General features: G+C 41.6%; 57 protein-coding genes (2 of these 57 cut by a window edge). 23 read left to right on the top strand and 34 right to left on the bottom strand.

Annotated elements, in window-relative coordinates:
• Both relA and rlmD read right to left on the bottom strand, forming a co-directional pair.
• On the bottom strand, positions 1-1,119 hold the 5' portion of the coding sequence (gene relA / locus J3455_RS04070) for a GTP diphosphokinase (protein WP_130052132.1). It extends 1,041 nt beyond the left edge of the window; only the first 1,119 of its 2,160 coding nucleotides appear in the window; its start codon is at positions 1,117-1,119; its stop codon lies off the left edge, out of view.
• Positions 1,120-1,126: 7 nt separating this feature from the next.
• Positions 1,127-2,452 carry a 23S rRNA (uracil(1939)-C(5))-methyltransferase RlmD gene (rlmD, locus tag J3455_RS04065; RefSeq protein WP_130052133.1) on the bottom strand — a complete coding sequence of 442 codons (1,326 nt, stop codon included), beginning with the start codon at positions 2,450-2,452 and terminating at the stop codon, positions 1,127-1,129.
• 80 nt (positions 2,453-2,532) lie between these two features.
• Between rlmD and barA the strand changes: the two genes are divergently transcribed.
• The 3 genes from barA to J3455_RS04050 are packed head-to-tail and all read left to right on the top strand — an operon-like array spanning position 2,533 to position 6,154.
• On the top strand, positions 2,533-5,301 hold the full coding sequence (gene barA, locus J3455_RS04060) for a two-component sensor histidine kinase BarA (RefSeq protein WP_349561355.1): 2,769 nt from the start codon (positions 2,533-2,535) through the stop codon (positions 5,299-5,301).
• Positions 5,302-5,338: 37 nt separating this feature from the next.
• Positions 5,339-5,821, top strand: coding sequence for an energy transducer TonB (locus J3455_RS04055; RefSeq protein ID WP_130052134.1), 483 nt, complete (start codon positions 5,339-5,341; stop codon positions 5,819-5,821).
• Positions 5,822-5,827: 6 nt separating this feature from the next.
• The gene (locus J3455_RS04050; RefSeq protein WP_167657893.1) at positions 5,828-6,154 is read left to right on the top strand and encodes a hypothetical protein; all 327 of its coding nucleotides are present in this window, start codon (positions 5,828-5,830) and stop codon (positions 6,152-6,154) included.
• A gap of 85 nt (positions 6,155-6,239) precedes the next feature.
• On the opposite strand, the gene pdxJ is transcribed toward J3455_RS04050, so the two are convergent.
• From pdxJ to rpoE, 10 genes are all read right to left on the bottom strand, one after another.
• Positions 6,240-6,971 (bottom strand): pyridoxine 5'-phosphate synthase, encoded by a 732-nt coding sequence (gene pdxJ, locus J3455_RS04045; protein WP_349561164.1) that lies wholly within the window; start codon positions 6,969-6,971, stop codon positions 6,240-6,242.
• A gap of 43 nt (positions 6,972-7,014) precedes the next feature.
• Positions 7,015-7,701, bottom strand: coding sequence for a DNA repair protein RecO (gene recO, locus J3455_RS04040; RefSeq protein WP_130052137.1), 687 nt, complete (start codon positions 7,699-7,701; stop codon positions 7,015-7,017).
• Positions 7,702-7,718: 17 nt separating this feature from the next.
• The gene (era, locus tag J3455_RS04035) at positions 7,719-8,651 is read right to left on the bottom strand and encodes a GTPase Era (RefSeq protein ID WP_167657892.1); all 933 of its coding nucleotides are present in this window, start codon (positions 8,649-8,651) and stop codon (positions 7,719-7,721) included.
• Positions 8,641-9,318 carry a ribonuclease III gene (gene rnc, locus J3455_RS04030; RefSeq protein WP_256854799.1) on the bottom strand — a complete coding sequence of 226 codons (678 nt, stop codon included), beginning with the start codon at positions 9,316-9,318 and terminating at the stop codon, positions 8,641-8,643. Before rnc ends, era begins: the two co-directional genes overlap by 11 nt.
• A gap of 2 nt (positions 9,319-9,320) precedes the next feature.
• Positions 9,321-10,256 (bottom strand): signal peptidase I, encoded by a 936-nt coding sequence (gene lepB, locus J3455_RS04025; RefSeq protein WP_062566752.1) that lies wholly within the window; start codon positions 10,254-10,256, stop codon positions 9,321-9,323.
• 26 nt (positions 10,257-10,282) lie between these two features.
• The gene (gene lepA, locus J3455_RS04020; protein WP_054554335.1) at positions 10,283-12,070 is read right to left on the bottom strand and encodes a translation elongation factor 4; all 1,788 of its coding nucleotides are present in this window, start codon (positions 12,068-12,070) and stop codon (positions 10,283-10,285) included.
• Positions 12,071-12,140: 70 nt separating this feature from the next.
• Complete coding sequence (locus J3455_RS04015; protein ID WP_178926682.1) at positions 12,141-12,590, bottom strand: SoxR reducing system RseC family protein; 450 nt, start codon at positions 12,588-12,590, stop codon at positions 12,141-12,143.
• 3 nt (positions 12,591-12,593) lie between these two features.
• Positions 12,594-13,547, bottom strand: a complete 954-nt coding sequence (locus J3455_RS04010; protein WP_349561162.1) for a MucB/RseB C-terminal domain-containing protein — start codon at positions 13,545-13,547, stop codon at positions 12,594-12,596.
• Between the two features lie 4 nt (positions 13,548-13,551).
• Complete coding sequence (locus tag J3455_RS04005) at positions 13,552-14,178, bottom strand: sigma-E factor negative regulatory protein (protein ID WP_130052142.1); 627 nt, start codon at positions 14,176-14,178, stop codon at positions 13,552-13,554.
• 1 nt (position 14,179) lies between these two features.
• A complete protein-coding gene (gene rpoE / locus J3455_RS04000) occupies positions 14,180-14,761 on the bottom strand; it encodes an RNA polymerase sigma factor RpoE (protein WP_036969086.1) in 582 nt (193 codons plus the stop codon).
• 393 nt (positions 14,762-15,154) lie between these two features.
• Here rpoE and nadB point away from each other — a divergent pair, with 393 nt between their 5' ends.
• Positions 15,155-16,777 carry an L-aspartate oxidase gene (nadB, locus tag J3455_RS03995; protein WP_349561161.1) on the top strand — a complete coding sequence of 541 codons (1,623 nt, stop codon included), beginning with the start codon at positions 15,155-15,157 and terminating at the stop codon, positions 16,775-16,777.
• Here nadB and J3455_RS03990 read toward each other — a convergent pair.
• Both J3455_RS03990 and J3455_RS03985 read right to left on the bottom strand, forming a co-directional pair.
• Positions 16,752-17,111 carry a protein YgfX gene (locus J3455_RS03990; RefSeq protein WP_345779675.1) on the bottom strand — a complete coding sequence of 120 codons (360 nt, stop codon included), beginning with the start codon at positions 17,109-17,111 and terminating at the stop codon, positions 16,752-16,754. The genes nadB and J3455_RS03990 overlap by 26 nt on opposite strands.
• 40 nt (positions 17,112-17,151) lie before the next feature.
• Entirely contained in the window at positions 17,152-17,403 is a 252-nt protein-coding gene (locus tag J3455_RS03985) for an FAD assembly factor SdhE (RefSeq protein WP_054562257.1), read from the bottom strand.
• 120 nt (positions 17,404-17,523) lie between these two features.
• Here J3455_RS03985 and ygfZ point away from each other — a divergent pair, with 120 nt between their 5' ends.
• Together ygfZ and J3455_RS03975 are read left to right on the top strand one after the other, a co-directional pair.
• Entirely contained in the window at positions 17,524-18,435 is a 912-nt protein-coding gene (gene ygfZ, locus J3455_RS03980) for a tRNA-modifying protein YgfZ (RefSeq protein ID WP_178926680.1), read from the top strand.
• 12 nt (positions 18,436-18,447) lie between these two features.
• Positions 18,448-18,933 (top strand): FKBP-type peptidyl-prolyl cis-trans isomerase, encoded by a 486-nt coding sequence (locus J3455_RS03975; RefSeq protein WP_130052146.1) that lies wholly within the window; start codon positions 18,448-18,450, stop codon positions 18,931-18,933.
• A gap of 71 nt (positions 18,934-19,004) precedes the next feature.
• Here J3455_RS03975 and J3455_RS03970 read toward each other — a convergent pair whose 3' ends face one another.
• From J3455_RS03970 to J3455_RS03950, 5 genes are all read right to left on the bottom strand, one after another.
• The gene (locus tag J3455_RS03970; protein WP_297330027.1) at positions 19,005-19,475 is read right to left on the bottom strand and encodes a hypothetical protein; all 471 of its coding nucleotides are present in this window, start codon (positions 19,473-19,475) and stop codon (positions 19,005-19,007) included.
• Between the two features lie 14 nt (positions 19,476-19,489).
• Positions 19,490-20,284, bottom strand: a complete 795-nt coding sequence (locus J3455_RS03965; RefSeq protein WP_372799659.1) for a DUF481 domain-containing protein — start codon at positions 20,282-20,284, stop codon at positions 19,490-19,492.
• Positions 20,285-20,343: 59 nt separating this feature from the next.
• Complete coding sequence (locus J3455_RS03960; protein WP_349561159.1) at positions 20,344-20,664, bottom strand: HI1450 family dsDNA-mimic protein; 321 nt, start codon at positions 20,662-20,664, stop codon at positions 20,344-20,346.
• 117 nt (positions 20,665-20,781) lie between these two features.
• Positions 20,782-23,895, bottom strand: coding sequence for an efflux RND transporter permease subunit (locus J3455_RS03955; protein ID WP_130052149.1), 3,114 nt, complete (start codon positions 23,893-23,895; stop codon positions 20,782-20,784).
• Between the two features lie 9 nt (positions 23,896-23,904).
• A complete protein-coding gene (locus tag J3455_RS03950) occupies positions 23,905-25,107 on the bottom strand; it encodes an efflux RND transporter periplasmic adaptor subunit (RefSeq protein ID WP_239977317.1) in 1,203 nt (400 codons plus the stop codon).
• Between the two features lie 258 nt (positions 25,108-25,365).
• Here J3455_RS03950 and J3455_RS03945 point away from each other — a divergent pair, with 258 nt between their 5' ends.
• From J3455_RS03945 to J3455_RS03915, 7 genes are all read left to right on the top strand, one after another.
• Positions 25,366-26,157 carry a crotonase/enoyl-CoA hydratase family protein gene (locus J3455_RS03945; protein WP_130052150.1) on the top strand — a complete coding sequence of 264 codons (792 nt, stop codon included), beginning with the start codon at positions 25,366-25,368 and terminating at the stop codon, positions 26,155-26,157.
• 69 nt (positions 26,158-26,226) lie between these two features.
• Positions 26,227-26,580, top strand: a complete 354-nt coding sequence (locus J3455_RS03940) for a CidA/LrgA family protein (RefSeq protein WP_130052151.1) — start codon at positions 26,227-26,229, stop codon at positions 26,578-26,580.
• A complete protein-coding gene (locus tag J3455_RS03935) occupies positions 26,570-27,280 on the top strand; it encodes an LrgB family protein (RefSeq protein ID WP_167657887.1) in 711 nt (236 codons plus the stop codon). The genes J3455_RS03940 and J3455_RS03935 overlap by 11 nt, the downstream gene beginning before the upstream one ends.
• Positions 27,281-27,313: 33 nt before the next feature.
• Positions 27,314-28,153 (top strand): mechanosensitive ion channel family protein, encoded by an 840-nt coding sequence (locus J3455_RS03930; RefSeq protein WP_130052153.1) that lies wholly within the window; start codon positions 27,314-27,316, stop codon positions 28,151-28,153.
• Between the two features lie 99 nt (positions 28,154-28,252).
• Positions 28,253-29,404: a PepSY-associated TM helix domain-containing protein gene (locus tag J3455_RS03925; RefSeq protein ID WP_130052154.1), complete on the top strand. Its 1,152-nt coding sequence runs from the start codon at positions 28,253-28,255 to the stop codon at positions 29,402-29,404.
• Positions 29,404-29,874, top strand: coding sequence for a PA2404 family protein (locus J3455_RS03920; protein ID WP_130052155.1), 471 nt, complete (start codon positions 29,404-29,406; stop codon positions 29,872-29,874). The genes J3455_RS03925 and J3455_RS03920 overlap by 1 nt, the downstream gene beginning before the upstream one ends.
• 249 nt (positions 29,875-30,123) lie before the next feature.
• Positions 30,124-31,536, top strand: coding sequence for a family 43 glycosylhydrolase (locus tag J3455_RS03915; RefSeq protein WP_275668437.1), 1,413 nt, complete (start codon positions 30,124-30,126; stop codon positions 31,534-31,536).
• 32 nt (positions 31,537-31,568) lie between these two features.
• Here J3455_RS03915 and J3455_RS03910 read toward each other — a convergent pair whose 3' ends face one another.
• The gene (locus J3455_RS03910) at positions 31,569-32,318 is read right to left on the bottom strand and encodes an RIO1 family regulatory kinase/ATPase domain-containing protein (protein WP_178926677.1); all 750 of its coding nucleotides are present in this window, start codon (positions 32,316-32,318) and stop codon (positions 31,569-31,571) included.
• Between the two features lie 86 nt (positions 32,319-32,404).
• A complete protein-coding gene (locus J3455_RS03905; RefSeq protein ID WP_349561155.1) occupies positions 32,405-32,869 on the bottom strand; it encodes a MarR family winged helix-turn-helix transcriptional regulator in 465 nt (154 codons plus the stop codon).
• A 128-nt stretch (positions 32,870-32,997) separates the two neighbouring features.
• Here J3455_RS03905 and J3455_RS03900 point away from each other — a divergent pair, with 128 nt between their 5' ends.
• The 3 genes from J3455_RS03900 to J3455_RS03890 are packed head-to-tail and all read left to right on the top strand — an operon-like array spanning position 32,998 to position 35,352.
• Positions 32,998-34,149 (top strand): hypothetical protein, encoded by a 1,152-nt coding sequence (locus tag J3455_RS03900; protein WP_349561154.1) that lies wholly within the window; start codon positions 32,998-33,000, stop codon positions 34,147-34,149.
• Between the two features lie 48 nt (positions 34,150-34,197).
• Entirely contained in the window at positions 34,198-35,088 is an 891-nt protein-coding gene (locus J3455_RS03895; RefSeq protein WP_349561152.1) for a dienelactone hydrolase family protein, read from the top strand.
• 48 nt (positions 35,089-35,136) lie between these two features.
• On the top strand, positions 35,137-35,352 hold the full coding sequence (locus J3455_RS03890; RefSeq protein WP_130052161.1) for a hypothetical protein: 216 nt from the start codon (positions 35,137-35,139) through the stop codon (positions 35,350-35,352).
• 75 nt (positions 35,353-35,427) lie between these two features.
• Here J3455_RS03890 and J3455_RS03885 read toward each other — a convergent pair whose 3' ends face one another.
• The 3 genes from J3455_RS03885 to J3455_RS03875 all read right to left on the bottom strand — a co-directional run bounded on the left by J3455_RS03885 (position 35,428) and on the right by J3455_RS03875 (position 38,099).
• The gene (locus J3455_RS03885) at positions 35,428-36,135 is read right to left on the bottom strand and encodes a TorF family putative porin (protein WP_130052162.1); all 708 of its coding nucleotides are present in this window, start codon (positions 36,133-36,135) and stop codon (positions 35,428-35,430) included.
• A gap of 225 nt (positions 36,136-36,360) precedes the next feature.
• Complete coding sequence (locus tag J3455_RS03880; protein WP_130052163.1) at positions 36,361-36,828, bottom strand: nuclear transport factor 2 family protein; 468 nt, start codon at positions 36,826-36,828, stop codon at positions 36,361-36,363.
• Positions 36,829-36,917: 89 nt separating this feature from the next.
• Positions 36,918-38,099, bottom strand: coding sequence for an MFS transporter (locus J3455_RS03875; RefSeq protein WP_130052164.1), 1,182 nt, complete (start codon positions 38,097-38,099; stop codon positions 36,918-36,920).
• Positions 38,100-38,209: 110 nt separating this feature from the next.
• Here J3455_RS03875 and J3455_RS03870 point away from each other — a divergent pair, with 110 nt between their 5' ends.
• Both J3455_RS03870 and J3455_RS03865 read left to right on the top strand, forming a co-directional pair.
• Complete coding sequence (locus J3455_RS03870) at positions 38,210-39,097, top strand: LysR substrate-binding domain-containing protein (RefSeq protein ID WP_349561148.1); 888 nt, start codon at positions 38,210-38,212, stop codon at positions 39,095-39,097.
• A 98-nt stretch (positions 39,098-39,195) separates the two neighbouring features.
• Complete coding sequence (locus J3455_RS03865) at positions 39,196-40,284, top strand: alkene reductase (protein WP_349561146.1); 1,089 nt, start codon at positions 39,196-39,198, stop codon at positions 40,282-40,284.
• Between the two features lie 7 nt (positions 40,285-40,291).
• On the opposite strand, the gene J3455_RS03860 is transcribed toward J3455_RS03865, so the two are convergent.
• Together J3455_RS03860 and hrpB are read right to left on the bottom strand one after the other, a co-directional pair.
• Complete coding sequence (locus J3455_RS03860) at positions 40,292-40,729, bottom strand: membrane-bound O-acyltransferase family protein (RefSeq protein ID WP_348708613.1); 438 nt, start codon at positions 40,727-40,729, stop codon at positions 40,292-40,294.
• 150 nt (positions 40,730-40,879) lie between these two features.
• On the bottom strand, positions 40,880-43,300 hold the full coding sequence (gene hrpB, locus J3455_RS03855; RefSeq protein ID WP_349561144.1) for an ATP-dependent helicase HrpB: 2,421 nt from the start codon (positions 43,298-43,300) through the stop codon (positions 40,880-40,882).
• 169 nt (positions 43,301-43,469) lie between these two features.
• Here hrpB and J3455_RS03850 point away from each other — a divergent pair, with 169 nt between their 5' ends.
• On the top strand, positions 43,470-44,237 hold the full coding sequence (locus J3455_RS03850) for a substrate-binding periplasmic protein (protein WP_233786789.1): 768 nt from the start codon (positions 43,470-43,472) through the stop codon (positions 44,235-44,237).
• Between the two features lie 197 nt (positions 44,238-44,434).
• Positions 44,435-44,632 carry a CsbD family protein gene (locus J3455_RS03845; RefSeq protein WP_130052324.1) on the top strand — a complete coding sequence of 66 codons (198 nt, stop codon included), beginning with the start codon at positions 44,435-44,437 and terminating at the stop codon, positions 44,630-44,632.
• Between the two features lie 40 nt (positions 44,633-44,672).
• Here J3455_RS03845 and J3455_RS03840 read toward each other — a convergent pair whose 3' ends face one another.
• The 4 genes from J3455_RS03840 to J3455_RS03825 form a co-directional block, all read right to left on the bottom strand.
• A complete protein-coding gene (locus J3455_RS03840) occupies positions 44,673-45,713 on the bottom strand; it encodes a GGDEF domain-containing protein (RefSeq protein ID WP_239977537.1) in 1,041 nt (346 codons plus the stop codon).
• A 209-nt stretch (positions 45,714-45,922) separates the two neighbouring features.
• Positions 45,923-48,553, bottom strand: coding sequence for a methionine synthase (metH, locus tag J3455_RS03835; protein ID WP_349561140.1), 2,631 nt, complete (start codon positions 48,551-48,553; stop codon positions 45,923-45,925).
• Between the two features lie 9 nt (positions 48,554-48,562).
• Positions 48,563-49,630: a homocysteine S-methyltransferase family protein gene (locus J3455_RS03830; RefSeq protein WP_130052171.1), complete on the bottom strand. Its 1,068-nt coding sequence runs from the start codon at positions 49,628-49,630 to the stop codon at positions 48,563-48,565.
• On the bottom strand, positions 49,620-50,567 hold the full coding sequence (locus J3455_RS03825; RefSeq protein WP_130052172.1) for a homoserine O-succinyltransferase: 948 nt from the start codon (positions 50,565-50,567) through the stop codon (positions 49,620-49,622). The genes J3455_RS03830 and J3455_RS03825 overlap by 11 nt, the downstream gene beginning before the upstream one ends.
• Positions 50,568-50,813: 246 nt before the next feature.
• Here J3455_RS03825 and ettA point away from each other — a divergent pair, with 246 nt between their 5' ends.
• The 3 genes from ettA to J3455_RS03810 all read left to right on the top strand — a co-directional run bounded on the left by ettA (position 50,814) and on the right by J3455_RS03810 (position 53,930).
• The gene (gene ettA / locus J3455_RS03820; protein ID WP_349561137.1) at positions 50,814-52,487 is read left to right on the top strand and encodes an energy-dependent translational throttle protein EttA; all 1,674 of its coding nucleotides are present in this window, start codon (positions 50,814-50,816) and stop codon (positions 52,485-52,487) included.
• 115 nt (positions 52,488-52,602) lie between these two features.
• The gene (locus tag J3455_RS03815) at positions 52,603-52,968 is read left to right on the top strand and encodes a PilZ domain-containing protein (protein WP_130052174.1); all 366 of its coding nucleotides are present in this window, start codon (positions 52,603-52,605) and stop codon (positions 52,966-52,968) included.
• A 53-nt stretch (positions 52,969-53,021) separates the two neighbouring features.
• Entirely contained in the window at positions 53,022-53,930 is a 909-nt protein-coding gene (locus J3455_RS03810; RefSeq protein ID WP_250661735.1) for a histone deacetylase family protein, read from the top strand.
• Between the two features lie 82 nt (positions 53,931-54,012).
• Here the strand turns inward: J3455_RS03810 and cyoE are convergent, their stop codons facing one another.
• From cyoE to cyoB, 4 genes are all read right to left on the bottom strand, one after another.
• Complete coding sequence (cyoE, locus tag J3455_RS03805) at positions 54,013-54,897, bottom strand: heme o synthase (RefSeq protein WP_054554292.1); 885 nt, start codon at positions 54,895-54,897, stop codon at positions 54,013-54,015.
• 142 nt (positions 54,898-55,039) lie between these two features.
• Complete coding sequence (gene cyoD, locus J3455_RS03800; RefSeq protein ID WP_130052176.1) at positions 55,040-55,399, bottom strand: cytochrome o ubiquinol oxidase subunit IV; 360 nt, start codon at positions 55,397-55,399, stop codon at positions 55,040-55,042.
• Entirely contained in the window at positions 55,399-56,034 is a 636-nt protein-coding gene (gene cyoC / locus J3455_RS03795) for a cytochrome o ubiquinol oxidase subunit III (RefSeq protein WP_167657873.1), read from the bottom strand. Before cyoC ends, cyoD begins: the two co-directional genes overlap by 1 nt.
• Positions 56,031-57,671: the 3' portion of a cytochrome o ubiquinol oxidase subunit I gene (cyoB, locus tag J3455_RS03790; RefSeq protein ID WP_054554289.1), read on the bottom strand. It continues 348 nt past the right edge of the window; only the last 1,641 of its 1,989 coding nucleotides appear in the window; its start codon lies beyond the right edge, outside the window; the stop codon is at positions 56,031-56,033. Before cyoB ends, cyoC begins: the two co-directional genes overlap by 4 nt.

Raw genomic sequence — 57,671 nt, 5'->3', positions numbered from 1 at the left:
TTGCCATTGTAGTAACTTACGTAACCAACTAATTTTTTGCTCATAGCCAGAACCACGTCCTGGCAATGCACCTTCTTTATACATCCAATGCGCAGCAACACCTAACTCAGCATCTTGATGCATTTCGCTAGTACGAATTTGGATTTCAACGGTTTTACCTTCAGGGCCAAATACCACTGTATGAATTGACTGATAGCCGTTTTGTTTAGGTGTTGCGATGTAATCATCAAATTCTTTATTTAAATGCCGCCAATTGGTATGCACGATACCTAATGCTGCGTAACAATCTTGCAGGCGTTCCACCACAATGCGCATAGCACGAATATCAAACAGCTGATCGAATTCGTAATTCTTCTGCGCCATTTTTTTGTAGATACTGTAGATATGCTTCGGGCGGCCATACACTTCACCCTCAATACCCGCTTCGGCCAAGCGTGCTTTTACTAAAGCAACCATATTTTCCATATAGGCTTCACGAGCAAGTCGCTTATCATCGAGCTGTTTTGCGATATTTTTATAGGTGTCGGGGTGCAGGTAACGAAACGAAAGATCTTCAAGTTCCCATTTAAGCTGACCTATTCCTAGGCGGTTAGCAAGGGGTGCAAAAATATCACGTGTTTCTTTAGCGGCAATTACACGCTCTTCTTCACTGGCGTCTTTAACTTCACGCAAATGGCATACTTGTTCAGCGAGTTTTATCACCACTGCACGCACATCTTCAACCATGGCTAGCAGCATACGGCGGATATTATCAATTTGAACAGTGCCCTTGCCTTGATGGGCTAAGGTGCTGATGGTAGCCATTTGGCTTACACCTGTTAGTAATAACGCAACGTGATCACCAAGCTTGTCGGTCACAGTTTCAATCGAGATTTTTTCGGCTAGGAAATAAGGTGTTAAAAAAGCCGTGGCAAGTGAATCTGCATCTAAATTTAGCTCGGCTAAAATCTCTACCATTTCAATGGCTGTGTTTTCACGTTTTGCATCATCGCAATGCAGACACAATTGGTGAGCTTGCTCTAATAAGGTATGTTTGTCTTCTGTTAGCGCTAACAGCTCGATACGGCTGGCAAAATCACTCGGCTTTGTAAGCTGATGTGACTGTCTAGTGGCTACCATGTGCGCTTTACCTCCTGTGAAATAACGCCATCGTTTCAATATGCCCAGTATGCGGGAACATATTCATAAGCCCAATTTTTTCAATGCTAAAGCCTGCTTGTAAAATAAGTGCACTGTCACGGGCTAAAGTAACAGGATCACAAGAGACGTATAAAATCGTTTTAAACTGAGTAAGTGGTAACTGCTCTAAAATTGCCATTGCGCCAGTACGTGATGGATCAAGCACTAACACATCAAGTTCGGCACTAAACCAAGCAGCTGATTGCATTGATTTTGTTAAATCAAAACAATAAAAATCGGTATTCGACAATGAGTTAGTTTGCGCATTTTGTTTTGCTAATGCAACCGCAGAATCGACCCCTTCAACACCAATAACATATTTAGCATACTTTGCAATCAATAATGAAAAGTTACCAATACCACAAAATAAATCTAATACCTGCTCATGACCTTGTAAATCAAGCCACTGTTTTGCTTGATGAAGCATAGCTTGGTTCACTTGGGGGTTAACTTGAATAAAGTTTTCAAGGCCAAATTCAAAGCGTAAATCATAAGCTGGTATCTGGTAGTACGGCATTGGATGGTCACTGTGATCAATTTCACCACTGTGTGATTGCCACACAACACGCCAGCTATATTCATCACACGCCGCTACGACAATGGCTTTTAACTCTGCATTAATAGCTTTGGTATGCCTAATAACCACAAAGGCCGCATTATCAGCTTCACATAATTGTAGGTGACTAATACTACTAAGACCTGAATGGCTGTTGATAAGAACATCAAAAACTGAAAAAACGTCTTTAAAAGTACTGCTCAGCACATCACAGCTTTCAATGCTCACCAATTGTTTAGACCCTTGAGCTCGATACCCTACGCGCATTTTCTTTGCGGCTTTGTCATGCATTACAGCAATACGCGCAGAGCGACGGTAATGGCGCTCTTCACTAAGCAGAGGTGCTTGCCAATTTAAGTCATCAACTTTGGCAAACTTGCTAAACAGCTGACTAACCGCAGCTTGCTTTTCAACCAATTGTTGTTCTGCATTAAGGTGCTGTAACTGACAACCACCACAAATCTGATAATGCTGACAAAAAGGAGTAACCCTATGCGCTGAGGCTGATAGTACTTTTTTACAATCAGCACTGGCAAAGCGTGCCTTATCTTCAATCAATAACGCTTTTACTTCTTCACCCGGCAAAGCACCATTAACAAAACAGACTTTACTTCCCTGCTTAGCAACGCCTCGTCCTTGATGGTCCATAGCAGTGACATTGAGGGTTAGCATTTTTTGCGAAACGGATTTCTTTTTGGCTTTGAAAATCTGTGCCATTGGGCAACACCTTAATTATTGATAAAGCGGGATTAAGTATATACTCTTAAACAACGATAATAATGATAACAACATTCTTTATGACTAAATTTGGCTTACGTGACTCAGTCTTAATACTTACACTTATACCGACTGTGATCATAGGCTTGTTGCTGGGCGGTTATTTTACAATAAATCGTTACATTGAGCTCGATGAAATTTTATATCAGCAGGGCGTTACTATTATTGAGCCCTTAGCCATTGCTGTTGAACAACCATTACTAAAGCGTGATAAAGCCTTACTAACCCGCTTAGTTAGCCATACTCATAACAAACACTCCCCTGCGATCCAATCAATTGCTATTTTCGATGAAAACAATGAGTTAGTGATTTTTAGTAAATATCAAAGTGAATTCAAAGAAATTGTTAAAAGCAATGTTAACAGTATGGATGGGATTCAAGTACACAACTCTGATCACTATCTAACATTTTCTACCGCCATTATTAATCATAGCCGTCAAGACACGATTTGGAATCATAATAGCTATCAAGCATCACTAGGTAATGTGGTGATCATGCTTAATAAACAACAAGCCATTATCGGCCAGCAACGCGCCTTACTGGTCAGTGGCGTGGTGATACTCATAGCACTAGTACTTGCGAGCGTATTAGCATTTAGGTTGACCCGCATGTTTATTCAACCACTTAATAAGTTAGTACTAGCTACCGACAAATTAATTGAAGGGAAAGTAGATACAGGTCTTGATAAAAAAATGTTTGGTGAGTTTGAGTTATTACGCACAGGCTTAAATACCATTTCAGAAACCATGGTAGTGCAACGTGATGAGATGCAAAAGCATATTGATCAGGCAACCTCTGATTACCGCGAGACCTTAGAACAATACGAAACTCAGAATATTCAGTTAAGTATTGCCAAAAAAGACGCGCAAGACGCTAACCGTGTTAAATCAGACTTTTTAGCCAAAATGAGTCACGAATTACGTACGCCTTTAAATGGTGTAATTGGCTTTACGCGTCAGCTTTATAAAACCCCGCTTAATAAGCATCAAAAAGATTACCTCGATACTATTGAGCTATCTGCAAATAGCTTATTAACGATTATCAGTGACATTTTAGACTTTTCTAAATTAGAAGCCGGTGCCATGGAGCTTGAGTCAATGCAATTCCAGCTCCGTGACAATATTAATGAAGTTATGACCTTGTTAGCACCAAGTGCACACGAAAAACAACTTGAGCTATCGATATTTATCCATCCACAAGTACCTGACAATCTAACTGGCGACCCGACCCGCTTTAAACAAATTTTGATAAATCTTATAAGTAATGCCGTTAAATTTACTGAAAAAGGCTCAATCAAGGTTGATGTTGGCTACCGCTTATTAGATGAAGAGCGCGCCTCTATTTTAGTGTCTGTCACCGATACTGGTGTGGGCATCCCAATGGATAAACAAGATGCCTTGTTTACACCATTTGGCCAAGCAGACTCAAGTATCACCCGTAAATTTGGTGGCACAGGTCTTGGTTTAATCATCACCAAACACATTGTTGAAGCGATGAATGGTCGTATTACCCTGAACTCAGCACCTGGTAATGGCACCTGCTTTACATTCAATGCCGTATTCAGAACGCCAAGTAACTCAATTACTAGTGACTTACCGACCCAATCATTGATTAATAAACGTATTCTTTACCTTGAGCCTCATGAGCATACACATCAAGCAACCTTATCGCTTTTACATGAATGGCAAACTCGCGTTACCGCTTGTATTGATGAAGAAAGCTTCTTAAATGAGATCAATAAAGACTTCAGTTACGATATTTGTATCATTGGTCATACCGCCACAATTGACGATATGCAGCAACTTAAGAGTTATGTAAAAGCAGTGCGCCCAGTCACTGATTATTTATATATTATGCTCAATACGGTCTCGCACAATATGCGCGAAGCCTTTGTGGGTAGTGGCGCAGATGCTTGCTTAAGCAAACCACTTAACCATCGTAAATTATGTGAAGTACTTGCTGCCCCTTATCGTCTTGACCATCCAGTGCATAACATTGAACAAGGCACTGAAAAGTTATTACCTCTAAAAGTACTAGTTGTAGACGATAATGATGCCAACCTAAAGCTTATTTGCACCTTACTTGAAGAACAGATTGAGCTAATTGATACGGCACACAACGGCTCACAAGCCTACAGTCTAAGTAAAAGCCATAAGTATGACTTGATCTTCATGGACATCCAAATGCCAATTATGGATGGTATTACCGCATGTAAACTTATCCGCGAGTCATCTCTCAATGAAGATACGCCAATCATTGCAGTTACTGCTCACGCATTAGCGGGTGAAAAAGAACAGCTGCTTAAAGATGGTTTTAAAGGTTACTTAACTAAGCCTATTGATGAAGATATGCTAAAACAAATAATTAGCGATCATAGCCCACAATCGCCGATTAATCGCGAACGAAGCAAAGCTGCCACAGTTGACTCAGAACCTCCATTTGAAAGTGCCCGCCTTGATTGGCAATTAGCGCTACAACGCGCTGGCGGTAAAGAAGAGTTAGCACTAGAAATGCTCAACATGTTGTTACTCAGTGTACCTGAAACCTTACGCCTACTTAATGAAGCTATAGAAAAAGAAGATTGTGAACATGTACTTAGCATAGTGCACAAATTCCATGGCGCGTGTTGTTACACCGGCGTACCAAAACTAAAATCACTTGCCGAAACACTCGAAATATCACTAAAAAGCGATTGCGATTTAAATTACATTGAACCTGAATTGTTTGAGCTGATTGATGAGCTAAATAATTTGTTAAGTGATGCAGGTATGGTTGAGCCGCAACGATAAAAAGCACTCAAAAAAAAAGATATAAAGGAGTATATTAATGAAAAACTATCTAATTCTAGCTGGCTGTTTACTTGTGTTTGGCTGTACTTCAACTACAAATAAACCAATGGAACTAGAGTATGCGGATTTAGCTGTTAGCTATGATGAATTAAAAGCAACAAAATGGCAGCAACTTGAGCGTTTTCCTGCCAGATATCCGAAAAAAGCGGTGCTCCAAGCAGCAGAAGGCTGCGCGACCATTGAGTATGTCATTACGCCAAAAAATGAGATTGAAGATATTCGAGTAATAGCCTCTACAAACCCTGTATTTGCCAGTGCGGCAAAAGATGTTATCACTAATTGGCATTGGAATGAGCTTGCGAAAAATATTACTGATAAAGCTGTGAAAACCCAAACCCGCTTTGATTTTTGTTTTGATACACCTGAGCAATCTTGCAAAGCACTCAAGCCTAACTATTCATGCCCTAGTAACGATATTATTTATTCTACGGGTACACGCGTTGTTAAATATACGAGGTAACTTGCTTTGTACTTTATCTTACTTATCGTCTTTAGTGCTATTTCACTCACTTGGTTTTTTCTCCGCTATAAAAAACTAAGTATTGAAGCTAATAATTACGTAAAAACCAATTACACAGAGCAGTGGCAAACATACGAAAGCCAAGCCCGCTTAATGAAAGCAAAACCTAACTCAATTGTGTTTCATTCAATCAAGAAAGGCGAATTGTCGGCAATAGATGATGGTGTTTTAAAAAATTTTAAGAAAAAACATCAGTATTTAGTCGCCCTACTTTGCCTTTCACCTTGGCTAGCTTCATTGCTTGCACAATTGATAGTTTACTTAAGTAAATAAAAAGCGCGGTGGATATCGCATCCATCGCGCTCTCGATTCAAAACTTGCCAGCGCCAATAAAGGGCTGACAGATTAAAGCGTATGTTTACAAACGCGCTTCAATCATCAGGCGCTTCATATCGCTTACTGCTTTTTCTAAGCCATCAATCGCTGCACGCGCAATAATCGCATGACCAATGTTTAATTCGTAAATTTCTGGCATTGCAGCAATTGGTTTTACATTGTGATAATTAAGACCATGGCCTGCATTAACAATTAAACCCAAGTTATCGGCATATTGTACGCCGTTACGAATACGTTCAAGTTCTGTGTGAAGTTCTTCGTCATTCTCTGCATCGGCATAAGCACCTGTGTGAATTTCAACGTATGGTGCATTACAAGCTTTTGCAGCGTCAAGTTGTGCATTGTCAGCATCAATAAATAACGAAACCTTAATTCCCGCAGCTGTCAGTTTTTCTGTTGCTGCTTTTACCTTTTCAAAATTACCCACAACGTCAAGACCACCCTCAGTAGTTAGCTCTTCACGTTTTTCAGGCACTAAACAAACATAAGCAGGTTTTACTTCAAGGGCGATGCCGATCATTTCATCAGTGACTGCAATTTCAAGATTCATACGTGTTTGAATCGTTTTTGCCATCACATATACATCACGGTCTTGAATATGACGACGGTCTTCCCGCAAATGGATGGTGATACCATCTGCACCAGCATGCTCTGCAACAGCTGCGGCATGCGCAGGATCTGGGTAACTCGTGCCACGCGCTTGGCGTAAAGTGGCAATGTGATCAACGTTTACACCAAGAAGAATATCTTTCATTTTTTTACCTGTTTAAAACAACGATTCAAGGCTGCTCATCAGCCTACTTAATAAATAACTCACGGCTTTTTAATGGCTTTTTGCCAAGTAAAGGCTTGAGTAAGTATCGACTTAATTGCTTTGCCATATATAACACATCAGGGGCGCTAAAGTCATGAGCTGCTATGGCATTTAATTGCTTCCCTGAAAAGCCACTATGGGGGTCGTCATGCAGCAAGAAACCGTATTCAGCAAAGTACTGATAATTTGCTGCATCGTTAATTACATCACCTTCAGCATCAACACTAAAATCTACGCCATATCCAAGCATCTCTAACAGTTGAAACTCATAAGAGCGTAGTACAGCTTGTAGGTTTTTAGTCGTTGATAATTCGTCGAGATGCTTCTTATAAAGATGATAAACACTTTCCATCGGCTCATTGATAGGTACGATACGGTTGGTTAATTCGTTCAAATAAAAACCGCAATAGAGTTGAGTACCCGACAGTACGGTTTGCCCGCCATGGGGCTCAAAACGATTGATGTATTTTAAATCTGACTTACCGCTGTATTGCACGAGCAGAGATTGAAAAGGTTGTAGTTGTGCTTTATGTTTAGTGGCCTGGCGACCACTAATGCGCGCCAGCATTCTCAGCTGACCTACGCCTTCTACCAGCATATCAAGCATTACTTGCGAGTCACTAAAAGGACGTCGGTGCAGCAAATATGCTGTGTAGAATTCGCTGTCCATGGCGTGTAAAACTTTACTTAGTCTTCACCATAGCCAAGGCTACGTAGCGCACGCTCATCGTCAGCCCAGCCAGACTTCACTTTTACCCAAAGTTCTAAAAAGACTTTGTTATCCAGCATGTCTTCAAGGTCTTTACGAGCTTCACGGCCAATCACTTTCAACTTTTCGCCTTTATTGCCGATCACCATGCGTTTTTGCGTTTCACGCTCAACAAGGATCAAGCCATTAATTTGCCAAACACCGTTTTCTAGCCATTTAAACTGCTCGATTTCAACGGTGACTGAATATGGAAGCTCATCACCCATAAAACGCATCAGCTTTTCACGAATAACTTCTGCCGCCATAAAGCGCATTGAACGGTCTGTTACGTAGTCTTCAGGAAAGTAAAACTCACAAAGCGGTAAACGCTTTTTCACTTCATCTTTGATTAAATCAATATTTTTACCCTGCTTTGCAGAGACTGGCATAATAGCCACAAAATCAAATTTACCACCCAAAAACTGCATGTGCGGAAGCACTAAATCACGGTCTTTAACTTGGTCAATTTTATTCATAACTAATAACACTGGACGACCACTTTGACGTACTTTGTTTAGCACCATCTCATCATCTTCATTCCAGTGTGTGCCTTCAACCACAAAGATTATAAGTTCTACATCGCCAATTGAGCTTGATGCAGCACGATTCATTAATCGGTTAATAGCGCGTTTTTCTTCAACGTGTAAGCCAGGTGTATCCACATAAACAGCTTGGTATTTACCTTCGGTATGAATACCCATGATACGGTGACGTGTAGTTTGTGGCTTACGAGAAGTAATCGACACCTTCTGCTCAACAATATAGTTAAGTAAGGTTGATTTACCTACATTTGGGCGGCCAACAATGGCAACCATCCCGCAGTGCGTGTCTAGCTCTGCAGGTTCTTTGCTAATTAAATCATCAAGATTCATTTTTAAGTATCTTTAAGGCTTTTTCAGCGGCTTTTTGCTCAGCTTTACGACGAGAGCTACCTACTGAGATAATGCTATCCATCCCTTCAACAATACATTCAACCGTGAATGTTTGATTGTGCGCTTGGCCTTTTGTATCTATTACAGTGTAGCCAGGTAACGATAATTTGCGCGCTTGTAAGTATTCTTGAAGTAATGTTTTAGGATCTTTTTGATTTAAGCCCGGCGAAATTGCGTCAAGACGCGACTCGTACCAGCTTAAAATTAACTCACCACATTGTTCAATGTTTGAGTCTAAGAACACTGCCCCAATAATCGCCTCAACGGCATCAGCTAGGGTTGATTCACGGCGAAAACCACCGCTTTTAAGCTCACCTGGACCTAAGCGTAAGTAATCGCCTAAGCCAAATTCAAGGCCGAATTCAGCTAATGTTTGACCACGAACTAAGGTCGAACGCATACGGCTTAAATCACCTTCGCGTGCTTTTGGAAATTTAGTATATAGCGCATTTGCAATCACAAAGCTCAAAATTGAGTCGCCAAGAAACTCTAAGCGCTCGTTATGTTGGCCTTTATGACTACGGTGCGTCATTGCCTGCTCAAGCAAAGCTTGATCAGTAAATATATAACCTATTCTGTTGTATAACTCTGTTACGTTTTTTTTCATCGTTACTGAATATTACCTAGGCGTTCAAAGCGAACACCAGTTGGAACCCAGCCTGGTAAAAAGTCATCTGGGCCATTTTCAAATTCAAAACTCATCCATATAAAGACGGCTTTACCTACCAAGTTTTCTTTAGGTACAAAGCCCCAAAAGCGACTATCTTGGCTATTATCACGGTTATCACCCATCATGAAATAATGATCGGCAGGAACAACCCACTCGTCTGAGCGTGTACCTGGTTGTTGATAATAACGGCCTTTCATTTCAGGAGCTTGCGGGTTAATCAAAATATTATGATTTACTGTGCTTAGGTTTTCTTCTAAACGCACTAAATTCATAGAACCCTGCTTGAACTCGTCACTATTGAGGATTTCCATATCAATTTTGTTGTATTCATTACACAGCAAATCACCTTGCTGAGTCACACCTTCGGCGCATTTCGGCTGAATATAAAGGTGCTTATTGCGATATACAATTTTATCGCCTGGTAAACCAATCGTACGTTTAATGTAATCCACACGCTCATCTAATGGGTATTTAAATACCACAATATCACCACGTTCAGGTTCATCAACGTCAACTAACTGACTACGCCAAATTGGATCTTTGATGCCATATGAGTACTTCTGTACCAAAATGAAGTCACCCACCAATAAGGTTGGCATCATTGAGCCCGATGGAATTTGAAACGGTTCAAAAATGAAAGAGCGGAAAATAGTAATTGCCGCAATCATTGGAAAAATTGATTTAGCCGTTTCAGTGATACTTGGCTCAGGCGCAATTAATGCAGCAGTTTCTTCGTCTAACTCACCACCTGCCGCGTTTTGAGCAAGGGCAATGCGTTGCTGACGCTTTGGCGCAAACATAAAGTGGTCAATTAACCAAATTAATCCTGAGCCTAGCGTTAACAACACTAAGAAAATAGAAAAGTAACCCGCCATGCATTAATTCCTTTATTTACTTCTAATTATTTACCAACTTTAAGGATAGCTAAGAATGCATCTTGAGGTACTTCAACGTTACCTAGTTGCTTCATTCGCTTTTTACCTTCTTTTTGTTTTTGTAGCAGTTTTTTCTTACGACTCACGTCACCACCGTAACATTTCGCGATTACGTTTTTACGTAATTGCTTAACTGTTGTACGCGCAATAACATGCTGCCCAATCGCTGCTTGAATCGCAATATCAAACTGCTGACGTGGAATTAAGTCTTTCAGTGCTTCAGCTAACTGACGACCACGTGATTGTGCAATATCGCGGTGTACAATAATAGCTAACGCATCAACACGCTCACCATTAATCAATACGTCAACACGTACCATGTCTGAAGCTTGGAAATGTTTAAAGTTATAATCAAGTGATGCAAAACCACGGCTTGTTGATTTTAACTTATCGAAGAAGTCCATTACTACTTCAGCCATCGGTAATTCGTACGTCACCGCAACTTGCTTACCATGGTAGCTCATTTTAGTTTGCATACCACGCTTTTCAACACAAAGCGTAATTACGTTACCTAAAAATTCTTGCGGTACTAATATGTTAGCTTCAACAATTGGCTCACGGATTTCAAGAATATTATTCACTGGCGGTAAGTCAGACGGGTTATCTATCTGTTTAGTTCCGTCTTTAGTCTCTACTTCGTAAATTACTGTTGGTGCAGTTGTAATAAGATCAATGTCGTATTCACGCTCAAGACGCTCTTGGATGATTTCCATGTGAAGCATACCTAAGAAGCCACATCGGAAACCAAAGCCTAGTGCAGTTGAGTTTTCTGGCTCGAAGAATAACGAAGCATCGTTCAAACTCAGTTTATCAAGCGCATCACGGAATGATTCATAGTCATCAGATGAAATTGGGAACATACCTGCGTAAACCTGTGGTTTAATACGCTGGAAGCCTGGTAAGCGCTCTGGAGCAGAGTTACGCTGTAAAGTAATAGTATCACCTACTGGTGCACCATGAATTTCTTTAATACCCGCAATTACGAAGCCAACTTCACCGGTTTTCAAGATGCCCGTGTTAGTTTGCTTTGGTGTAAAAATACCTACTTTATCTGCGATATGAACTTGATCATTCGACATGATCTTAATTTTATCGCCTGAGCGTAATTCACCGTGTTTAATACGTACTAATGATACAACACCTTGGTATGGGTCAAACCATGAGTCAATGATAAGCGCTTGTAGTGGCTTATCTTTGTCGCCTTCTGGTGGCGGGATATCTTTAACAATGATTTCGAGTACTTCTTCAATACCAATACCTGTTTTAGCACTACATTGCACAGCATCTAGGGCATCGATACCAATGATGTCTTCTATTTCTTCTGCTACACGAAGTGGATCGGCTTGTGGTAAGTCGATTTTATTTAGAACAGGAATAACTTCTAAGTCCATTTCAATTGCTGTGTAGCAGTTAGCTAAGGTTTGTGCTTCTACACCTTGACCCGCATCAACAACTAAAAGTGCACCTTCACAGGCTGCAAGTGAGCGTGATACTTCGTATGTGAAGTCAACGTGTCCTGGCGTGTCGATAAAGTTTAACTGGTATGTTTCGCCGTCTTTAGCTTTATAATTTAGCGTTACACTTTGCGCTTTGATGGTAATACCACGCTCACGCTCAATGTCCATTGAATCTAACACCTGCTGCTGCATTTCACGGTCTGTTAAACCACCACAAACTTGGATAAGACGGTCAGAGAGAGTCGATTTACCATGGTCAATATGGGCGATGATCGAAAAATTACGGATATGCTTCATAAACTGGATTCTAAACTTCTATATAAAATGGACTAAGTGTATAAAGCGGCAATTTTACATTTAATTGGCTTTAATCACCATCTATTTGAGTGAAAGGAATAGCAATTGGGTGAATTTTTATTACTTTAATATCATGCTTTAGGCTCTTAACCCTTGATTTAGCTATCACATAGCCCGTTAAGCCACCAATGGCGGCTGCTAAAATTTGCCAGCCCTCAGCAAGCGAAAAAGCCGCAAATGCGATTAAAGCAAACCCTAAACTAAACAAAAGTGGTAGCATATAAACAGCCATTGCATGTTTGACCAAGTGGCTATCATCGAGTGCCAAGGTTACTTTTTGCCCTACCTGTAGCTCTTTTTCGAATGTATAAGGAAAGGTTTTTTTTGCTGTTCCGAACAGCTTAGCAAAGATCTGCGAACCGCAGCGACCATTACAGCCAGCGCAAGCTTGCTTTTGCTCTGCTTCTAAATTCGCTGTCGTGCCTTTAACTGACACGACAGAGAGTGTTTGTTCAATCATAATTTAAAGAGGTCGCGCTACCGACTCTGCTATAGCTTTGGCTGTCATAGCTGGGATATTACCAACAACCGATACATCAAAGCTACCACCATTGTGAACATAGACCGTCGTCGCACCTGATGTTAAAGCACCACTTGCACGTTTACCGGGTAAGGGTCTTTGAATAAAAACAGACACTTCAACAAACCCATCTGAATATAAATAATAGTCAGCAAGTTCATTGTTTAAGTCGAGTTTATGACGGTCTGATTTTAACAGCTTAAAGCCATCAGGGAGCCAGCCAATTTTCCAATCATTCGCTGCGCCGTCGCTATCACTGGCAATATCATTCGTTGAAAGCACAGCAGGAAACTCACGGTTTTGCATTTCAACTAACATCGGCGCAGGTTGCTCTGTAACGCTAATATGAGTTAGTTGTAATTGCTCTAGCATCTCACCTTTGTGATTTACATAGGCTGATTTAAGTAACAACGAAGACTCTGTATCAAGCCAGATCCAATAGTTATATTTGTATTCATCTTTAGATTCGATGCGCACTAACTGTGCAGAACGACCAGCAATACGACCTTTTCCGCCAAGAACAAAGTCATAATGAGCACTTAGTCTATCGATGTCTTTAAAAAGCACTTCGGGAATAGGTCCAGCTATAGAGTCTGTTTTGACTGAATAAGGCTCAGAATGCGGTTCAAAATAAGTAACTTGATCATCAACACGCACCATTTCAAGACCAGCACCGTTAAGCAAACTTAAATGCTCAAGTTCGATATCATTTTGTTTTGCATGTAACCATCGATACGGTTCCATCGTTTGGCCTTTTACAACTACAAACGATGCATCAAAATTGCGAGTATGAACGGCCGTAGCCATATCATGTAATAATGTTTTGGCGGGATTTTCGTCGCTAGCAATGGCAGGGGCCGTTAATACCAGCGACAAAATAAAAGTAAAAACTTTCATTTAATTAGTTTTTTTCCTCTTCTGCATTTTCTGCAGTTTGCGATTCTTCTAGCGAATATGCAACACGCGCTTGACGTTGATGTTCAAGAACTAATGCACCAATACGTTGCTGTTGTAATTCACGTAAACCTTGCTGAGCATTCTCTAACGCAGGTTGCTCAGATGAGTAACTTACCGGAGAAGCCATACCGGTTAACGGTACTGTTTGTAAGGTTGGAATGTCATTTTGTGGTACTTCGGTGTTTTGTGGCAAAGTTTGTACGCCCACAATCGCAAACATAGCAACACTGGCAGCAATTGCCACTTGGGCAAATGGACGACGCCAATTAAATGCTACTACGTTATCTGTGCCTGTTGCCGCCACGATTTCTTCGCTTTTTGGTACCGTTGTTTTATTCGCGAAATCAGCGTATACAGGTTCTTGCTCAAGTGCTTCAGCCACTGCATCTGCAATGTCAAAGTTAAAAGCGTTATTATTTGCCTCAGCACGCATTACATCACCAATCATTGCGTAACGACCAAATGTAGACACATCGTCGTTTGTGATCGCTTGATCAGTTAACTGCTGCTCGCCGTCAAGTAACGCGGATAACTGCTCATTATCCAACTTGTTAACGTCTGCTTTTGTCATACTAAGACTCACCTATTAATGGATTCAATTTATTATCAATCGCCTCACGGGCACGGAAAATACGTGAACGTACCGTTCCCACAGGACAATCCATAACCACGGCTATTTCTTCATAGCTCATACCTTCAATTTCACGAAGGGTAATCGCGGTTTTAAGATCTTCAGGCAAACTATCAATCGTATTAAAAATTACAGCACGTACTTCGTCACTTAATAACAGGTTTTCTGGCGATGCGTTTGAACGCATAGCATCAGCACTGTCATAAAACTCTGCCTCTTCGGCATCAACATCGTTAGCTGGGGGCTTACGGCCCTGAGCAACTAAGTAATTTTTAGCACAATTTACGGCGATACGGTATAACCAAGTATAAAAGGCGCTATCCCCTCTAAAGTTAGGCAATGCACGGTAGGCTTTAATAAAGGCTTCTTGTGCGACATCAGCAACATCACCTTGGTTTGATACATAACGTGAAATCAAACCTGCAATTTTATTCTGATATTTTCTAACTAATAGGTTGAAGGCGTTTTTATCTCCTTGCTGGACCCTTTTAACTAGCGCTAAATCCAAATCCTGCTCGCTCATTCGAGCCGGTACTCCTCTGTTTGATTCTTGCTTGCTATTCATATACTCGCCATTGTTTACACAAACTCTGACTGCACCATGAATATAAAAGTTCAGTTTAAAATGATTTTTTTATAAAATAGCACGCAAATAAATTGAGTCATACCAATCTTATTACACGGAAATCCTAATAACTGCCTAAAAATCAACGGTTATCTATATTAAATTCACAATTCAAAACAGTTAACAATAAACTGTTTATGTGACGATAAAACTAATAAGATTGGTATAACGTATTAAAATGACTAATAGTGTTAAAGCAAATATGGTACATATACGTATACCACATAAAAATTTATTTGCTCAAACTTTTGGCACTACTAGCCGAGCATTGTAACCGCAAAGACCACAGACATGAACCAAAATAAACATCACATTACTGATGTCGCTATCATTGGCAGCGGCGCCGCTGGCCTTTCTCTTGCTTTATCTCTAGCTAATCACTGTAAAGTGACAGTACTTAGTAAAGGAGCGTTAACCGAAGGTTCTACCTTATATGCTCAAGGTGGTATTGCAGCAGTATTTGACAAAAAGAATGACAGCATTGAATCTCATGTTGAAGACACGTTGGATGCAGGTGGCGGATTATGTGACCGCGACGCAGTCCACTACACCGCTAGCAATGCTAAAAAGTGTTTAAAGTGGCTCATTGAACAAGGCGTGCCTTTTGATATGGAATTTGATTCAAAAGGTAAAGAACGTTTCCATTTAACCCGCGAAGGCGGTCACAGCCATCGTCGCATATTACATGCTGCTGATGCTACAGGTCGTGCAGTACAAACGACCTTAATTAGCCAAGTTCAAGCACACCCTAATATCACCCTATTAGAAAACTACAATGCCATTGATTTAATCACTGATAAAAGCCTAGCTAAAAAAGGCAAACATGTTCATGGCTTATATGTTTGGAACTGTGTCGATAAAAAAGTTGAAACAATTAAAGCAAAGTTCGTTTCACTTGCTACAGGTGGTGCAAGTAAAGTGTACTTATATACCTCTAACCCTGATGTATCCAGTGGTGATGGTATCGCTATGGCATGGCGCGCTGGGTGTCGTGTCGCTAATATGGAGTTTAATCAATTCCACCCAACTAGTTTATATCACCCAGAACTGCAAAACTTTTTAATCACAGAAGCAATGCGAGGTGAGGGAGCTTACTTAAAACGCCCTGACGGCACCCGCTTTATGAAAGATTTTGACGAACGCGGAGAACTTGCTCCTCGCGATATCGTTGCTCGCGCTATCGATTTTGAAATGAAACGCCTTGGCGCGAACTGTGTATACCTTGATATTAGTCATAAAGAAAAAGATTTTATCATTGAGCATTTCCCGACTATCTACGCAAAATGCTTAAGTGTTGGTCTCGACATTACCAAAGAAGCCATTCCGGTAGTACCCGCTGCACACTATACCTGCGGTGGTGTTATGACCGACTTCAATGGCCGCACAGATTTAGACAACCTTTATGCGGTTGGCGAAGTAGCTTACACAGGCTTACATGGTGCTAATCGCATGGCCAGTAACTCACTACTTGAATGTATTGTATTTGCTCATGCTGCCGCAAAGGATATTTTAAGCAAAATAGATTCAAGCCCAGCCCTTGAAGCTTTACCACAATGGGATGAAAGTCGTGTAACTAACTCAGACGAAGAAATTGTTATTACCCATAATTGGCATGAGCTAAGATTATTTATGTGGGATTACGTCGGTATTGTCCGTTCTACAAAACGCTTAGAGCGCGCGCTTCACCGAGTAGAGTTACTACAGCAAGAAATTCATGATTACTACGCTAACTTTAGGGTTACAAATAATTTGTTAGAACTTCGAAACTTAGTGCAGGTCGCAGAGCTTATTATTCGCAGCGCACTTGAGCGCAAAGAAAGCCGTGGCCTTCATTACACTATTGATTATCCTGAGCAAAACGAGAATCCCACACCAACAATTTTAACCCCTAAGACGGTTGCTGCACTGCAATAATCGCACGCTTTAACCGCGAATAACTCATTTCATCAACACTGGCTGCATTAATTATCAGCCAGTGTGATTTATAAAACCCCGCCAGCCTTAGCACTACAAAATTAGCAAACACATAACTTTTAGCCATTATCTGGCCTTGAATTTTAAGATTGTCGTTCACGAACCTAAGCTCTGCTTGCTCTAAAATAATAACGCCATTTTCAGGCTGCGCATGTTGGGCTTTTTTAAAACACAGAATGGCTAGAAAAAGACAAGCTAAACACGCCAAAAGCTGAGCAATAACATGCTGGTAAGCAAAGCATAATATGATGGCTATCAAGCAAAAAAAGACCACAAAGGGTTTGTGGTCTGTGGTGTTATTTGTAACGGTAAATCTATACACGAACTCGGTCTAAAATTAACGCGACCATACCGTTTAGCTCTGGGTCCTTACACTCTTCGTGACCCATAAACCATGCGAATAAATCAGGATCATCGCACTCAAGTAAGCGTTGAAAAACAGCTTGCTGTTCTTTTGATAGTGAGTCAAACGCTTCTTCAACGAATGGCATAAATAAAACATCTAGTTCTAACATACCGCGACGGCATGCCCAACGAATACGTTCTTTACTGTGAATTTCAGTCATTTTAAACCTCGTACTTATTTGTCTGCAGTTTACCAAATTGCTATCGAATAAACAGCTATTTAAATTGCTACCCTAACTAAGTTATCATTAGCGCTCATTCATATCGTAAAGAAGGTTTTTATGTCGACTGTTTACGCATGTCCTTTATCTTATTCACTTATCAGCCTGACAGGCAAAGATAAGTTATCTTACCTTCACGGACAAATCACGCAAGATATCAACAAGTTAAGCAATGATAACTTCCTTTGGGCTGGCCACTGTAATGCAAAAGGCAAGCTTTGGGGTGTGTTTAGGTTGTTTTCTCACCTTGACAGCTATTACCTGGCAGGTTCAAAGCCTGAGGTAGAACAATCTCTAGTCGAGTTAAAAAAATATGCTGTATTTTCGCAAGTAGAAATTCAGCAATCTGAAAAACAGCTAATTGGCTTATTAGGTGATGACCTAACAGCGGCTTTAGAAACCTTAGCAATTACTTTTGATGATGAGCATAACGCAGTCGATTTTGCTGACGGTAAAGCCCTCAAGCTTGCAAATAACCGCGTATTACTTATGGTCAATGATGAGTTTAGCTTACCTGATAACGTAATAGCGCTTGAAGATGACGCTCCATGGCAACAAGCAGCTATTGCTGCTGGTGAGCCATCATTAAATAGCGATGCTATTGGTGAATACGTACCGCAAATGGTTAACTTGCAAGCGCTCGGTGGTATCAGTTTCAGAAAAGGCTGCTACACAGGGCAAGAAACCGTAGCCCGTATGAAATACCTAGGCAAAAATAAACGTGCTATGTATATCGTGTCAGGCAAAGCTGAAGGCTTACTTGATGAGCTTGAACTTGAAACACAAATGGGCGAAAACTGGCGCCGTGCCGGCAAGCTTATCAGCCAAAGTTATAATCAACAAACGCAAACCTTAATGGGTCTGGTTGTGCTTCCTAACGATAATGAAGCAGGCCAAATTTTGCGGGCAAAACACCTCCCTCAGGTAGAGTTATCAATTCAAGCTCTGCCTTACTCTCTCGAAGATGAATAAATAGGAATGACTATGATCGTAGCAGCAAACAAAGTGGTAAAAATGCATTATTCAGTATTGGATAATAACAAAAACACCATCGACAACTCTTTCGATGGTGAGCCACTAGTGTTCATCGTTGGCACAGGTTACTTAATTCCAGGCCTCGAAAATGCGCTATTAGGTAAAGAAGCAGGCGACACATTCAGCGTAACCGTTGAACCAGAGCAAGGCTATGGTGAGCGTCACGATGACCTAATGCAAGCAGTACCAAAATCAATGTTTGAAGGTATGGAAATTGAAGTTGGTATGCAGTTCCGCGCTACGACAGATGCTGGCGACCAATCAGTGATGATCATCGAAATTCAAGACGAAGACGTCATTGTAGATGGTAACCACCCTCTTTCAGGTATTACGCTACATTTTGATGTTGAAGTACTTGAAGTACGCGATGCAACTGAAGAAGAGTTAGCACATGGTCATGTGCACGGTGAAGGTGGTTGTGGTCACAGCCATTAAAATATAGACATAAAAAAAGCGCCTATGGCGCTTTTTTTATGTCTATATACTGCTGTCAAATAGCTGATCATTTACTCTGCTTCTGACGTAGCCTCTTTGCTAATTTCTGGTAAAGCTTCAGTAATATGCAATTTAAGTGCAGCAAGTAAACCATCTTGGTCGTTGGTTCCTAAGCGATAGTGAGTACCGTCTTTCATTGCCAGTTCTACAGCACTGAATCCTGATACACTATAAACCCAACCATCATGAGTAATACGAAGGCCTATGCCATGTCGAAATGAGTTACTTACCGCTCGAACAGACTCAATCTCATCAAAAGCTACTGTTTTACCAAATACACCAGGTCCAAATGCCCAGCTTACGGTTTTATCGTTGACCTTGATGGTTAAACCATGGAATAAAAAGGCCACCAGCACCAAAATAGCGCTAAACACCATGAGCGGAATATCTGCACCAATTAAATTCCAAGCTAAGGCGATGAAGCCGCCAATCCAGCCTAATATAACAAAAATAAAAATAGCGTACTGCTTATGTTGATACATAGTGAGGTATTCTCTTAAAAGCTATAAACAAAGGTCGCACTCAGCTCAGAATCGTACTTAAGCTTATCTTCCTCTGGTTTTGAGTTATAGCGATACATATAGGTAAATTTGAGTGAAACATCACCCATGATTTTGCTGATCAATGAGGTTTCTGATTTTAAACGCGAGTTTAACCCTGACAACGATTGCTCATAACTAACGTCTTGATTAAAGCGAGTTCGCGCAGAGACCGTACGCTCCCACTGCAGCGCTAAACGAAGTAGATAACCCGTTTTTGTTTGATCTTCTTCTGTAGCCGTATCTTGATCAGCCACCGAACGATATAAACCAGGGCCAACATCGATATCGACTTTATTCTTACTGCCTTGATAAATGCGATTACCGTAACCAGTCGCTACTGTGCTCTTAAACTCAAGACCACTAAATTTATCTCGCTCGTAGTCACCATAAATGAAAAACGACTCATTTTTCACATTTAACTTATAGTTGCCTTGGCCTGATACAAATATTCGATCAGCTGAGACTTCTTCATCACCGGTTTCTTCATTGCGGTCACGTTTGTATAAAGTATCGAGCTTAAATTGGTTGCGCCATTTTTCAAAATCTTGGTAGAGATTACCTTTGAGTTTGAAACTAGTTGAGTTGGTATTGCCACGACTTACCATAAAGCCAAACTCCATATCTCCATACAGCAACTCGCCTTTATGAATTTTATGAATTTCTTCTTCTGATAATTGTCCGTATTCATGAAAGTCTTCAAACGGATCAACAGCAAAAGCCTGCCAACTGCATACGAGCAGGGCGGGCAAAATAATTCGTTTTATTGAATTAAAACAACTAAAAGTAGAGTCAAACATCGGCTGGAGAGTTATTCGCTATCTTTCCATAGGATGTGGCAAAACGGTGCATCTTTGTCTCGGCTAATTAATATTTTCGCAAATAAAATATCTTGATTGTCGAATTCAAGCCCTACTAAGACTTGCACAAACAGCTCAGGTTCAATTTCTAGTGCAACAAAATCTTGCCACAGCTCGTCAGGCTCACCTTCTTCAATAAAGCCAAGCTCTTCTCTGTGCTCGTTAAAATAAGCAATATCTTGCTCGCTTAAGTTATCAGGCGCTAACTCTAAAAAGATATCATAAGCCTGATGAGTTACTTCTTCTTCACTGTATAAGCGTGGACCAGCCATTCCTTAAACCTCTGCACATGTGTATCGCTTTGAATTCGGCTATGATAACAAACCTCTTTTGAGTTTTACCAAAAAAAAAGCCAGGTTACCCTGACTTTTTTGTAATTTTAAGAATTTTTACTCTGAACTCGCTGTGCCTTTTATTTTTTCACGCATTGATTGCACTAATGTATAAAATAGCGGAACTAACAAGGTGCCAAAGATGGTTGCAGCTAGCATCCCAAATAACACGGTAATACCGAGCGATATACGACTACCGGCCCCTGCGCCACTTGCAAACACCAGCGGTAATACACCAAGCACAAACGAGAGTGCCGTCATTAATACAGCCCTAAAGCGTAATCTTGCAGCGTTAAGAGCCGCTTCAAAAATACTTTTACCTGCCGCGCGCTCTTCCATAGCAAATTCAACAATTAAAATAGCGGTCTTGGTGGATAGACCAATCAGGAGCACTAAACCAACCTGCGCATAGATGTTGTTTTCCATACCAATCACATATAGCGCAAGCATGGCGCCAAATAACGCCAGCGGTACCGCTGCAATTACCGAGAACGGAATTGTCCAACTTTCGTATTGCGCTACTAAGAATAGATAAACAAACACCACCGCTAAGCCAAACAAGATGGGCGCCATATTTCCGGCTTCAATCTCTTGTTTCGATTGCCCAGCCCACTCATAGACATAGCCCGTTGGTAGCTGCTCAGCCAACTCTTGCATTGCTTTAATAGCATCACCACTGGCATAACCCGCTGCTGGCTGTCCGCTAATACTGGCGCTGCGATATAAATTAAAATGGGTCAAACTTGTTGGACCAAGAATTGGCTCAAGTTTAGCTAAAGTGGTGAGCGGCACCATTGCCCCCTCATCATTTCGTACATAGTAGTACTGCAAGTCTGCAGGGTTTTGACGAAAACGGCTTTCCGCCTGCATGATAACGCGGTAAGTACGGCTAAATTGGTTAAAGTCATTAATGTATAACGACCCTAATTGCGCCTGTAAAGTTAAGAAAATATCACTAAGCGCTACCCCTTGAGCTTTTGCCTTATTACGGTCGATTTCAAGAAAATACTGTGGAACGTTCGCTCTAAATGTACTGTAAACATTAGAAAGCTCTGGACGCTGGTTGGCTTCATAAATCAGGCCATTTAACACTTGTGCAAGCTCAGCAGGCTCACGCCCTTCGCTGTCTTGTAATCTAAACTCAAAGCCAGCACTCGTGCCAAGACCCGGTATTGAAGGAGGATTAAATGCCATGATTTGCGCATCTGGCATAGCCCAAAACTGACCCATTAAACGCGTCAGTACCGCGCGTAATCCAAGCTCCGGACTTGTACGCTCTTCCCAATCTTTGAGCACGACGATACCCAAAGCATTATTAGAACCTGCACCACCTAGTAATGAAAAGCCAGATACCGCAATAAAATCGGTTGCGGCAGGTTCATTTTTCACTATATCACCCAGTTTGTGCATCACTTCTTTAGTACGACCGCTTGCTGCGGCATCAGGTAATTGCACATCAACAAAAAGAAATCCTTGGTCTTCTGCTGGAACAAAGCCCGTAGGAACTGTTTTCACCAACCACCCTGCCGCAGCAAAAATAACCACTGCAAACAGCGCCATTCTTGCTGTGCGTTTTAAGATAAATTGAATAACCTTACTGTAGCCACTGGTCGAGCGAGTAATAATATTTTCGAAAGGCGCTAACCATTTAATCGGCTTCATGGCCTTTTCATTTAACAATAAAGCACACAAAGCTGGGCTTAATGTCAGTGCGTTTAAAGAAGAAATGAGTACCGCAAACGAAATAGTCACCGAGAACTGTTTATAAAGCTCCCCTGTTATTCCGGGCATAAAGCCAACAGGCACAAACACTGCAAGCAATACTAAGGTCGTTGCCACTATTGGCCCCGATACCTGCTCCATCGCTTTTGTGACCGCTTCTTTAATTGGCAATTTTTCTTCTTTAAGTATTCGCTCAACGTTTTCAATTACAATAATGGCATCATCCACAACAATACCTATTGCAAGGACTAAACCGAATAAAGTGATCAAGTTGATGGAGTAATCCATCATCATCATAAACGCGAAAGTCCCCACTAACGATACTGGAATAGCAACCGTTGGAATAAGCGTAGCGCGCCAATTTTGTAAGAATAAAAACACGACTAAAATAACCAAGCCGACCGCTTGAACAAGAGTAATAACCACTTCGTCAATAGAACGATTGATGAACTCTGTTGTGTCGTAAGGGATTGAGTACTCAACACCATCCGGTAGCTGTTTAGCAAGCTCTGCCATACGTGCTTTTACATCAGCAGCAACTTGAGTCGCATTCGCTTCTGTCAGCTGATAAATAACAATAAACGCAGTGTCTTGCTGGTTTAGCTTTGCTGTTGTACTGTAACTTGCTGCACCTAATTCAATACGTGCAATATCGTTTAAGCGTACAAAGTTGCCATCTTTGCTTGAGCGAATAATGGTTTGACCAAATTCTTCAGGGGTTTTTAAGCGCCCTTTAGCTTGAATTGAATATTCAAACTGCTGACTCGGTTCAGAAGGCGCAGCACCAAGCTTACCCGCAGCGACTATGGTATTTTGCTCTTGCAACGCAGCTCGAACCTCTGACACCGTTAATCCAAGTGATGCCATCCGATCAGGGCGTAACCACAAGCGCATAGAATAAGTTTGCTCGCCCATTACTTCAGCAGATGCAACTCCATTAATACGCCCTAATGGCTCTGTTAAATAGTTTGTCGCATAATTACTCAAGAAAATTGCGTCGATATTTTCTTGGTTCGAATATAAGTTAATACCCAGTAGCATCGAGCTCGATTTTTTCTTAACCGACACACCTTGACGTTTCACCTCTTCAGGTAAGCCTGCTTCAGCGAGTGCGACGCGGTTTTGTACGTTAACTTGGGCTATATCTGTGTCTGTTCCGACCTTAAAGTACACAGTTATATTAGCCGTACCGTTATTAGAAGATGTTGATTCGATATACATCATATCTTCAACACCATTAACCTGCTCTTCTATGGGCCTGATCACCGACTCTTCAACTATTTGTGCACTTGCACCTGGGTAACTGGCACTAATTTGAACTTGCGGAGGTGTAATTTGCGGGTACATATTCACTGGCAACAATGCCATTGAAATTAAACCCGCAATAGTAATAACAATCGATATTACCAAGGCAAACTTTGGGCGAGATATAAAAGTTTTACTGATCATATCTCAATCCTAAGAGTTAGCTTTGCTAGAAATAGTGCCAGTTGTCTCATCGACGTTTTTTTCAACCGCTTTCACTTCAGCACCTTGACGAACTTTTTGTAAACCTTCGATTATGACTTTTTCACCAGCTTCTAAGCCTGACTCAACCACCCACATAGCATTAATGCGACGACCAAGTTTGACGATACGCATAGCAACTTTATTTTCATCATCAACAACAAGTACAAACTTACCTTGCTGGTTTTCTTGTACCGCTACTTGTGGAATGAGTGCCAGCTCCTGTTTATTGGTACTTTCAACGATTAAGGTAACAAATAAGCCAGGCATAACTATGCCATCAGGGTTATCAAATTCAGCTCTAAGCTCAACCGTACCTGTGTTTCGATTAATTTTAGTATCTGCGAAATCCAGTACACCTTTGTCAGGAAATGTCGAGTTATTCGGTAAACGCAAAGTTAAGTCAATGGGCACATCACGAGGGTCTTTATCTGAAGGTGCTTGATGTTGCTGGCGATAAGAGATGTAATCTGCTTCTTCAACCTGAAAGCTCACGTAAATTGGGTCAACATCGGTAAGCTCTGCGAGTTCATTTGATGATGGACCAACAATATTGCCAACATCATAATTTACTTTACCAATACGCCCTGCAAACGGTGCACGAATATCTGTATAACTTAAATTAAGCTTTGCTTTTTCAAGCTCTGCCTCAGCCGCTTTTACAGCTGCAGCCGTTTGCTCAAAGTTAGTAGTGAGTTTATCGAGGTCTGATTGTGAAATAAAACCTTGTGCGGCCACATCTCTTCCGCGCTTTAAATCACGTTCAGCAGCATCCGCTGCAGCAATTTTACTTTTCAGGTCAGCTTCAACTTCTGCGACCGTTGAGCGATATTCAGATGGGTCAATCCTTAGTAAAAGCTGATCTTTTTCAACAGACGAGCCTTCATTAAAGTGACGTTCTATTAATTCCCCCTCAACTCGGGCTCTAATTGCGACCTCTTGGAATGCTTCAGTACGCGCAACAAATTCTCGGTAATTACCAACTTCTTGTGTGACGACATTAAATACTGATACGGCCGGTGGCGGCGTAGCTTGTTGTTGTGCTTTATCATCTGAACAGCCAACCATTGTGGTTGTTAAAGCTACTGAAAAAGCAGCAAAAGCCAAAGAACGAGATGATTGTTTAGTTATGCGAGCTGTGTTGCGCATCAGCATATTTTTACTCCTTGTAGCGCGACTTAAAGCTAAGTCTAGTCGTGTCATGGGATTTTGTGAAAGTATCTAACTATTCACAAAACCAAACTAGCTATGAACTAGCATCTTTGTTTTAAAAATATACATCAATTTGTAACTAAATATATGACAAGGTTACCCATTTTTGGAAAATATAGTGATTCCTTGCGACACATCAGCAATTCTTTACTTAGTTGTAATTAACTCGTAAGCTCTAGCAAACAGGTCAGAGGAGTTACCATGATAAAACTAGAAATAAAACAACAAGTCGCATGGGTTAGCCTTGTTCGTCCCGAGAAACAAAATGCACTAAGTTTTGCTATGTTTGTTGAGCTTTCAAACGTAATAAAAAAAATTAAACGCGATCGCAATTTGCGCGCTGTCGTTATATCTGGCGAAGGTGGACACTTTTGCTCTGGGCTAGATGTTGCTGCGGTGATGAAAAAGCCGAGTAATATCGTCAAACTCTTATTCAAATGGTTACCAGGAAACCAAAACCTAGCGCAGAAAGTCGTGTTAGGTTGGCAAGATTTAAGTATTCCAGTGATTGCTAAAATTAACGGACATTGCTTTGGTGGCGGCATGCAAATCGCACTCGGTGCTGATTACCGCATCGTCGATAAAAATGCCAAATTAGCCATCATGGAAGCGCGTTGGGGCCTTTGCCCAGATATGGGGGCTAACGTGGTACTTGCTGGCTTGATGAAACGCGACCAAGCTCTTTGGTTGGCAAGTCATGCAGGCCCTATCTCGGCTGAAGACGCAAAAGAATATGGCTTAGTTACGCAACTAACTGATGACATTGATAAACAAACAGACGCTGTACTCGAAACACTGATGGCCCGCTCGCCGGATACCCTTGCTGCAATTAAACGAATTACTCAGCAAAGCTATCGCTCACAGCAGCGCAAAATTCTCGCTAAAGAAACATGGAGTCAAATTCGTTTACTGATGAACCCTAATACCAAAAAGGCTATTGCGAAGGCGAAAGGCGCTGAAGACATCAAATTTAATAATGCAAAATCATGGTAAGCTAAAGTCGCATAGTACAACTGACAAGGGTATGATGTAGTTGTACTTTATTCGCAATTATCCTGACTCATGAAATACCTCATCAGTAGTATCATTATTCTTGGCTGTTTAGCCGTTGCTAAATATTTGACGGCTTTGCTTGAAAGCTCTTTCCCTGCCCCATTGCTAGGTATGGTGTTACTGCTTGTATTACTGTTAACGGGCCTAGTGAAAGAACAACACTTAAAACCGACAGCCAGCCCTTTACTTAATTATATGCCGTTATTTTTCATCCCAGCTGGGGTTGGCATTATTGAGCACCTAGGTTTAATTACACAGAATTGGCCTTTATTACTGACTATTTTTTTTGTAGTGCCACTGACCAGTGTTTTACTAATAGGCTCTGTTATTGCTTACTTTAAAGGACGTGAAAATGACAGTTAGTTTATGGTGGCTAAGCGTTCCTTTTATTATTGCTCTTTTCTTAGTGTTACGCTTTTTGAACTCTAAAGCACACCATGCCATTCCTAAAGCACTTAGCAACCCTGTGTGCTGGGCAATTGTCTTAATTGCGGCGCTGTTAGTGATATTTAAACTCCCTTATGCACCTTTTGCCGAACACAGTAAAATTTTAAGTTGGTTACTTGAGCCTGCGATTGTGGCTTTAGCTTTACCGCTTTATCAGCAATTTATACATGTAAAAAAGAACCTACTATTAATTCTTATAAGTTGTAGTTTAGGGGTATTCAATGCGACGCTGGTAGCATCGCTAATATGCTATATTTTTGACGCACCCACGCAGTTAAGTGCATCACTTGCCAGCTTGTCAGTAACGACACCGATCACTTTATTAGTGACAGAATCACTGGGGGGCATTCCCTCTTTGGCCGCAGCAATGGTGATCTTTATTGGCGTATTAGGGGCTATTTTTGGTAATTTGATTTTCTCGCTGATAAATATTCGCAACGCTCAAGCAAAAGGCGTTGCCATTGGCACTGCATGTCACGCCATTGGTACAGCGTCATTGATTGCTGATCAGCCAAAAGCTGGCGCCTTTGCCTCTGTAGCTATGGCATTAAGCGCACTACTAAGCGCTATTATAGTGCCAATACTCTATCCTGTTATTCAGCATATTCTGGTATAGTCAACGCTCGCAGTAACCTTGTTAGGAAAACACATGATTGACTCAGAAATACAACAAGTCGAAAAATACTACAATCTGATAATGGAATATTTAGTCACCTATAGCATGCAAATTGTAGGTGCCATCTTAATTCTATTTTTTGGCTTATGGATTGCGCAAAAAGTATCGAATATGGTGGCTGGCCTCATGCAGCGTCATAATATCGATATCACCCTCACCAACTTTGTCAGTAATGTCATAAAAGTATTGCTGATCATCATGTTCTTAGTTATTGCCCTTGGTAAAATAGGCATTAGCGTCACGCCTTTTGTGGCAGCGATTGGTGCCGCATCATTAGGTGCAGGTTTAGCAATGCAAGGCATGCTCTCAAACTACGGCGCTGGTCTTGCGATCATTGCAACAAGGCCATTTGTCGTTGGCGATACTATCGAAGTGAAAGGAGTAAGCGGACAAGTTAAAACCATTGAGCTTGGCCACACGATTCTTATTAACGAAGAAAAAGTCGAAATCACCATTCCTAACAAACATATTGTTGGCGAGATTTTACATAACTCGTTTAGCTATTCACTAGTCAAAGGCGAAATAGACATAGCTTATGATGCAAATGCTGACCTAGCTATTGAGCTTATCGAAAAAGTCTTAAACGATCATGAGCTAGTTAGTGACTCTCCTCACGCACAAGTAGGTATTGAGCGCTTTGCACAAAGCGGTGTTACCTTGAGCTATCGCTTTTGGGTGCCAACCACCAAAATTATAGAGACTAAATTAGCGGTTAACCGCAATGTATTTAAAGCAATTCAGGGGGCGGATATCGAAATTCCTTTCCCACAACGGATTGTTACCCTGAATCAAAATTCCGAAAAAGGCGCTTAATAGCCTTTTTACTAGTTCGACGACAGAGATTGTGTTTGTTTAAAACATTGTAGTACAATTTAAATGATAACAATTACTATCATCAATTAACGTCGAGCTATTTTTACCATGAGTAAACGTCTTTGGTTCCAACTACATGGTTGGTTTTCGCTCCCTTTGTGGGTGCTATTTTGCTTTATCTGTATCACAGGTACTGTGTCTGTGATAAGCCATGAGCTTACTTGGCTCACTAACAGTGAAGCACGTGCAAACAACCCAAATGACTTACCAGCACTAGGTGTTGATCAAGTTATTAGTAGCGTTGAAAAAGCCTACCCTACAGCTGATGTGATGAGTGTTCTCACTTATGAGCCTTATCTGGTGAATGCTGTTATTTTCACCGATACTGACAAACCTTATGCTGTGGCCTACGTCAATCAATATACAGGCGAAGTACAAGCGGTTAATGACACGATCTCTTTTATTGAATTTATGCGTACCCTACACGGCTGGCTATTCTTCCCTTGGCAAGAAGGTTACAGCGTAGGTTACTACCTAGTCAGCGCCATGGCTTTTGTCATTTTAGGTGCGCTAGTAACAGGCTTAGTGATTTATAAAAACTTTTGGCGCGCATTTAGTCAGCCAAAACTACGTTTTAACCAAGGTAAAAAAACCTTTCTAAAAGATTTACATACCCTAAGTGGCGTTTGGTCAATTTGGTTTATGGCTGTGATGGCTTTGACTGGCCTGTGGTATTTAGTACAAGCCATCATGTGGCATAACGAAATAGACATAGAAGAGCACGCACCGCTAGTGGCTGTGTCAGCCTTACCTGCAGATAAACAAACACCGCCTACAGACTTAAAAGCGGCATTAGCGATTACCAAGGAGAAATACCCAGATTTCAAAGCAAGCTATGTGATGCTCCCTGAGCATAACCGTGGCATGTTTAACATCATGGGAAGTGGCGATACTATTTTCTATGATAACTACGCCTACTCAACATCAGTCAATCCATGGACTGGTGAAATTGCAGTAAGCAAAAGCCCTGAGACGATGAACGCTTTACAAACCCTGTCGCATATCGCTGATCCACTGCATTACGGTAATATTGGCGGTCTTTGGACAAAAGTTATTTGGTTTATTTTTGGTTTAATTTTAAGTGGAATGTCAATCACAGGTTTTATGATGTATGCCGCTAAATTAGTTAATAGCAAACCGGTAAAAGCGCGCCAAGCTGCGCCAGTAAATAATGTTCAGGAGGCAAACTAATGGCTCGTTTACAAGCAACTTGGTGGCAACGTAAAAAGTACATTTTGCATGCTGTAATACTAGCTTTGCCTGTATGGTTTATTTATCAATCATTAAATCCCCAGTTTCCTGCTCTTTGGCAAGAGCAACAAGCGGGTGAATTTAAAATCGCGCCGATGCCGCTCAATGAAGATGCTCCTTACTCACACCACAATGAATACGTAAAAGATTTTTTTATTGCTTTTAATCAAGGTGACATCAGCAATATCCGTCAGGCTTACCTAAATATTGGTAAAGCGCCTTTGTCACTGACTGAGTTTGCCAAAGATGAAGAAGGCATAATGCATGGTACAAATCATGGTCAGCATGCCCATGCTATTGCCCCAAAAACCATCTCAGCAGACGATAAACTGTGGATCACCATTCAAACTTGGCAAGGTCAACTACATACCCTGAAATGGGATATTCCCAGTCAGTTTATTACTCAATAACATCCGAAAAGCCACTCACTGAGTGGTTTTTTTGTATCTCTTTAAAACACTTTCGCCCCCTATAAAACAGTTGAAAGTAAATTTTTTGTTAATTATTCCCACTAAAACCTTTACAAAGGTAATAATATAATAAAGTATTATAAATAGTTTTAATCTGCACCATTGCTATTAATTGATTGGTGTTGATCAAAACTCATCTAAGGAGCAGAACACACAAGGAAAGCTCAATAACAATGATTTGGAGACACAATGATACTTTCAAAAAAAGCGCTCGCTGCGCTTAGCTTTGCATCAACACTGATACTTCCCTGTGCCTATGCGATTGATAATGGCGTATACACGATTAAATCAAAGTACAGTGCTAAGTTTGTTGAAGTTGCCAGCGCACAAACCAATGATGGTGCGAATGTCAGTCAATGGGCTAACACTAATCACGATACTCAGCGCTGGTTAATTACCAACATAGGTGGCAGCAACTATTCGGTTATTAATCTAAATAGTGGTAAAGCCCTCGAAGTGTTTGACTTCTCAACTGCCGATGGTGGCAATGTTGTGCAATATGAATACGCTAATCTTGCCAGTCAACATTGGCAAATTAATGATGAAGGTAGCGGCTACTACAGCTTCATAAATGATCACAGTGGTAAAGCACTCGACTTATATGCTTTTGATGGCAACGATGGAGCGAATATTAGCCAGTGGAGCTACAACGGCAGCGATGCGCAGCAATGGCAACTAACCAAGCTTGCTAATGTTGAATCAACACCATTTGATCCATCAACGACAAATGGCACTGCAGATCACTGGCCACTTACAGGTAATTTAGTCACCCACGATCCAACCCTTGGCTATGAAAATGGCACCTGGTGGGTTTTTCAAACGGGCCCAGGTATCTACGGTAAGTATTCAAGCAACGGTGTAGATTGGAATGATGCGCAACCGATTTTCTCAAATGGTTTAAGCTGGTGGAGTAACTACGTGCCAGATCATGATGGAATTGATGTCTGGGCGCCTGAATTAAAAAGCTACAATGGCCGCAGCTGGCTTTATTATTCTATTTCGACCTTTGGTTCACGTGTTAGTGCTATTGGCCTTACTTCTGCAAGTAGTGTGGCAACAGGTGATTGGCGTGATGATGGTTTAGTAATCAATACCACCAATAGCAATAATTACAACGCCATCGACCCAGATCTTGTAGTGGCAAAAGATGGTGCACCATGGCTTGCCTTTGGCTCATGGAATTCGGGCATTAAACTCACACGTATTAACCCGATGACCATGAAACCATTTGGCCAAATCTATTCGTTAGCTAGTCGCTCAGGTGGGATCGAAGCACCTACCATAGTGTATCGCCAGGGCTACTACTATTTGTTTGTTTCGGTTGGCAAATGCTGTGATGGTACCAATAGTACATACCGCATTGCTTACGGTCGCTCTACTGACATTCGTGGTCCATATCTAGATAAAAATGGCATCAACATGTTAGCCAGCGGCGGCAGCATTCTTGATGCGGGTAATAGCCAATGGGTAGGCCCAGGAGGACAAGACATTTTAAATACCGATGTGATTGTTCGTCATGCCTATGATGCAGGTGATAATGGCACGCCAAAATTGCTCATAAGCACCCTTAATTGGGATGCTAATGGCTGGCCTAAATACTAGTTCTCCCCATTAAGCGCGTGCAAGCGCGCTTTTTATAATCTATCTAATATACTGCGAATAAAGTCAGAGTTGAGTATCTGAGTCACTGCCCCACTACACCATAAGTAGGCGCGTTGTATGGGATAACCTTTAAAAATCCAACGCTTACGAACATGATTAAAGTCATGTAAATAATCAGCCTTCGTTTGTGGTAATGAATCATTGGCTAACTTCTGCCACGCTTTATAAACCCCACTCATATCAGCACCACGCATAAAACGCTGTAACCAGCGCGGAAAGCGTGCAAAGCGAATCGCTGACTGAAAATCAATGATGTAAGGCTTACCGTCTTTTGAACAAATCACATTTCCCAAATTACGTAAATCCAGATGCACCACGCCGCGGCGGTGCATTTTTGCAACTAAACGCTCAAACTCTTTAAAGAAATCACTCGGTAAGTGCTGCTGTTGCAAGGCAAGCTGGCGAAGTGGCGTGCCTTCTATAAAATCGTAAACAATGGCAATAGATGACAAACGACAAAAGTTATCGACCACTCCGTCTACGTCTTGCAGGCGTGCCAGCCCCTTGTACTCCTGATTGATAAAAAGCGGCGCGATAGTTTTTCTCACCCACCATGGGCTGTGCTGAAAGTCTTTAATAATTAAATCAAATTTCGCATCTTTGTAACGATAAACAATGGCATTAGCAAAGCGGCCTGTATGAACAACCGACAAACCTTCTGGGCTAAATTGATGAGCTGGAAATTGCGCGTGAAGCTGCGCGAGCAAAGATGATTCAAACATAACAACCCGGACTTGTTAAAATTAAATGCCTAGGCAACTATATTATCAAAATGCTCTAACAGCGACAATGTACCGCTTAGAGAAATTTATGCTTTTAAATTATGAATTGCTCTAAACAGTAAGCTTGCGAGTTGCTTTTGCTCATCATCAGAGAAGCCTGTAAGTGCTTTGCGATAGATATCATTTACGGTTGGTAAAATTTCAGGATAGAGTTGTTGGCCCTTTTTTGTGAGGCATAAAAGAGTTGAACGGCGATCTTCAACTGACTGCTTTTTAGCAACCAAGCCCTTGTCTTCTAAACGAGAAAGTAACCGACTCATAGCGCCACGGTCATACATCATGTGCTCACAAAGCTCAGCCAAGGTATTTACCTTACCACGCGCAAGTAGCACAACTACAATATATTGGGCCGACGTTAGCTCTTTATCCTCTAAAGCATCATCAAGGTTAGTAACGAGGTTTGAACGTAAATAAGAGACTAAGCGACCTAAGTCTTGCACGGGATCTAAATCTTCAATACAGCACTGGCCAATTGATGCAGGTTCTTTCATATTTCCTCTAAAACGATTAATAGCAATTCATAGACAGTTAAGCGGCAAAATAATTCAATCCTATTAGATTGCTTCTACGACTATGAATAGTGTAGCGTGAGTAAGCGTAAAAACTGTCGGGGGGCGTTATGCTAACTAAGCAACATCTTATCAAGTATTTATCTCTTTCAATACTGCTACTTTTTTGTTGGCTAGAGCATTATAACCATTTCATCATGCGCTTTATCGACAGCGCCCTTGTGCAATCAACACTTGTCTATGCTTCATCTCGAACAGTCAATGCAGCTATATCGCTGTTGCAATCAGCCGAAGTGGGCATTGGTATTGCCAGTATTCAACCTGCACAGCTTCTTGACCCAGTAAATGACTTAGCAGAATACATGTCGGATGCCATGCGCCTTGCAATAGGCTCGTTATTCTTACAGCGCATTTTATACACCATTTCTTCTGGAGTTATTTTTAGCGGTGTATTTACAGTTTCAGTTGTCGCTTACTTTATTTGTGAATGGCGTAATTATTTGCCTAACGTACGTCATAAGATTATGGCAAGCTTGATTTTAATTCGCTTTTTAGTACCTGCGGTGGTGCTTACAACAGGCCTCGTTAGCCAGATATTCTTAGATGAGCAAATAAACCAGCAAAGTGAAATTGTGAGCGAAAAAGTAGAGACTGTTAATAGCAGTGCAAATAATGCCTCTGCCCTATCGGCTAAGCTAAAAGCTGAGGTCGATAGTGAAAAACAAACTATCTTCGACAAGTTATCGCTATTAAATGAGCAGCAAATTAAAAACCACCAGCGAGCCACTGAACTCAAAGGTGATTTGGCAGAGATCGAAACACAAATAGAAGCGATTCAAGCAACCCGCAGCTTGTCTGAAAGACTCACTTTTACTGAGCTTGAACAAGCCAAGCCACTACTTGATAAAAAGCAGCAATTAACAAAGCAATTTAATGCTGTACTCGTGCAACAAAGAGAGCTTAACCTAGACAAAGACGCCTTAAACGAACAATTAGAAAACCTTAACGCATCACTCAATCAAAACCAATCGTCACAGGTGAGTAAAATTATTGATACCGTTACCTCTGGCATTAGCAACATGGTGGCTGCCGTCGAAGACTTATTTATCGACTTTTTGAATATCTTGTCACTGCTGATTTTAAAGCTGTTGCTAATGCCGCTAATATTTTTATTCCTATTTAACAAAGCCTTTAAGGCTATTTGGCAGCGCCGCTTTATGGATGTACTAATGCAAACAAAGCAATTGGCTGTTAATCGCTGATATTTCAGCTAAAGTTATAAACCTAACTCGTTTTTAAAGGATATAAGTATGACTGAGCAACGCCATAACCACATTCCCCAAGAAGCTTTCGATTGGTACGATGAATACGCCCATGGCTTAATGGATCGCCGCACCTTTATGAAAAAGCTTGGTGGCTTAGCAGCCCTTGGTTATTCAATGGCAATGCTAAGTAGCGCTTTACTGCCAAACTACGCATTAGCTGAGCAAGTATCCTTTAATGACCCTGATATTAAAGCCAGCTATAAAACCTTTGATTCGTTTAAAGGTCATGGCGAAGGAAAAGGTTATTTAGTCGAACCCGCTAATTTAACCGGTAAGCAGCCATTAGTCTTAGTGATCCACGAAAACAGAGGCTTAAACCCTTATATTAAAGATGTTGCTCGTCGCCTTGCCAAAGCCGGTTTTATTGCCTTTGCGCCAGATGCATTACACCCTCTTGGTGGCTACCCTGGCAACGATGATGAAGGGCGTGCAATGCAGCGCTCTATGGATAAACAAAAAATCCAACAAGATTTTATCGCCGCAGCTGAATATATAAAAAGACACCCAAATAGTAATGGCAAACTCGGTGCGGTAGGCTTTTGCTTTGGTGGTTATATGGTCAACTACCTAGCAGCAGTTGATAGCAAACTAATTAATGCAGGCGTACCCTATTACGGCACACCCGCAGTCAAAGAGCTCAGACAAAACATCAAAGCCCCTCTACTAGTGCATTTAGCTGAGTTTGATAACCGCGTTAATGCAACATGGCCAGAATACGAGAGCGACTTAAAAGCCCATCAAGTGCCTTACACTATGCATATGTATGAACAAGCAAATCATGGTTTTCATAACGACTCCACATCGCGTTATGATGAAAAGCAGGCAGAGCTTTCATGGCAACGCACATTGGCGTTTTTCAATGAGCAATTGATTTAAACAGAGCAATTTCATACACTCTCGAAAAAATTTTAGGCTAGAAAAGAGATGGAATCGCAAGTCAGTTATCGCTTTGACTCACAGCAAACCGCCAATCGGTTTTTAAACAAGCTTAAACATTGGTCAGTGGCTAAAGTCACTGCGACACTTTGCCAAGGTGGTTATGGCGTGAAAATACGTTACGAAGTCGATACGAGTGACTTTGATTACACCCTTGCTGAGCTTGATGATTTAGCGATGCAGCACGAAGGCGAAGAGATTTAATCCTCATCCATTAAGATACTCTAAGCATAAAAAACGGCTAACCAAGGTTAGCCGTTTCGTTTATTAAAGCAGAGCTTATAAATCAAAGCTGCGTGAAATAGACGCTACAATTCGCTCATCTGCGGTATCCCAGTCAAGGCTGGTGTTTTCGCCAGCAAGCTCGAAATCAAAACCTGCAAAGCTTGTTTGATAAGCTAAACGATAATGATTGTATGATTTATCGTTGCCATCCCAGGCAAACTTATTACCATCGAGAGAATTAGAAATATCAAAGCTGGCACGAATTGCATGATTTGGTGCAATTTCAAAGGTATGGGCAACCATAGAAATCACATGCCCTGCATCGGTACCAAAGTAATCCCAAGCGTACCAAAAGTTAAGTTCTGTGAAACCTAGGCTATTGGTATAGCCAAACTTTGCATAAGTCTCAAAATAGTTACCGTCGCTTGAGTAATCTTCACCATGGTATGAATAGTAAGCAATACCATAATCAACACTAAGGGCGTCGTTTATCTCAACATAATTACCGAAATACGCATCCCACTCAATGTCAGTACCATCGCCAAAATCTACATTTGAAGCCCAAGTCCCCACATACATACCTGAATCCGCAAAGGCATAATCTAAGCTGCCTTGAATCGCTGGATCATTCATGGTTTGGCTCACACCGTTAAAGGTGTAATCTGACGCCAATGTAACCGTAGCCGATAAGTCAGCCATTGCTGATGTCGATAGTAATGCCAATGGCAACGCTGCCGCTAATACTGTTTGTCTTGTTGTCATGTTGGTTTCCTAAACTTAATGCAGTTATGTTTAGCATCATTCTCAATTACAGATAAAACATCATTTTTGGGATGCACTTAAATTACATCACCGCACAAATAAAATTTTACTCAGTCTAAATTTAAGCCAATGTCATTGATACGAACTAAATTTATCATCATTAAGTTTAGGTTATTTATATGAAAAAGGATCGTAGAAAAGTAGCCTAATTCAAAATTGATGGATTCATTCGTGGTATTTACGAATAACCGCTATCTTGCCATCTTCTATTTCGAGCACATCCATAATGGTTTGCGTGTATTCAATTTCTTGCTGGTTTTGTGGGTGTATACCTTTAGCGTGATGGGTATAACGTAAGGCAATGGCCGAATCATTAAAAATAAAGGTATCGAGTAAGTTTGCTTGATATTCAGTGTGCGCCCCAAGGTAAAAAGTCATGCCTTTGCGCATCATGGCTTTACCATCTGGTTCTCTTGAATCATCAGTTTGATAAGGTAAGTGCTGGTTTGCTACGTCGTCAGTTAATAAAGCTAAAAAGGCTTCTAACTCTTTTTTGGTGGCATTAGGTGCTTGTGTTGCAACCATGGTATTGAAGTACTGCTGTGCTAATGCTGTCAGCTCTGGGTTAGCTTGCTTTGCATGGCTGCTAAATGCGCTTAGCAAACAAATAGCCAGAAAATAAAGGTGCTTCATCGTTATTCCTTGTGGTTTTAGTTATTGACTAAGAATCAAATTACGAACCTAAAATAACGACAAAACCCCTAACTATCAATAGTTTATTTTTAAGCTGTTTGTGGCTTTATAAGCGCTCGTTTATCTAAATAACCGCTGTATCTTGTTGCAATTAACGCCGCTAAACTAATAATAGCGCCAATCCAAGCAGTGTCTTGTAATGAGTAGTTTTCAACGACAACGCCTCCTAACACTGAACCTAGCGCAATACCGATATTAAACGCTGCAATGTTTAACCCAGAGGCCACATCAACGGCATTGGGTGTGAATTTTTCAGCAAGTTTAACCACATAAACTTGCAGCCCAGGAACATTACCAAATGCAAATGCACCCCATACGAGTATGGTTAGTACCGCTGCTACTTTAGATTGCATGGTAAAGGTCAGTACTAATAGCACAATACTTAAAGCACTAAAGATAATAGTAAGCGCACTAATCGGGCCCTTTTTATCGGCTAACTTACCACCGTAGATATTCCCAACAGCAACCGATACCCCGTAAACCAGCATGATTAAGCTAATGGTGGCAGATGCAAAACCAGTTTGCTGCTCTAAAATGGGCGCTAAATAAGTGAAGGCAGTAAATGTCCCACCATAACCAAGTATGGTCATCAAATACACCAGTAAAAGCCTAGGTTGCACCATTACCTTTAATTGCTCACCCAACGTGGCTGCTTTACTTTGCTTTAAGTTGCTTGGAATTAAAAATGCACTGCCAATAAGTGCTATTAAACCCAACAAAGACACCACTAAAAAGGTCGCTCGCCAGCCAAAATGTTGACCAATCCAAGTCCCTAATGGCACACCAGTTACTAATGCAACCGTTAAACCAGTAAACATAATCGCGATAGCACTGGCTTCTTTATCTTTACTGACAAGCCCGGTAGCGATGGTTGAACCAATCGAGAAAAATACCCCATGAGCAAGGCCTGTTAGAACCCTTGCGGTGATCAAACTACCATAACTAGGTGCTTGCCAAGCCAGTAAGTTACCGATAACAAAAAGACTCATTAAACTAAGTAATACATGTTTTCGATTCCAGCGCCCGGTAAGCGCAGTTAGTACTGGCGCCCCCACCGCAACCCCTAATGCATACAAGCTAACAAGTAACCCAGCACTCGGTAACGAAACCATCAAATCATCAGCGATAGTTGGTACTAAGCCGACAATCACAAACTCAGTGGTGCCTATGGCAAACGCACTGAGAGTTAATGCAAGTAATGCTATTGGCATCACATATCCTCTATTAATTTTTGAAAGTGCGGCTATTGTGGCTAAAATTAAATTTGCAAAAAATAGCGATAGTGACAAAATACTTTTGTCAAAAATGAAAAGGTAAAGCCATGAGTGTGGTCTCCAATACCCAAGATTTAGAAGCATTTATTAGCGTGGTTGATACCGGCGGGTTCTCAAGTGCAGCCAATGCCTTAGATGAGCAAGTAGCAAAAATATCACGGGCGGTGACTCGGCTCGAGAAATCCTTAAACGTTACTTTATTCAATCGCACCACAAGGCGCATTGAGCTGACCGAAGAAGGCGAGTTATTTTTAGGCTATGCTAGAGAAGCACTGAGTCAGCTTGCACAAGGCGAAGAAGCCTTAAAACTCCTACACTGTGCCCCATCAGGAAAGTTAAGAGTCGATGCCGCAAGCCCCTTTGTGTTTCACCAATTAGCGCCACATTTAAAAGCCTTTAATCACGCTTATCCTGATATAAAGCTCGAGATCACCAGCCACGACAACATTATCGATTTGCTTGAACATAAAACCGATATTGCCATTCGTATTGGCGAACTTGCTGACTCAAACTTGCATGCGCGCACTTTGGGCATAAGCAAACTACAGCTAGTAGCAAGCCCTGATTATTTACAAGCTGCACCACCATTAAATGAGCTAACCGACTTAGCCTCACAACAACTTATTGGTTTTACCGATGCACCGCATTTAAACCACTGGCCGCTAACCACGCCTTTAGAGCTTAAATTTTCAATCAGTGCTTCAAGTGGTGAAACTGTTCGCCAGCTTTGTATTCAAGGTCACGGCATTACCTTGTTGTCGGAATTTATGATCAATGAAGATTTAAAAGCAGGCCGTTTAGTAAAAGTGCTCGAAGGCGAAGTGCTGAGCCCTAATCGCCGCGAAAAAGTGCATGCGGTGTATTATCAAAACAGCGGTGTGTCATCACGAGTATTAGCATTTTTAGACTTTATAGCACCAAGGTTAACGCTATAGTTTTTTCATTTTTAGCAAAAGTGTTTTGTGATTACTGGCATTAATTTCATAAATAACTTTCGTTATGCTGAAAGCATATTCGCTTTTAAGGAGCCGTAATGAACAAATTATTCGAAACCGTACAACTTGCCGGTCATACATTAAAAAACCGCATTGTTATGCCACCAATGACACGCTCTCGCTCATCACAACCGGGTGATATCGCCAATGAGTTAATGGCCGACTACTATGCCCAACGTGCCAGCGCAGGCTTAATCATTAGCGAAGGTACACAAATATCAGCGCTAGGTAAGGGCTATGCTTGGACGCCGGGTATTTATACTCCCGAGCAAATTGTCGGTTGGAAGAAAGTAACCGACAAAGTTCATCAAGCTGGTGGCATTATGTTCGCTCAGCTTTGGCATGTTGGCCGAGTGTCTCACCCAAGTAACACGGGTGGCGAGCAACCCATTGCGCCATCAGCTATTGCAGCCAAGGACGTAAAAGTTTTTATTGATGAAGATGACAAACCCGACTTTGTTGCCACATCACTGCCACTCGCAATGAGCCATGACGACATCAAACAGGTTATAAACGAATACCGCCAAGCTGCCCGTAATGCAGTTGATGCGGGGTTTGATGGTATTGAACTACATGCTGCTAATGGTTATTTAATTAATCAATTTATTGATTCAGAGTCGAACCAACGCACTGATGAATACGGCGGCAGTTTAGAAAACCGCTTACGTTTTTTACAACAAGTGACACAAGCGGTTTGTGATGAAATTGGCGCTGAGCGTGTAGGCGTGCGCCTTGCACCACTCACAACACTCAATGGTACGGTTGATGATAACCCCTTTGAAACCTATATTAGCGCAGCAAAAGTACTCAATGACCTAAACGTTGCTTACTTGCACATTGCCGAAGCTGATTGGGATGACGCGCCACTAATGGAGCAAAGCTTTAAGCAAGCACTACGTGAAAACTATGCCGGATTAATGATTTATGCAGGCAAGTACACTGGCGATAAAGCAGAGCAAGCATTAGCCGCAGGTTGGGCTGATTTAATTGGCTTTGGTCGTCCGTTTGTTGCCAACCCAGATCTGCCAGCTCGTATTGAACAAGGTATTGAGCTTGCTCAGCATGATCCAGATACCTTATTTGGAGGCGGTGCTAAAGGCTACACCGACTACCCTTTAGCAACGTAATAACACGCTAAAAAAGTAAGCTCGTCAACCAATAGCCCAGCACAATAAAGCTGATGTTGGCGAGCGCTCTTAACCACCAAGGAGCAGAGCTAAACTGAAGTTGGCTGTACTTGCTTACCAATACCAAAGCGCCCATCACAGTAAACCAAGGAGTAAAAAAGAATATTGGCTTTAACTTCACTAAACTCACTGCTAAATCGTGCAGCGCTCCGCTTACGGCAAAGGTCACCACAACGGCACACCAAACCGGCATAATGTCATTGCAAGGCTTCATCACATAACGAGACAAATAATAGCTCCACACCGGGTTCCAATATCGCCAAAATAGATAAAACGAACTCGCCCCCAGCGAACGTGTCAGCATATTGCGCAGCGAATCTTTATGGCCAATGGGCACACCTGTGCGTTTTTTAACGTATTGAGTAAGGGTTATAGCAGCAGACACCGACTTTCTCTTTTTTACTAATGACTAATTCAGACTACTAAACAACCAGTAAAAGAGAAACCAAAACAAGGCTAGAAATTGTAACGGTTTATGAAGTGAGCAGCTCTAAGGTAGGCAATAAAGCTGAGCTAAGCGCTCACTTCATTACAGTCACATTTTACTTTTCACTTTGTTGGTCGCTTGACTGATGGCAGGGTTGTCTGGCCAAAAATGTTTTGGGTAACGCCCTTTCATTTCTTTTTGCACGTCGCGGTAACTTGTTTGCCAAAAGTTAGCTAAGTCTTGGGTTAGCTGCAGCGGTCGCCGAGCTGGCGATAATAACTCCATTAATAACGGCAACTTACCTTGCGCAAGTAAAGGCGTACTGGTCATGCCATACACTTCTTGCATACGAACACTTAGCTTTGCAGGGCCATCAAGCTGATAAGTCACTTTTACATTTGAACCACTTGGCACGATTAATCGTAAGGGCAGTAATTCATTTAATAAGCTTTGCTGCTGCCAATCAAAACAGCTTTTAATCGCTTCGCTGTAGTTAAACTTTTTTAACTGCTCAAGGTTTTTAATATCATCAAAATAAGGTGCAAGCCATTGGTTATCACCAATTAATTCATCACGATTAAAAAGTGGGAATGATTCGGGTAATAGCTTACTTGCTAAGCTCATTCGAATCAGTAACTGCTCACTGTCGGGCTGTTCATTAAATAACGAAAAGCCCTGCTTACTAAATAAGTTTAACCACGCTTTAGTGCGCTCGCTCTTATCTAGGGGCTGTTTACTTGGCTGACTCGCTATGGTGATAGCACCGAGCTTGAGCTCATCTTGATGGATAAAGCGCCCTGCTTTCTCATCGTATTCGCAGCGAGTTTGCTCAGTAAATAAATGCGAAAGCTCATCTTCAAGCTCACTTGGCATAAAGGCAACAGCAGCGAAAACACGGTTTCCCTTATGACCGCCCATGTGAGCAATGGCAATATAATCATCGTTATGCCAAAACTCCTCACTTAAGTCTGCGCCCGCACCATTGGCAAGTAAATAACCATTACCGCGCTTTTTTGCTAGGCGGTCAGGAAAAGCAAGCGCCACCAGCACCGCTAAATACTCTGTTTTAAGCTCATCAACCGGCTTGAGCTGCAAGCGTGATAGCCAATAAGTTAATTGCTGCTTAAATACTGGGTGCGGTTTGCTGTGCTGACTATGTAATGCCAAATTAAGATCAGCAGGCATACTAATGCGGCTTTCAAGCAGTGCAGTTAAATACCCCGCTAATATATAAATACCAGGCATGCGCTGCTCTAGTTGCTTTGCTTTAATAAGCATGTGCGAGAGGCGAATATCGGCTCCATAGCTCAGCATTTGGCTGCCAAGCGAGGTCAGTTTTTCATTTTCATCAATAGCTTCGAGCATTTTCAAAAGTGCCGTTGCCTGCTTAATTTGCTGGCTACTTGGTGGGTCGAGTAAGCTTAGCTCAGCAAGTGATGCCCCCCACTGTTTTGTCTCTAATAACAACTGACTAATATCACTGGTAAGAATTTCTGGCGCATCATGGCTGTTACGGCGCTCAAAGGTTTGCTTAGAGCCTAATCGATACACAACCCCCGGCTCAATACGTCCAGCACGACCACCGCGCTGTATAGCTGAAGAACGAGAGATACTTTGAGTAACAAGTTCAGTGACACCGGTTTTTAAATTGAAATTAGCAGCACGGCGTTTGCCGCTATCAACCACAATGCGTATTCCTTCAATGGTCAAACTGGTTTCAGCCACATTGGTGGTTAATACCACTTTGCGTTTGCCATTTTTAGCTGGCGCTATAGCAGCTTGTTGCTCGTTTTTATTTTGCTCACCATACAAGCTAAATACTTCGACACTATCAGCTAAATCGTTTAGAGATTGCTGAACGCGTATGATTTCACGCTGTCCTGGTAAGAATACTAAAGCACTACCCGTTTGCTCACTAAGCGCCTGTTTTATCACGGCGGGTATATCATCAAGCCAGCGGCTTTCGTCTTTAAGTGGAATATACACTTCATCAATGGGGTAGCTTCGCCCTTGAGATGAGATAATAGGGCAGCTAAAAAAGTCACTGTAACGATCGCCGTCTAAGGTTGCCGACATCAGTAAGATTTTTAAATCATCGCGAAGTGCCGCCTGTGTTTCGAGGGCAAATGCCAAAGCTGTATCTGCAGCAATTGAGCGCTCGTGAAATTCATCAAATATAAGTAAATCAACATCACTTAGCTCTGGGTCATTTTGTAACATACGCGTCAGCATGCCTTCGGTGACTATTTCGAGCTTTGTTGCAGCGCTTACTTTTGATTCGCCACGAATATGTAAGCCGACACTTCCGCCGACTTTTTCATTTTGCTGACTTGCCAAGTACTGAGCAATATTGCGAGCGGCGAGTCGTCTTGGCTCTAACATTACAATGCGTTTAAAGTGCCCTTCGCGCATCAAGGTAAGAGGCAGCCATGTTGATTTACCCGCTCCCGGTGGCGCTTGCAATAAGGCCATAGGGTTACTCTGTAATGTGGTTAACAGGGATTGATAAATATCTTGAACTGGCAGCACGTTAGGTATCTCTTACTTTCTTTTCGCGCATTGTATCAAAAAATCAAAAGTTGCGATGAATAGAGGCTTATTTTCTGTATCGAGTTTTACAAGTGAAAACATTGCATTCTGCCTGTTTAGGCTTATTCTTGATTAAGCAACCAAACAAAAATCAGGATAAGGAATTAACTTGTTCAGGATTTACTTTCACATTTTAATCACCTTGCTACTTTTGGTTTTGCCGTTTCAAAATGCGTTTAGTCAGCAAAAAATTACGGTAGCACTTGGAAATACCATGCCGCCTTGGGTAATGGTTGAAGACAACTCCGGCATTATTCCGGACTTGCTTCGCGCGACACTCGGTGCACATGGTTATCAAATACAATTCGTCTACGTCCCCTATGCAAGACGGATCACTTTATACAATGAAAACTTAGTTGATGTTGTTTATGATATAAATGAAAAAGTTATCGAGACTCATAGAATGAGCGGCTACTTTTCAGATATTGCTTACAGCTATGAGAACTTTGCTTTTAGCCTAACCAAACAAAACCTTCAGCTTAATTCTATTGGCCAATTAAAACACTTTAGTGTTCTTTCATGGCAAGGTGCTAAAGAATTACTCTCGCCAGAATATCAAGTAATGGCCAGAGAAAATCCACAATACGCAGAAACTTATGATCAATTAGCACAAGTTCAACTTTTGTATCGAAAGCGCTATGAGGTGATCCAGATGGACGGTAAAATTTTTGACTATTACCGAGCATTAATTAACATCAAGGGGGAAATTGATGTCTCTGAACCAGTGCAACGATTTGCATTATTTGGCAAGAATTCGAACGGCTTTTTATTTCGTGACGAAGCCTTAAGAGACCTATTTAACGAGAGCTTACGTAAGCTCAAATCAACTGAAGAATATATACGTATAATAAATCGCTATACATCTAAAAGTCACTGAGCAGCATAAAGCACTACCGGAACAGAAAATTTTACAGACTTTCTTTAAAAACTACGTAGTAATTGCAACTTTCTATCCTCCCTCCTTACTATCATAAAAAACAAAACAACTACTAATCAACAAGTTAACCAAATAAAACATATGGTACAGCGATTGCTTTTATTAAAGTGAATGTTTAACAAAGTAAGGAGATTATGATGAACAGCGATCGTTTAGAAGGCAATTGGAAAGAGCTTAAAGGTAAAGCACAACGTAAATGGGGTGACCTTACCAATGATGATTTAGATAAAATTGAAGGTAGCCGTAAAGAGCTGGTTGGTAAGCTTCAGCAAAAATACGGTAAATCGAAAGAAGAAGCTGAGCGTGAAGTCAGCGACTTTGAAAAAGGCCATTAATTTGAGCAATCAATAAAGCCGCTTATTGCGGCTTTATATTTTAAGCTGGCTCATGCTTTGCTAAATCTACTTCAGCGACCGTTTGATTTTTACCTTGTGATTTAGCACGGTATAGCCGTTTGTCGGCAATGTTTAAACAATGATCCATGCTCTCACCAGCAACGCGCACGTACAAGCCAATACTTAAGGTGACATGAAAACGATGCTGGCCACTCTTAAATGGCTTTTCAGCGAGTTTTTTATGTATTTTTTCAGCTACTTTTCTGGCCCTAAGTTCATAGCCTGTCGGGATCACAATTAAAAACTCTTCGCCCCCCCAACGGGAAATAACATCTCCTTCTGCGCACACTTTTTTAAATACATCAGCAAAAAATATCAGCACCTCATCGCCCACTTGATGTCCGTAGGTATCGTTTATCTGCTTAAAGTTATCTACATCCATCAGTAAAAACACTGACCCTTCACCAAAGCGCTCATCTTGCAAACATTCTGTTGCATAGCGACGATTAGCGAGTTCTGTCATCGCGTCTGTGCGAGCAAGCTTTTGATTAAGCTTAAGTTGCTCCATTAACTGCAAACTGTATTTATTACGGTAATATTCGTAGAAGCCGGCCAAAATACATAAAATCGAGAAACACAGCATGACCCGTGTAGGAAAGTAGTAGCTCGGATAACTGTAATAACCTAATTGATCGGTAAAGTAGAAAAGCACCGAGATAATAATGGCGAGTAATATAAGATCAAAGGCACCGCGCTTTAAGCCACGAATAAAAAAGGTCACGGGAGATACAATAAATAGCCATAACGGCCCTGTGCCATTGCTGCCACCCGAGACAGTTAAGAAGCACATCATTGCATAAAGTGCGTATAGCATGAGTACTGAGATAAATTGATCACGCCCCTTTATTAAAAAAGGCAAAGCAAAAATTACAACGCCAACAATTAATAAATAACTTAACGCGATGTAGCCATCTTGATAACTTGTGACCGACATCAACAAAGAGGTCACTGCACCAATAAATGCAAATACGCGTAAGAATCGCGCTTTATCTCTCTCGCTTGCATTCACAGTATCAATCACAATTCCACCTTAGACTCCTTGCTCAACCTCAATAACTTTAACACAAATATTTAAATTAGAAGGAAATTACCAATAATTAAGCTATGAAAATGCATTAAAGATAAAAAAGTATGATCAAAAAATGGGCACAAAATAATGGCAATATAGCAGTAAAAAAACGAGCCAGATTTGGCTCGTTTCATTTAAAATTTAAAGCTAATAACTAACTACTATTCAGGTTCATAGCCTAAATTAGGCGACAACCAACGCTCAGCTTCTGCAAGTGTCATGTTGGTCCGCTTGGCATAATCTTCAACCTGATCCTTTTGAATTTGCGCCACAGCATAGTACTTAGATTCAGGATGAGAAAAATACCAGCCAGATACAGCAGCTCCCGGCCACATTGCGTATGAACTGGTTAGCTTCATACCAATACGCTGCTCGGTATCGAGTAACTGCCAAATTTTCTTCTTCTCTGTATGCTCAGGACAGGCAGGGTAACCTGGCGCTGGGCGAATACCTTGGTAGTTTTCACGGATAAGTTCGTCATTCGATAGATTCTCATCTACCGCATAGCCCCAATACTCTTTACGCACTTGCTCATGCAAATACTCAGCAAAGGCTTCTGCTAAACGGTCTGCAACTGCTTTAACCATGATCTTATTGTAATCATCTTGCTTAGCATCGAAGGCATCGGCAAGGTCATCTTCTTCAAGACCACCAGTTACCGCAAAGGCCCCGAAGTAATCAGGGGTGCCTTTTGGCGCAATATAATCAGCTAAGCAGTAGTTAGCAAAGTCGGTTTTTTCCGTTTGCTGACGCAAATGACACGATGTAGTTAAAAGCGTTGTACGTGACTCATCGGTATAAATCTCAATGTCATCCCCTACTCGGTTTGCTGGGAATAAACCAATTACACCTAGTGGCTGTAGCGCACCTGTTTGCTCAAGCTCATCAAGCATTGCATTGGCATCAGCAAATAAGCTTTTTGCTTGTTCACCGACAATTTCATCTTCAAGAATACGTGGGTATTTGCCAGCAATTGACCAAGTCATGAAATAAGGTGTCCAGTCGATGTACTGTCTTAAAGTAGCAATCGAAACATCTTTAAACTCAGTTACACCCAACCTTTTCGGCACTGGTGGCGTGTAGTTGTCCCAATCAAGTTTAGCTGCGTTGTCGCGAGCTCGCTGCAAAGTAACTGGTTTTGAACGTGGCTTTTTACGTGCTTGTTGCTCACGTACTTTTTCATACTCAGTTTTAGTTTTCTCTAAAAAAGCTGGCTTTAATTCTTTAGACAATAAATTAGAGACCACACCCACAGCACGGCTAGCATTATTTACGTAAACCACACCTTTATCATACTGCGGCTCAATTTTAACTGCGGTATGCGCTTTAGACGTTGTTGCACCACCAATCAGTAGTGGTAAGTCAAAGCCACGGCGAGTCATTTCTTTAGCCACATGCACCATTTCATCTAGCGATGGAGTAATAAGCCCTGATAAACCAATAATATCGGCTTTCTCGTCAATAGCTGTTTGCAAAATTTTCTCTGCCGGCACCATCACACCAAGATCAATGACCTCGTAGTTATTACATTGCAGTACTACGCCTACGATATTCTTACCAATATCGTGCACGTCGCCCTTAACGGTTGCCATAACCACTTTACCGTTCGTTGCGCCTTCTTCTTTTTCAGCTTCAATGAAAGGGTCAAGATAGGCAACGGCACGCTTCATCACACGGGCAGATTTAACAACCTGAGGTAAGAACATTTTACCCGCACCGAATAAGTCACCCACTACGTTCATGCCATCCATAAGCGGGCCTTCGATAACTTCAATTGGCTTAGCTTTGCTCTTACGGCACTCTTCAGTATCTTCGTCGATATACTCAGTAATGCCTTTTACTAGCGCGTGTTCAAGGCGCTTTTCAACAGGCCATGTACGCCATTCTAAATCTTCAACTTTTTCTGCTTGGGCCATACCTGAGTATTTTGGTGCAAGTTCAACAAGTCGCTCACCTGCACCAGGGTCGGTATTGAGGATCACATCTTCCACTGCTTTACGCAGCTCTTCGGGGATATCGTCGTAAACCGCTAATTGGCCAGCATTTACAATACCCATATCCATACCCGCTTTAATCGCATGGTATAAAAACACTGAGTGGATAGCTTCGCGTACTGGGTTGTTACCACGGAACGAAAACGACACATTCGATACACCGCCCGACACTTTACAGTGCGGTAAGCCTTGCTTGATTCGACGCGTACCTTCAATAAATTCAACAGCGTAATTATCGTGCTCTTCAATGCCCGTTGCTACAGCAAAAATATTTGGATCAAAAATAATATCTTCTGGCGGGAAGCCAATATCATCAACAAGTATTTTGTAGCTACGCTGACAAATCTCGAACTTACGATCAGCGGTTTCAGCTTGACCGGCTTCATCAAACGCCATAACAACCGCAGCGGCACCAAAACGTTTTATTATTTTGGCTTGCCGTATGAACGGTTCTTCACCTTCTTTAAGTGAAATTGAATTAACAATGGCTTTACCTTGAATACATTTTAAGCCTGCTTCAATAACGTCCCATTTCGATGAGTCGACCATGATAGGTACTTTTGAGATATCAGGCTCTGATGCAATTAAATTTAAAAACTTTACCATCGCAGCTTTCGAATCCAACATGGCTTCATCCATATTGATATCAATCACTTGCGCACCATTTTCTACTTGTTCACGGGCAACATCGAGGGCAGTCTCGTAATCTTCTTCCATGATTAAGCGTTTAAACTTAGCCGAGCCTGTTACATTGGTACGCTCACCGACGTTAGTAAATACAGCAATTTGGTCAGTCATGTCGGTTTCCTAGTTTAAGTTACACGCTTCAAGGCCCGATAAGCGCATACGCACTTCAAGCTCAGGTAATTGGCGAGGTTTAACACCTTCAAGGCCTTTCGCAAACGCCTTTATATGAGCCGGTGTGGTGCCGCAACAACCACCTACAATGTTGATAAAGCCAGACTTGCCCCAATCAATAATTTCTTTTGCCATTTCAGGGGCTTCTAAATCATATTCGCCAAACTCGTTCGGTAAACCTGCATTTGGATGCACCGAGGTAAAGGTTTCACAAACACGGGATAACTCTTCAACATACTGGCGCAGTAAGTCAGGGCCAAGGGCGCAGTTAAGGCCGATTGATAGCGGCTTAATATGGCGAATTGAGTTATAAAATGCTTCTGTTGTTTGGCCTGATAAAGTACGGCCTGAGGCATCGGTAATGGTGCCTGAGATCATCACAGGTAAACTACGACCAGCCTGTTCGAATGCTTCTTCCACAGCGAACGAAGCAGCTTTTGCATTAAGCGTATCAAAGATAGTTTCAATCAAAATAAGGTCAGCACCGCCTTCCATAAGTGCAAGTGTTGACTCAACATACGCGGCCACCAGCTTATCAAAGTTGATATTTCGATAACCGGGATCGTTTACATCTGGCGAAATAGAACAAGTTTTTGATGTTGGTCCAAGTACGCCTGCAACATAACGAGGCTTGCTTGGATCTTTTGCTTCAAACTCATCACATACGCTGCGTGCAAGCTTAGCTGACTCTAGGTTGATTTCGCGGCTAAGGCTAGCCATGTCGTAATCTTCCATCGAAATAGTCGTGGCATTAAAAGTATTGGTTTCGATGATATCGGCACCGGCTTCTAAGTAAGCACGGTGAATATCAGCAATGATTTTTGGCTGAGTCAGGCTTAATAAGTCGTTATTGCCTTTAATAAGTACATGCCAGTCTTTAAAGCGCTCACCGCGATAATCCTGTTCTTCTAATTTATGTTCTTGGATCATGGTGCCCATCGCGCCATCGAGGATTAAAATTCGCTGTTTTAGCGCCTCGGTTAATTGTTCGCGTTTATTCACTGCATTACTCGGCATAGTTGTTAGTCCTTACATCTTGGCTAACTAAGTTAATATCATACGGTGTAGTTTGGTACACATAATAGTTTAACCAATTCGAAAACAATAAAAAGGCATGGCTTTGCCACGTTTTCGACGGTTCGTTATCTGGGTTATCGTCAGGGAAGTAGTTTTCTGGCTTAGGCGCATCAGCTGATTTTTCTTGGTCACGCAAATACTCCCCTTTTAGGGTATGGGCATCGTACTCTGGATGGCCCGTAATATATACTTGGCTACCTGATTTATTTTTAATTAAATAGGCACCTACTCGCTCAGAGCCTGCTAACACAACCAGCTCATCGCAGGCATTGATCTTCTCGATATCAATATGACCATAGCGAGAATGTGGCACTAAAAAGGTGTCATCAAAGCCTCGGGTAAGTGCCGCATGATCAAAATAACTTTTATGGGTAAATACGCCACTGAGTTTATTTGGTTTCAGATCACGCTTCAGACCATAGTGATGATAAAGCCCAGCATGTGCCGCCCAACACGAAAACAACGTAGACGTAACATGCTGCTCTGCCCAATCTAAAATAACTTTTAGTTCATCCCAGTAAGCAACTTCGTCATACTCTAAATGAGCAAGCGGCGCGCCTGTTATGATCATGGCATCGTAGTTATTATCTTTCACTTCTGAAAAATAACGATAGAAAGTATCCATGTGCTGCTCAGAGTTACTACTCGTGCGATGAGTATCCAACCTCAACAACTCAACATTAACTTGTAACGGTGAGTTAGCTAATAATCGAATAAATTGCACTTCGGTTTCAACTTTGTTTGGCATTAAGTTTAAGATAGCCAAACGCATTGGACGAATCTCTTGCGTTTTAGCACGACTTTTTGGCATTACAAACACGTTCTCTTGACGTAATTTTGCAATGGCTGGCAATTCATCTTTTACTGTAATGGGCATAGCTGGCTCCGAGCACACTTATCTGACTGCTAATTATGAACGGATAGTTAGAAATTTCAACCTCTAGATGTTTAGATGTCCAAATGAAGTGATATTTCTGAGTGGTCATTAATTAAAATGTATGACTTTTTGAGTAAATAACACCTTGATATTAAGCCTATCATAAACGCTGAATTCTGTATTTTGAGGTAGTTTGGGTATACAATACTTGCTGTTAATTTTTCTTATAAATTGAAGGCTTCTTTCATGGTGTTACCAGATAAGTTTATATTCTCGATGAGTCGAGTTTCTAAGGTTGTGCCACCTAAGCGCACTATCCTAAAAGATATTTCTTTACACTTTTTCCCAGGCGCAAAAATTGGTGTGCTAGGTCTAAACGGTGCAGGTAAATCAACATTACTTCGCATTATGGCTGGTGTTGACCAAGACTTTGAAGGTGAAGCACGCCCTCAACCAGGCACTAAAATCGGTTACTTACCGCAAGAGCCTGTTTTAGAAGAAAGCAAAACTGTTCGCGAAACAGTAGAAGAAGCAGTAAGCGAAGTTAAAAATGCACTGAATCGCTTAGATGAAGTATACAACGAGTATGCAATGGACGGTGCTGACTTCGATGCACTTGCCAAAGAACAAGGTGAACTTGAAGCTATCATCCAAGCACACGATGGTCACAATATCGACAACGTGTTAGAACGTGCAGCTGATGCATTACGTTTACCACCTTGGGATGCAAAAATTGAACACCTTTCGGGTGGTGAGCGACGCCGTGTTGCGATCTGTCGTTTACTACTTGAAAAACCAGATATGCTAATTCTTGATGAACCAACCAACCACTTAGATGCTGAGTCTGTTGCTTGGTTAGAGCGCTTCTTACACGACTACGAAGGTACCGTGGTAGCTGTAACCCACGACCGTTACTTCTTAGATAACGTAGCAGGTTGGATTTTAGAGCTTGACCGTGGTGAAGGTATTCCTTGGGAAGGTAATTATTCATCATGGCTTGAACAAAAAGATTTACGTTTACAACAAGAGCAGAAATCTGAAAAAGCACGTCAAAAATCAATCGCGCAAGAACTTGAATGGGTTCGTTCAAACCCTAAAGGCCGTCAGGCTAAGTCTAAAGCACGTATGGCACAGTTTTCTGAGCTACAGCAAAACGATTACCAAAAGCGTAACGAAACAAATGAACTATTCATTCCACCAGGTCCACGCTTAGGTGACCAAGTTATCGAAGTGAAAGGTCTGAAGAAAAGCTTTGGCGATCGCGTATTAATCGATGACTTAAACTTTGCAATGCCAAAAGGCGCTATCGTAGGTATTATCGGTGCCAATGGTGCGGGTAAATCAACCCTGTTCAAAATGCTAAGTGGTGAAGAAACGCCAGATAGCGGTGAGATCCTTGTTGGTGATACTGTTGAGCTTGCAACCGTTGATCAGTTCCGTGGTGACATGGACGAAAGCAACACCGTTTTCCAAGAAATCTCAAACGGCCAAGACGTATTAAAAATTGGTAACTTTGAATTCCCAAGCCGGGCCTATGTTGGCCGCTTTAACTTCAAAGGTAACGACCAACAAAAATTCGTTAAAGACTTATCAGGTGGTGAGCGCAACCGTTTACATCTAGCTAAGTTATTAAAAGCAGGTGGTAACGTGTTACTACTGGATGAGCCTACCAATGACCTAGACGTTGAAACATTACGTGCACTTGAGAACGCTATTTTAGAGTTCCCAGGCTGTGTAATGTGTATCTCGCATGACCGTTGGTTCCTTGACCGTATTGCTACACATATTCTTGATTACCGTGACGAAGGCCAAATTAACTTCTTCGATGGTAACTACACAGAATACGAAGAGTGGCTGAAGAAAACCTTAGGCGCAGAAGCGGCACAACCTAAGCGTATTAAATACAAAAAAATTGGCTAATTAGCTGATACTCAAAAAGCCCCGATTTAGGGGCTTTTTTGTTGCTATAATCATTTCTCTCACTAATTTCATAATGATCTATACTCATTAAGTTAATATAGGTGGAGATAAAGTTATGAATGAACGCAGAGAGTTTTCGCGGGTATTATTTTCTTGCCCTGCGATCCTTCGCATCGAAGATAACGACTACCACTGTCAGTTACTTGATCTATCTTTGCAAGGTGCGCTTATTACTAAAAGTGATTCATTTTTAGTGCCTATTCATAGTAAGGCAGACTTAATCTTTACCCTGCCAGAGTCAAATATCGAGATAAAAATGCAAGTGGAGCTGTGCCATATTGAGCATCAACATGCAGGCCTTCGCTGTGAACATATAGATATTGATAGTATTACTCACTTAAAACGACTGATTGAGCTAAACTTGGGTGATGAAGCATTATTACATCGCGAGTTGGGCCATTTAATTCACGCACCAGAGTAAACATTTGCCAGTAGATTCGTTATGCTGTAGCAAATTCAGCTATCCAATGAGCTATGCAGTTAAATCCCCACTTACCCTTGGTGTATCACCCAAATTACTCGTTTAGTTTCGATCCTAACCATCGCTTTGTGATGAGTAAGTTTGCTTATTTATATGAGCATGTACAAAGCCTTGGATTAATAAATGACAACCTAACACAGCCGGTGCTTGGCACCCCAGAGCCCCTTGAATTAGTGCACTGTGAAAATTACATCAACGACCTTTGGCATAATAGATTAGATGAAAAGGCGATGCGCCGCATTGGCTTACCTTGGTCAAAAGAGCTGATGGCACGTACTTTTACCGCCCCACTTGGCACCTTACAAGCAGCACGCTTAGCACTTAAACATGGCATCGCTTGTCACTTAGCCGGTGGCACTCACCATGCTCATACTGACTTTGGCTCAGGCTATTGCATGGTAAACGACTTAGCTTTCACCAGCGAAACCCTGATAAAAAGTGGCGAAGTGACCAATATACTTATTTTTGATTTAGATGTTCATCAAGGTGATGGTACCGCAGCAATGCTGGAACATCAGCCCTACGCCTATACCTGCTCTATTCACTGTGAAAAGAATTTTCCGTTTCGAAAATCATCCAGCGACTTAGACATAGGTTTAGCACCGAATGTCGCTGACAGTGAATACCTAGGCGTTGTTGACGATACTCTGAGTTATTTATTAAACACCCTAAACCCAGATTTAGTACTTTATGATGCAGGTGTTGATGTATGGCAGCAAGATGGTTTAGGTAAACTTGATATAAGCTGGCAAGGGATAGAGCAACGCGACCATTTAGTCTTCAAGCGCTGCCTTGAGCGCAATGTACCTGTCGCAACCGTAATTGGTGGGGGTTATGATAAAGATCATCGCCGTTTAGCGGCTCGTCACGGCATTGTAGTTGAACAAGCGGCTCGCTTTTAATAACGACAAAGAAAAAAGGCCCGGTGGAGAAAAAAACCGGGCCTTTGCTACTGTAACATTGGGATATGTTAGCAACTTTTTTCTAAGTTAAAACAAGTAGCTGTGGAGCTACCGAATGGTAATCTAAAGCCATAGCTATGCTCAAAACCGTGATGTTTACAATTGAAAAAGCAAACACTTGGCGCGCCCAGCCGCTTACATCAATATTGCGACGATAGCCACGAAGCGCCATTAGCAACCACCAAAAACTCGTTGTACAAGCTACAGCCATAAAGGCTAAACCTGTATAACCACTAATGGTTAATAACATCACAACCAACGCATACACGGCGATATATAAAACAATGTGATGCTTTGCCTTCTCGATCCCCTGCGCTACAGGTAACACAGGAATTCTGGCCGCTTGGTAGTCGTTATAACGAAAGATTGCAATTGCATATGAATGAGGCATTTGCCATAGACTAAACATAACCAATAAAATCACAGCACCAGCATCAAACTGCCCAGTCACGGCACAATACCCCACTACAGGTGGTACTGCGCCAGATAAACTTCCTACAAAGGTGCCGTACACAGAACGACGTTTCATATATAAGCTGTACACACCTACGTAGATGACGTAACCAAAAGTAGCAAATAAGAGTGCCACTACGTTGGTATACACAGCTAATAAGCCGAAACCAATAACACCAAGCACGATGCCATGTGCCATAGCTGCCTTTGCTGACATTTCGCCAGTTACTGTGACGCGTTTGCGAGTGCGCGCCATAGCAACATCAATATCACGATCAATTACGTTATTGATCGCGCATCCTGATGCCACTACTAAAGATAACCCTAGTAAGGTTGCGATCATTAACCATGGGTCAATATCACCGCGAGAGGCTAGCAAGAATCCCCCCGCGACAGAGATCAAATTGCCCATGATAATGCCAGGTTTAGTGACATTTAAATAACGTCGAAACACTTCCTCGACTCCTCTAATTTTCAGCACAAACGCAATATTACGAAAGAAACTAGTTAGTAACAGACTGTAAGAACTGGAGACACAACCTCAGACTAACCAGCTCCTTTCGTAAATCTTTTTACCAATTACAAAGTAATTGTTATTAGTACATCATCATGGCGTTCGATTCGTAGATGATCCACACCGACAAACCAACCACCATCACGATGATTAAAGCACTAAAGATAAACGACAATGAACTTGCTTTGCCGTCTTCTGTTTTGAAGTTTAGGTGTAAGAAATATTTCAAATGCACCCAAATTTGCACAATCGCCATGCTCACGATGCACCATGCAGTGGTCGTTTTAGAAAACGAGCCACTCATCACAGCCCAAAATGGAATAGCCGTTAAAACCACTGACAATACAAAACCAATTAAATAGTCTTTAACGCTGCCATGTGATTGATCATTATGTGCATGAACTTCTAAGTTATTAATTACATGTGATTCACTGTGACTCATTACATTGCTCCCATTAAATAAACAACGGTAAATACACAGATCCACACCACATCTAAGAAGTGCCAGAATAAGCTTAAACAACTTAGGCGTGTCACTGTTTGTGGGTTTAAACCACGGCGCACAACTTCAATCATCAGGACAGTCATCCAAATAAGACCTGCTGTAACGTGAAGACCGTGTAAGCCCACTAAAGAGAAGAACGATGTTAAAAAGGCACTTTGCTGAGGGCCATTGCCATGCGCAATTAGGTGATGGAATTCATATACTTCCATACCAATAAACACAGCACCAAAGGCAAAGGTAACCAGCAACCAAGTTAAAGTAGCCGCCTTTTTCTGCCCGTGAGCAGAGATCATCGCAAAACCAAAAGTGATACTACTGAGTAGTAGTGCTGCGGTTTCAACCGCAACAAAATCAAGTTCAAAAATGTCTTTACCGGACACACCGCCAGCAGTATTCATGAACAATACTGCATAGGTTGCAAAGAATGATGCAAACAACAGGCAGTCAGTCATTAGGTAAAGCCAGAAACCAAATACGGTGTTACCACCTGTATCGTGGTGCTCATGGTCATGTGCATCGACATGACCGTGTGCGCTGTTTAAGGTGTCGAGTCCTGCAGAAATGGTACTCATGCATTCACCTCCTTCGTAGCGGCTGTATTGTGAGCCGTTTCTAGTTCAACAATTTCATCTGGTTGCACGTAGTAATCAACATCGCTGGTGTAACAACGTTTGATGAACACCACGATAGCACCCAGTAAACCAAAGGCTGCAAGCCACCAAATGTGCCAGATCATGGCAAAACAGAAGGTTGTTAAAGCTGCGCTCATTAATACACCTGCTGATGTATTTTTTGGCATATGAATTGGGCTATAAGAGGCTTCTTGTTTGTAAGCTAAGCCTTTTTCTTTCATATCTGTCCACGCATCAATGTCATCAACATGTGGGATTTTCGCAAAGTTGTAGTACTGCGGAGGTGAAGCAGATGCCCACTCAAGGGTATGACCATTCCACGGATCGCCCGTTGTATCATCAAGTTGCTCGCGATTTTTGAAGCTCACTACAAGTTGCACAACTTGGAACAAGATACCGAACATAATGATTACCGCACCGCCAGCTGCAATGTATAACCAAATGTTCCAATCAGGGTTGTTAGTGTGATTTAAGCGACGTGTCATACCTAAGAAACCAAGTACATATAACGGCATGAATGCAACGAAGAAACCTATTAACCAACACCAGAAAGATCTTCTGCCCCAGCTCTCGTCAAGTTTGAAGCCCATTGCTTTAGGGAACCAAAACGCAAAACCAGCTAAATAACCAAATACCGCACCACCAATAATGGTGTTATGGAAGTGAGCAATTAAGAATAAGCTGTTATGTAATACGTAGTCAGCACCAGGAATAGCAAGTAACACACCGGTCATACCACCGATAGTGAAAGTCACCATGAAACCTAAAGTCCAAAGGACAGGCACAGTAATACGTAAACGACCACGGTACATAGTGAATAACCAGTTAAACAACTTAACCCCGGTCGGTACCGCAATAACCATGGTCATAACACCAAAGAAGGCATTAACGTTAGCGCTTGAGCCCATTGTAAAGAAATGATGAAGCCAAACGATAAAACCTAAAATTGAAATCGCACCGCTTGCATAAACCATCGACTTATAACCAAACAGGCGTTTACCAGCAAAAGTTGAGATAACTTCTGAGAAAATACCAAACGCAGGTAAGATCAGAATGTAAACTTCAGGGTGACCCCATGCCCAAAATAAGTTGATGTACATCATCGCGTTACCACCTAATTCATTAGTGAAAAAGTGGAAATCGAGATAACGGTCAAGCGTTAGCATTGCCAGTACCGCAGTTAAAATTGGGAACGATGCGGCAATTAAGATATTCGCCCACGTGCATGCCCAAGTAAAAATAGGCATTTTCATTAATGTCATGCCTGGTGCACGCATTTTAAATACAGTCGCTAAGAAGTTTACCGATGTTAATAAGGTACCCAAGCCGGATATCTGCAAGGCCCATATATAATAATCGACCCCGACACCTGGACTAAATGACAGCTCAGACAGCGGTGGATATGCAACCCAACCTGTTTTCGCAAACTCACCAAAGAATAGTGAGATATTAATCAGGATTGCACCGCCAGCAGTTAACCAAAAGCTAAGGTTATTTAAGAATGGGAATGCAACATCACGGGCACCAATTTGCAAAGGTAAAATGATGTTCATTAAACCAATCATAAACGGCATCGC

This window comes from Pseudoalteromonas sp. NFXS39 (assembly GCF_040148775.1).
Taxonomy (GTDB): domain Bacteria; phylum Pseudomonadota; class Gammaproteobacteria; order Enterobacterales; family Alteromonadaceae; genus Pseudoalteromonas; species Pseudoalteromonas apostichopi.
Note: the sequence above shows the minus strand (reverse complement) of the source record. Positions and strands in the feature narration are given on the sequence as shown.

Excerpts from the sequence above, each read along its gene's own strand:
- rlmD (WP_130052133.1), bottom strand. The coding sequence starts at position 2,452 with ATGGCACAGATTTTCAAAGCCAAAAAGAAATCCGTTTCGCAAAAAATG.
- barA (WP_349561355.1), top strand. The coding sequence starts at position 2,533 with ATGACTAAATTTGGCTTACGTGACTCAGTCTTAATACTTACACTTATA.
- J3455_RS04055 (WP_130052134.1), top strand. The coding sequence starts at position 5,339 with ATGAAAAACTATCTAATTCTAGCTGGCTGTTTACTTGTGTTTGGCTGT.
- pdxJ (WP_349561164.1), bottom strand. The coding sequence starts at position 6,971 with ATGAAAGATATTCTTCTTGGTGTAAACGTTGATCACATTGCCACTTTA.
- recO (WP_130052137.1), bottom strand. The coding sequence starts at position 7,701 with ATGGACAGCGAATTCTACACAGCATATTTGCTGCACCGACGTCCTTTT.
- era (WP_167657892.1), bottom strand. The coding sequence starts at position 8,651 with ATGAATCTTGATGATTTAATTAGCAAAGAACCTGCAGAGCTAGACACG.
- rnc (WP_256854799.1), bottom strand. The coding sequence starts at position 9,318 with ATGAAAAAAAACGTAACAGAGTTATACAACAGAATAGGTTATATATTT.
- lepB (WP_062566752.1), bottom strand. The coding sequence starts at position 10,256 with ATGGCGGGTTACTTTTCTATTTTCTTAGTGTTGTTAACGCTAGGCTCA.
- lepA (WP_054554335.1), bottom strand. The coding sequence starts at position 12,070 with ATGAAGCATATCCGTAATTTTTCGATCATCGCCCATATTGACCATGGT.
- J3455_RS04015 (WP_178926682.1), bottom strand. The coding sequence starts at position 12,590 with ATGATTGAACAAACACTCTCTGTCGTGTCAGTTAAAGGCACGACAGCG.
- J3455_RS04010 (WP_349561162.1), bottom strand. The coding sequence starts at position 13,547 with ATGAAAGTTTTTACTTTTATTTTGTCGCTGGTATTAACGGCCCCTGCC.
- J3455_RS04005 (WP_130052142.1), bottom strand. The coding sequence starts at position 14,178 with ATGACAAAAGCAGACGTTAACAAGTTGGATAATGAGCAGTTATCCGCG.
- rpoE (WP_036969086.1), bottom strand. The coding sequence starts at position 14,761 with ATGAGCGAGCAGGATTTGGATTTAGCGCTAGTTAAAAGGGTCCAGCAA.
- nadB (WP_349561161.1), top strand. The coding sequence starts at position 15,155 with ATGAACCAAAATAAACATCACATTACTGATGTCGCTATCATTGGCAGC.
- J3455_RS03985 (WP_054562257.1), bottom strand. The coding sequence starts at position 17,403 with ATGACTGAAATTCACAGTAAAGAACGTATTCGTTGGGCATGCCGTCGC.
- ygfZ (WP_178926680.1), top strand. The coding sequence starts at position 17,524 with ATGTCGACTGTTTACGCATGTCCTTTATCTTATTCACTTATCAGCCTG.
- J3455_RS03975 (WP_130052146.1), top strand. The coding sequence starts at position 18,448 with ATGATCGTAGCAGCAAACAAAGTGGTAAAAATGCATTATTCAGTATTG.
- J3455_RS03970 (WP_297330027.1), bottom strand. The coding sequence starts at position 19,475 with ATGTATCAACATAAGCAGTACGCTATTTTTATTTTTGTTATATTAGGC.
- J3455_RS03960 (WP_349561159.1), bottom strand. The coding sequence starts at position 20,664 with ATGGCTGGTCCACGCTTATACAGTGAAGAAGAAGTAACTCATCAGGCT.
- J3455_RS03955 (WP_130052149.1), bottom strand. The coding sequence starts at position 23,895 with ATGATCAGTAAAACTTTTATATCTCGCCCAAAGTTTGCCTTGGTAATA.
- J3455_RS03950 (WP_239977317.1), bottom strand. The coding sequence starts at position 25,107 with ATGCTGATGCGCAACACAGCTCGCATAACTAAACAATCATCTCGTTCT.
- J3455_RS03945 (WP_130052150.1), top strand. The coding sequence starts at position 25,366 with ATGATAAAACTAGAAATAAAACAACAAGTCGCATGGGTTAGCCTTGTT.
- J3455_RS03940 (WP_130052151.1), top strand. The coding sequence starts at position 26,227 with ATGAAATACCTCATCAGTAGTATCATTATTCTTGGCTGTTTAGCCGTT.
- J3455_RS03935 (WP_167657887.1), top strand. The coding sequence starts at position 26,570 with ATGACAGTTAGTTTATGGTGGCTAAGCGTTCCTTTTATTATTGCTCTT.
- J3455_RS03930 (WP_130052153.1), top strand. The coding sequence starts at position 27,314 with ATGATTGACTCAGAAATACAACAAGTCGAAAAATACTACAATCTGATA.
- J3455_RS03920 (WP_130052155.1), top strand. The coding sequence starts at position 29,404 with ATGGCTCGTTTACAAGCAACTTGGTGGCAACGTAAAAAGTACATTTTG.
- J3455_RS03915 (WP_275668437.1), top strand. The coding sequence starts at position 30,124 with ATGATACTTTCAAAAAAAGCGCTCGCTGCGCTTAGCTTTGCATCAACA.
- J3455_RS03910 (WP_178926677.1), bottom strand. The coding sequence starts at position 32,318 with ATGTTTGAATCATCTTTGCTCGCGCAGCTTCACGCGCAATTTCCAGCT.
- J3455_RS03905 (WP_349561155.1), bottom strand. The coding sequence starts at position 32,869 with ATGAAAGAACCTGCATCAATTGGCCAGTGCTGTATTGAAGATTTAGAT.
- J3455_RS03900 (WP_349561154.1), top strand. The coding sequence starts at position 32,998 with ATGCTAACTAAGCAACATCTTATCAAGTATTTATCTCTTTCAATACTG.
- J3455_RS03895 (WP_349561152.1), top strand. The coding sequence starts at position 34,198 with ATGACTGAGCAACGCCATAACCACATTCCCCAAGAAGCTTTCGATTGG.
- J3455_RS03890 (WP_130052161.1), top strand. The coding sequence starts at position 35,137 with ATGGAATCGCAAGTCAGTTATCGCTTTGACTCACAGCAAACCGCCAAT.
- J3455_RS03885 (WP_130052162.1), bottom strand. The coding sequence starts at position 36,135 with ATGACAACAAGACAAACAGTATTAGCGGCAGCGTTGCCATTGGCATTA.
- J3455_RS03880 (WP_130052163.1), bottom strand. The coding sequence starts at position 36,828 with ATGAAGCACCTTTATTTTCTGGCTATTTGTTTGCTAAGCGCATTTAGC.
- J3455_RS03875 (WP_130052164.1), bottom strand. The coding sequence starts at position 38,099 with ATGCCAATAGCATTACTTGCATTAACTCTCAGTGCGTTTGCCATAGGC.
- J3455_RS03870 (WP_349561148.1), top strand. The coding sequence starts at position 38,210 with ATGAGTGTGGTCTCCAATACCCAAGATTTAGAAGCATTTATTAGCGTG.
- J3455_RS03865 (WP_349561146.1), top strand. The coding sequence starts at position 39,196 with ATGAACAAATTATTCGAAACCGTACAACTTGCCGGTCATACATTAAAA.
- J3455_RS03845 (WP_130052324.1), top strand. The coding sequence starts at position 44,435 with ATGAACAGCGATCGTTTAGAAGGCAATTGGAAAGAGCTTAAAGGTAAA.
- metH (WP_349561140.1), bottom strand. The coding sequence starts at position 48,553 with ATGACTGACCAAATTGCTGTATTTACTAACGTCGGTGAGCGTACCAAT.
- J3455_RS03830 (WP_130052171.1), bottom strand. The coding sequence starts at position 49,630 with ATGCCGAGTAATGCAGTGAATAAACGCGAACAATTAACCGAGGCGCTA.
- J3455_RS03825 (WP_130052172.1), bottom strand. The coding sequence starts at position 50,567 with ATGCCCATTACAGTAAAAGATGAATTGCCAGCCATTGCAAAATTACGT.
- ettA (WP_349561137.1), top strand. The coding sequence starts at position 50,814 with ATGGTGTTACCAGATAAGTTTATATTCTCGATGAGTCGAGTTTCTAAG.
- J3455_RS03815 (WP_130052174.1), top strand. The coding sequence starts at position 52,603 with ATGAATGAACGCAGAGAGTTTTCGCGGGTATTATTTTCTTGCCCTGCG.
- J3455_RS03810 (WP_250661735.1), top strand. The coding sequence starts at position 53,022 with ATGCAGTTAAATCCCCACTTACCCTTGGTGTATCACCCAAATTACTCG.
- cyoD (WP_130052176.1), bottom strand. The coding sequence starts at position 55,399 with ATGAGTCACAGTGAATCACATGTAATTAATAACTTAGAAGTTCATGCA.
- cyoC (WP_167657873.1), bottom strand. The coding sequence starts at position 56,034 with ATGAGTACCATTTCTGCAGGACTCGACACCTTAAACAGCGCACACGGT.